This is a genomic window from Microbacterium sp. K24 (assembly GCF_004794465.1).
In the GTDB taxonomy this organism is placed as follows: domain Bacteria; phylum Actinomycetota; class Actinomycetes; order Actinomycetales; family Microbacteriaceae; genus Microbacterium.
Genome location: NZ_SSDJ01000066.1, coordinates 1 through 55,139 on the forward strand (window position 1 = coordinate 1; position 55,139 = coordinate 55,139).

Annotated in this window: 48 protein-coding genes and 1 tRNA gene; 30 read left to right on the forward strand and 19 right to left on the reverse strand. The window is 69.3% G+C overall.

Going from position 1 to position 55,139, the window contains the following annotated elements; translation table 11 throughout:
• Nucleotides 1–124 precede the first annotated feature (124 nt).
• From DW306_RS04495 to DW306_RS04510, 4 genes are read right to left on the reverse strand one after another with little or no spacing between them, the layout of a single operon-like run.
• Nucleotides 125–499 carry a S4 domain-containing protein gene (locus DW306_RS04495; RefSeq protein ID WP_136054451.1) on the reverse strand — a complete coding sequence of 125 codons (375 nt, stop codon included), beginning with the start codon at nt 497–499 and terminating at the stop codon, nt 125–127.
• Entirely contained in the window at nt 499–1,164 is a 666-nt protein-coding gene (locus DW306_RS04500) for a lysoplasmalogenase (RefSeq protein ID WP_136054452.1), read from the reverse strand. The genes DW306_RS04495 and DW306_RS04500 overlap by 1 nt, the downstream gene beginning before the upstream one ends.
• 40 nt (nt 1,165–1,204) lie before the next feature.
• Nucleotides 1,205–1,660 (reverse strand): hypothetical protein, encoded by a 456-nt coding sequence (locus DW306_RS04505; RefSeq protein ID WP_136054453.1) that lies wholly within the window; start codon nt 1,658–1,660, stop codon nt 1,205–1,207.
• Nucleotides 1,661–1,664: 4 nt separating this feature from the next.
• Entirely contained in the window at nt 1,665–2,246 is a 582-nt protein-coding gene (locus DW306_RS04510; protein WP_136054454.1) for a GNAT family N-acetyltransferase, read from the reverse strand.
• Nucleotides 2,247–2,353: 107 nt separating this feature from the next.
• On the opposite strand from DW306_RS04510, the gene DW306_RS04515 reads away from it, so the two are divergent.
• Nucleotides 2,354–2,430 (forward strand) — tRNA-Pro (locus tag DW306_RS04515).
• 141 nt (nt 2,431–2,571) lie between these two features.
• The gene (locus tag DW306_RS04520; protein WP_136054455.1) at nt 2,572–3,489 is read left to right on the forward strand and encodes an NAD(P)-dependent oxidoreductase; all 918 of its coding nucleotides are present in this window, start codon (nt 2,572–2,574) and stop codon (nt 3,487–3,489) included.
• Nucleotides 3,490–3,517: 28 nt separating this feature from the next.
• Here the strand turns inward: DW306_RS04520 and DW306_RS04525 are convergent, their stop codons facing one another.
• Both DW306_RS04525 and DW306_RS04530 read right to left on the reverse strand, forming a co-directional pair.
• Complete coding sequence (locus DW306_RS04525) at nt 3,518–4,612, reverse strand: hypothetical protein (RefSeq protein ID WP_136054456.1); 1,095 nt, start codon at nt 4,610–4,612, stop codon at nt 3,518–3,520.
• A gap of 288 nt (nt 4,613–4,900) precedes the next feature.
• Nucleotides 4,901–5,557: a TetR/AcrR family transcriptional regulator gene (locus DW306_RS04530; protein ID WP_136054457.1), complete on the reverse strand. Its 657-nt coding sequence runs from the start codon at nt 5,555–5,557 to the stop codon at nt 4,901–4,903.
• A gap of 89 nt (nt 5,558–5,646) precedes the next feature.
• On the opposite strand from DW306_RS04530, the gene DW306_RS04535 reads away from it, so the two are divergent.
• On the forward strand, nt 5,647–7,092 hold the full coding sequence (locus tag DW306_RS04535) for a cytosine permease (RefSeq protein WP_136054458.1): 1,446 nt from the start codon (nt 5,647–5,649) through the stop codon (nt 7,090–7,092).
• Nucleotides 7,089–8,705 carry an amidohydrolase gene (locus DW306_RS04540; protein ID WP_136054459.1) on the forward strand — a complete coding sequence of 539 codons (1,617 nt, stop codon included), beginning with the start codon at nt 7,089–7,091 and terminating at the stop codon, nt 8,703–8,705. Before DW306_RS04535 ends, DW306_RS04540 begins: the two co-directional genes overlap by 4 nt.
• Before the next feature lie 7 nt (nt 8,706–8,712).
• Here the strand turns inward: DW306_RS04540 and DW306_RS04545 are convergent, their stop codons facing one another.
• From DW306_RS04545 to DW306_RS04555, 3 genes are all read right to left on the reverse strand, one after another.
• Nucleotides 8,713–9,615, reverse strand: coding sequence for a patatin-like phospholipase family protein (locus tag DW306_RS04545; protein ID WP_136054460.1), 903 nt, complete (start codon nt 9,613–9,615; stop codon nt 8,713–8,715).
• Between the two features lie 178 nt (nt 9,616–9,793).
• A complete protein-coding gene (gene helR / locus DW306_RS04550) occupies nt 9,794–11,926 on the reverse strand; it encodes an RNA polymerase recycling motor ATPase HelR (RefSeq protein ID WP_136054461.1) in 2,133 nt (710 codons plus the stop codon).
• A 120-nt stretch (nt 11,927–12,046) separates the two neighbouring features.
• Nucleotides 12,047–12,916, reverse strand: a complete 870-nt coding sequence (locus DW306_RS04555; protein WP_136054462.1) for a DUF72 domain-containing protein — start codon at nt 12,914–12,916, stop codon at nt 12,047–12,049.
• 377 nt (nt 12,917–13,293) lie between these two features.
• Here DW306_RS04555 and DW306_RS04560 point away from each other — a divergent pair, with 377 nt between their 5' ends.
• A complete protein-coding gene (locus tag DW306_RS04560; RefSeq protein WP_136054463.1) occupies nt 13,294–13,674 on the forward strand; it encodes a hypothetical protein in 381 nt (126 codons plus the stop codon).
• Nucleotides 13,675–13,691: 17 nt separating this feature from the next.
• Here DW306_RS04560 and DW306_RS04565 read toward each other — a convergent pair whose 3' ends face one another.
• Genes DW306_RS04565 through DW306_RS04575 form a run of 3 tightly spaced genes read right to left on the reverse strand, consistent with a single transcriptional unit; the run spans nt 13,692 to nt 19,518 of the window.
• Complete coding sequence (locus DW306_RS04565; RefSeq protein WP_136054464.1) at nt 13,692–17,153, reverse strand: error-prone DNA polymerase; 3,462 nt, start codon at nt 17,151–17,153, stop codon at nt 13,692–13,694.
• Complete coding sequence (locus DW306_RS04570) at nt 17,153–18,691, reverse strand: DNA polymerase Y family protein (RefSeq protein WP_136054465.1); 1,539 nt, start codon at nt 18,689–18,691, stop codon at nt 17,153–17,155. Before DW306_RS04570 ends, DW306_RS04565 begins: the two co-directional genes overlap by 1 nt.
• Nucleotides 18,688–19,518: a hypothetical protein gene (locus tag DW306_RS04575; protein WP_136054466.1), complete on the reverse strand. Its 831-nt coding sequence runs from the start codon at nt 19,516–19,518 to the stop codon at nt 18,688–18,690. The genes DW306_RS04570 and DW306_RS04575 overlap by 4 nt, the downstream gene beginning before the upstream one ends.
• Before the next feature lie 144 nt (nt 19,519–19,662).
• Between DW306_RS04575 and DW306_RS04580 the strand changes: the two genes are divergently transcribed.
• The 5 genes from DW306_RS04580 to DW306_RS04600 all read left to right on the forward strand — a co-directional run bounded on the left by DW306_RS04580 (nt 19,663) and on the right by DW306_RS04600 (nt 22,903).
• Nucleotides 19,663–20,133: an A24 family peptidase gene (locus DW306_RS04580; protein WP_136054467.1), complete on the forward strand. Its 471-nt coding sequence runs from the start codon at nt 19,663–19,665 to the stop codon at nt 20,131–20,133.
• A gap of 17 nt (nt 20,134–20,150) precedes the next feature.
• Nucleotides 20,151–20,366, forward strand: coding sequence for a response regulator (locus DW306_RS04585; RefSeq protein ID WP_116636791.1), 216 nt, complete (start codon nt 20,151–20,153; stop codon nt 20,364–20,366).
• A complete protein-coding gene (locus DW306_RS04590) occupies nt 20,356–20,973 on the forward strand; it encodes a CYTH domain-containing protein (protein WP_136054468.1) in 618 nt (205 codons plus the stop codon). The genes DW306_RS04585 and DW306_RS04590 overlap by 11 nt, the downstream gene beginning before the upstream one ends.
• A gap of 62 nt (nt 20,974–21,035) precedes the next feature.
• Complete coding sequence (locus DW306_RS04595) at nt 21,036–22,196, forward strand: type III polyketide synthase (RefSeq protein ID WP_240747055.1); 1,161 nt, start codon at nt 21,036–21,038, stop codon at nt 22,194–22,196.
• Nucleotides 22,193–22,903 (forward strand): methyltransferase domain-containing protein, encoded by a 711-nt coding sequence (locus DW306_RS04600; protein ID WP_136054469.1) that lies wholly within the window; start codon nt 22,193–22,195, stop codon nt 22,901–22,903. The genes DW306_RS04595 and DW306_RS04600 overlap by 4 nt, the downstream gene beginning before the upstream one ends.
• Before the next feature lie 72 nt (nt 22,904–22,975).
• Here DW306_RS04600 and lpdA read toward each other — a convergent pair whose 3' ends face one another.
• Together lpdA and DW306_RS04610 are read right to left on the reverse strand one after the other, a co-directional pair.
• Nucleotides 22,976–24,373, reverse strand: a complete 1,398-nt coding sequence (lpdA, locus tag DW306_RS04605) for a dihydrolipoyl dehydrogenase (protein WP_136054470.1) — start codon at nt 24,371–24,373, stop codon at nt 22,976–22,978.
• A gap of 9 nt (nt 24,374–24,382) precedes the next feature.
• The gene (locus tag DW306_RS04610) at nt 24,383–25,033 is read right to left on the reverse strand and encodes a copper resistance CopC family protein (RefSeq protein ID WP_136054471.1); all 651 of its coding nucleotides are present in this window, start codon (nt 25,031–25,033) and stop codon (nt 24,383–24,385) included.
• A 100-nt stretch (nt 25,034–25,133) separates the two neighbouring features.
• On the opposite strand from DW306_RS04610, the gene DW306_RS04615 reads away from it, so the two are divergent.
• From DW306_RS04615 to DW306_RS04625, 3 genes are all read left to right on the forward strand, one after another.
• The gene (locus DW306_RS04615) at nt 25,134–25,619 is read left to right on the forward strand and encodes an FHA domain-containing protein (RefSeq protein ID WP_136054472.1); all 486 of its coding nucleotides are present in this window, start codon (nt 25,134–25,136) and stop codon (nt 25,617–25,619) included.
• On the forward strand, nt 25,619–26,296 hold the full coding sequence (locus tag DW306_RS04620; RefSeq protein ID WP_136054473.1) for a MerR family transcriptional regulator: 678 nt from the start codon (nt 25,619–25,621) through the stop codon (nt 26,294–26,296). Before DW306_RS04615 ends, DW306_RS04620 begins: the two co-directional genes overlap by 1 nt.
• A gap of 99 nt (nt 26,297–26,395) precedes the next feature.
• Complete coding sequence (locus DW306_RS04625) at nt 26,396–26,941, forward strand: MerR family transcriptional regulator (protein ID WP_116636800.1); 546 nt, start codon at nt 26,396–26,398, stop codon at nt 26,939–26,941.
• Between the two features lie 65 nt (nt 26,942–27,006).
• Here DW306_RS04625 and DW306_RS04630 read toward each other — a convergent pair whose 3' ends face one another.
• Complete coding sequence (locus tag DW306_RS04630; RefSeq protein ID WP_136054474.1) at nt 27,007–27,810, reverse strand: ParA family protein; 804 nt, start codon at nt 27,808–27,810, stop codon at nt 27,007–27,009.
• A 92-nt stretch (nt 27,811–27,902) separates the two neighbouring features.
• Between DW306_RS04630 and DW306_RS04635 the strand changes: the two genes are divergently transcribed.
• The 3 genes from DW306_RS04635 (at nt 27,903) to def (ending at nt 33,711) form a co-directional block, all read left to right on the forward strand.
• Entirely contained in the window at nt 27,903–31,310 is a 3,408-nt protein-coding gene (locus DW306_RS04635) for a pyruvate carboxylase (RefSeq protein WP_136054475.1), read from the forward strand.
• A gap of 65 nt (nt 31,311–31,375) precedes the next feature.
• The gene (locus DW306_RS21555; protein WP_240747057.1) at nt 31,376–33,220 is read left to right on the forward strand and encodes a MinD/ParA family protein; all 1,845 of its coding nucleotides are present in this window, start codon (nt 31,376–31,378) and stop codon (nt 33,218–33,220) included.
• Nucleotides 33,220–33,711 (forward strand): peptide deformylase, encoded by a 492-nt coding sequence (gene def / locus DW306_RS04645; protein ID WP_136054476.1) that lies wholly within the window; start codon nt 33,220–33,222, stop codon nt 33,709–33,711. The genes DW306_RS21555 and def overlap by 1 nt, the downstream gene beginning before the upstream one ends.
• 102 nt (nt 33,712–33,813) lie before the next feature.
• Here the strand turns inward: def and DW306_RS04650 are convergent, their stop codons facing one another.
• Nucleotides 33,814–35,646: an AMP-dependent synthetase/ligase gene (locus DW306_RS04650; RefSeq protein ID WP_136054477.1), complete on the reverse strand. Its 1,833-nt coding sequence runs from the start codon at nt 35,644–35,646 to the stop codon at nt 33,814–33,816.
• Nucleotides 35,647–35,798: 152 nt separating this feature from the next.
• Here DW306_RS04650 and DW306_RS04655 point away from each other — a divergent pair, with 152 nt between their 5' ends.
• The gene (locus tag DW306_RS04655) at nt 35,799–36,497 is read left to right on the forward strand and encodes a lysophospholipid acyltransferase family protein (protein WP_136054478.1); all 699 of its coding nucleotides are present in this window, start codon (nt 35,799–35,801) and stop codon (nt 36,495–36,497) included.
• A 37-nt stretch (nt 36,498–36,534) separates the two neighbouring features.
• Nucleotides 36,535–37,875 carry a 3-deoxy-7-phosphoheptulonate synthase class II gene (locus DW306_RS04660; RefSeq protein WP_136054479.1) on the forward strand — a complete coding sequence of 447 codons (1,341 nt, stop codon included), beginning with the start codon at nt 36,535–36,537 and terminating at the stop codon, nt 37,873–37,875.
• A gap of 95 nt (nt 37,876–37,970) precedes the next feature.
• Here DW306_RS04660 and pknB read toward each other — a convergent pair whose 3' ends face one another.
• Complete coding sequence (gene pknB / locus DW306_RS04665; protein ID WP_136054480.1) at nt 37,971–39,902, reverse strand: Stk1 family PASTA domain-containing Ser/Thr kinase; 1,932 nt, start codon at nt 39,900–39,902, stop codon at nt 37,971–37,973.
• A gap of 78 nt (nt 39,903–39,980) precedes the next feature.
• Entirely contained in the window at nt 39,981–41,144 is a 1,164-nt protein-coding gene (locus DW306_RS04670; protein ID WP_136054481.1) for a LysM peptidoglycan-binding domain-containing protein, read from the reverse strand.
• A 128-nt stretch (nt 41,145–41,272) separates the two neighbouring features.
• On the opposite strand from DW306_RS04670, the gene DW306_RS04675 reads away from it, so the two are divergent.
• The gene (locus DW306_RS04675) at nt 41,273–41,623 is read left to right on the forward strand and encodes an Rv2175c family DNA-binding protein (protein ID WP_342670831.1); all 351 of its coding nucleotides are present in this window, start codon (nt 41,273–41,275) and stop codon (nt 41,621–41,623) included.
• Between the two features lie 13 nt (nt 41,624–41,636).
• On the opposite strand, the gene DW306_RS04680 is transcribed toward DW306_RS04675, so the two are convergent.
• Nucleotides 41,637–42,725 carry a polyprenyl synthetase family protein gene (locus DW306_RS04680; RefSeq protein ID WP_240747058.1) on the reverse strand — a complete coding sequence of 363 codons (1,089 nt, stop codon included), beginning with the start codon at nt 42,723–42,725 and terminating at the stop codon, nt 41,637–41,639.
• Between the two features lie 97 nt (nt 42,726–42,822).
• Between DW306_RS04680 and DW306_RS04685 the strand changes: the two genes are divergently transcribed.
• The 11 genes from DW306_RS04685 (at nt 42,823) to murC (ending at nt 55,023) form a co-directional block, all read left to right on the forward strand.
• A complete protein-coding gene (locus tag DW306_RS04685) occupies nt 42,823–43,197 on the forward strand; it encodes a DUF3040 domain-containing protein (protein ID WP_136054483.1) in 375 nt (124 codons plus the stop codon).
• A 234-nt stretch (nt 43,198–43,431) separates the two neighbouring features.
• Nucleotides 43,432–43,863, forward strand: a complete 432-nt coding sequence (gene mraZ, locus DW306_RS04690) for a division/cell wall cluster transcriptional repressor MraZ (RefSeq protein ID WP_056418591.1) — start codon at nt 43,432–43,434, stop codon at nt 43,861–43,863.
• 102 nt (nt 43,864–43,965) lie between these two features.
• Complete coding sequence (gene rsmH / locus DW306_RS04695; protein ID WP_136054484.1) at nt 43,966–44,904, forward strand: 16S rRNA (cytosine(1402)-N(4))-methyltransferase RsmH; 939 nt, start codon at nt 43,966–43,968, stop codon at nt 44,902–44,904.
• Nucleotides 44,901–45,467, forward strand: coding sequence for a hypothetical protein (locus DW306_RS04700; RefSeq protein WP_136054485.1), 567 nt, complete (start codon nt 44,901–44,903; stop codon nt 45,465–45,467). The genes rsmH and DW306_RS04700 overlap by 4 nt, the downstream gene beginning before the upstream one ends.
• 33 nt (nt 45,468–45,500) lie before the next feature.
• Nucleotides 45,501–47,267: a penicillin-binding protein 2 gene (locus DW306_RS04705; RefSeq protein WP_136054486.1), complete on the forward strand. Its 1,767-nt coding sequence runs from the start codon at nt 45,501–45,503 to the stop codon at nt 47,265–47,267.
• A 27-nt stretch (nt 47,268–47,294) separates the two neighbouring features.
• Nucleotides 47,295–48,707 (forward strand): UDP-N-acetylmuramoyl-tripeptide--D-alanyl-D-alanine ligase, encoded by a 1,413-nt coding sequence (murF, locus tag DW306_RS04710; RefSeq protein ID WP_136054487.1) that lies wholly within the window; start codon nt 47,295–47,297, stop codon nt 48,705–48,707.
• Complete coding sequence (gene mraY, locus DW306_RS04715; protein WP_136054488.1) at nt 48,704–49,810, forward strand: phospho-N-acetylmuramoyl-pentapeptide-transferase; 1,107 nt, start codon at nt 48,704–48,706, stop codon at nt 49,808–49,810. Before murF ends, mraY begins: the two co-directional genes overlap by 4 nt.
• Entirely contained in the window at nt 49,800–51,335 is a 1,536-nt protein-coding gene (gene murD, locus DW306_RS04720; RefSeq protein WP_136054489.1) for a UDP-N-acetylmuramoyl-L-alanine--D-glutamate ligase, read from the forward strand. The genes mraY and murD overlap by 11 nt, the downstream gene beginning before the upstream one ends.
• The gene (gene ftsW / locus DW306_RS04725; RefSeq protein WP_136054490.1) at nt 51,304–52,509 is read left to right on the forward strand and encodes a putative lipid II flippase FtsW; all 1,206 of its coding nucleotides are present in this window, start codon (nt 51,304–51,306) and stop codon (nt 52,507–52,509) included. The genes murD and ftsW overlap by 32 nt, the downstream gene beginning before the upstream one ends.
• On the forward strand, nt 52,506–53,582 hold the full coding sequence (locus DW306_RS04730) for a UDP-N-acetylglucosamine--N-acetylmuramyl-(pentapeptide) pyrophosphoryl-undecaprenol N-acetylglucosamine transferase (protein WP_136054491.1): 1,077 nt from the start codon (nt 52,506–52,508) through the stop codon (nt 53,580–53,582). The genes ftsW and DW306_RS04730 overlap by 4 nt, the downstream gene beginning before the upstream one ends.
• A gap of 40 nt (nt 53,583–53,622) precedes the next feature.
• A complete protein-coding gene (gene murC, locus DW306_RS04735) occupies nt 53,623–55,023 on the forward strand; it encodes a UDP-N-acetylmuramate--L-alanine ligase (RefSeq protein WP_136054492.1) in 1,401 nt (466 codons plus the stop codon).
• Nucleotides 55,024–55,139 lie beyond the last annotated feature (116 nt).

Sequence of the window (55,139 nt, forward strand, 5' to 3'; positions counted from 1 at the left end):
CTACGACTTCTCCGCGGATGCCGCGCAGCTGGCCTGGGTCTCGGCGATCAAGGACGAGGTCGACATCCGTCCGCAACTGGGCCATACCCACAGTTTAGAACAAACGTTCGAAACGCGCAGAATACTACTCGAGGAAATGGTCGCCCCGACCGCGGAGCTTGTCGATGTCTCGACGCTCGCGCTTCGTGGGCCGACCCGCACCTCGATCGCGCAGACCGAGCGCCGCCTGAGGCTCGCGCGCCGGAGTGCGATCGTTGTAGGCGAGAGCCGCGACCGGAGCGCCGACGCGCTTCACGAGGATCTGACGGACACCGAGGATCCGGTCGAATCCGGAGATGCGGATGCGGACCTCATCGCCGACGCGAATGACCGCCGCCGCTTTCACCTTCTCTCCATTGACGCGCACATGCCCTGCGCGGCATGCAGTCGTCGCCGCCGATCGCGTCTTGTAGACACGGACAGCCCAGAGCCAGCTGTCGATGCGAGCAGAGTCCACCATCACGAGTCCTTTCTGCGCAGCGCGATGAGCGCGCCGGCGATGATCAGCCCTTGTCCCAGCGTGTAGGTCAGCATGATCACGGGATTGCTCCACGAGGCGAGCCCATCAGGCAGGAAGAGCCGGAACGCGAGGACGGTGTCGCTGGCGAGGAAGAAGGCTCCGCCCGCAACGACGATCGGATGGCAGCGCGACGAGAACGCGGCTGTTCCACCCAGCACCAATCCGTACACCGCGACGGCGATCAGCAGCCCACCCGTATGCGGTCCGAGGAAGACGAGCATCGCGACCCACCACGCGGCGTAGATCAATGCCCACCACGGCATCCGTCGTCGCGAGAGGTGGCGGACGAACAGGGCGATGTATGCCACGTGCGCGATGCCGAAGAACATGAGCATCAGCGGCAGCTCGGGCGCCGTCGGGAAGAAGACGCTGGCGCCATCTCCGAGCCAGGAGAAGAACAGGGCCGTGAGCATCGCGACCAGCGCGGAGACCGGCGAGTGGCGACGGATCGAGAGCACCACCGGGATCGCCAGCAGTGGGATCAGCAGCAGCTTGGTCGTGCCGGCGACGGGACTCTCCACCGCGAGCAACGCGACATGCACCGCGGAGGCCACGATGAAAGGGGCGAATGCCCACAGGATCAGCGAGGGGAGGGGGCGGCGCATCTTCTCCTCGTCCTGTCGGGGGTCGGTGGACCCCGACCGCTCAGGACTCGACGCTGACCTGGTCGACATCGCCGTCGGGCCCGAGGTGCACGGCGGGCCAATATCCCTCGGGGAAGTGTTCGCCGCAGGTGTCGATCAGGTGCAGGATGATCGTTCCATCCGCCGCCGCCTCGATCGTCTCGAGCGTGAGGTCGGATGCCGCTTCTCCGAGCTCATGCGGTTCGGGTTCACCGTTGCTGAAGTTCGTGACCACGGCATCCGATGCGATCCGCCGCAGGGAGGCGAGGTCGGCGATCGTCTCGCGCACGCGAGGGAGGAGCGGCGTGATCTCCTCCGGATCCGAACCCTCGAGCATGAGCTCGAGCTCTGCCCCGTCGACGATGATCGTGGCGCCGTACCAGTCGTGGGTGAGGATGCTGCCGTCGGTCAGCTCCGTGGTGGCGCGGCTGAGGGTGCCGAGGGCGGGATCGTCGATGGTCGGATGCTCGTCGCTCATGCCTTCACGCTAGCTCCCGCGTGACGAGCGTGCGACCCGGCTTGAGCTCGGCGGTCGTGGTGAAGCCTCCTGCGAGGAAGGTGCCGACCGTGCCGTGGAAGAGGTCGTTGGTGCGCTGCTTCTCGCCGCGCGTGTCTACCGGATACCCCTCGATGAGTCGGGCGCCGGATTCGCGGGCGTAGTCGACAGCGGCCTCGAGCAGTTCGAGATTGAGCCCCGATCCGCGATGCTCGCGCCGAACGACGAAGCATGTCACCGCCCACACCGAGTCGTCGTCGAACGGTTCGGGGGATGCGGCCGCGATGATGCGCGTGCGCGGGATGCGGGCCTGCTTCGAGCGAGGACCGATCCTGATCCAACCCGCGGCCTCCCCGTCGACGTACGCCACGATCCCCGGCGGCGGCCCCTCATCGATCTCGGCGCGGAGCATCTCGGTGCGCTGCGGAGTGGTCGTCTCGTTCCAGTCCTTGTTGCTCAGCATCGGCCAGATGCACTGGCAGCTCGCGCCGTCGCCACCCCCGGTGAGCGCGTGCTGAACGTCGTCCCAGCGGGCGGTCGTCGCCACCTCGGTCGTGATCGTCGGCATGCACGGCACGCTACGCCGAGCATGCGACACCCGCAACGCACCGGTTCGCGGAGGGCCGCCGGGTCAGGCTAAGATAGGGGAGTTGCCCGCGCGGAAGCGCGGAACAACGGGCTGTGGCGCAGCTTGGTAGCGCACTTGACTGGGGGTCAAGGGGTCGCAGGTTCAAATCCTGTCAGCCCGACCAGTGAAGGCCCGGAAACTCGAGAGAGTCTCCGGGCCTTCTGCGTGTCCGGGGAAGGCCAACCCTTGACGCTCCCCTCATCGCAGAAGCGGGAGATGCCGTCCTGCGCCATCGCGATTCCTGCATACTGATCAGGACCTGGAAATGAGAACAGGACACGGAATGGCGAAACGGACGGTCGGGTTTATCGGGCTCGGGATCATGGGTGTGCCGATGGCCACGAACCTGGTGCGCGCGGGATTCGACGTGGTCGTCTGGGCGCGATCCCCAGCAGCCGTCGAGGAGCTGGTCGCGGAAGGCGCGCGTGCCGCCGATGACGTGGCCGGCGTGTTCTCCGCAGCGGAGACGGTGATCCTGATGCTCCGAGACGAACCGGCCGTCGACGCGGTTCTCGCTCGAGGGACGGGCACGTTCGCGGGGTTGGTCGCCGGGCGCACGGTCGTGCAGATGGGGACGTTCACGACGGCGTTCTCCCGCGCGCTCGCAGACGAGGTCGCAGCCGCCGGCGGAAGGTACGTCGAAGCGCCGGTCTCGGGGTCCCGCGGACCTGCGATCGAAGGGAAGCTGGTGGGGATGCTCGCGGGCGAGGCAGACGTGGTCGCCGAGGTCGAGCCCGTGATCGCGGCGATGTGCGCGCAGACATTCCGGTGCGGCGATGTCCCGGCGGCCCTGTCGATGAAGCTGGCGGTGAACACCTTCCTCATCACGATGGTCACGGGCCTGGCCGAGACGTTCCACTTCGCTGCCCGCAGCGGCGCCGACCCGGAGGTGCTGCGCGAGGTGCTCGCCGCGGGGCCGATGGCATCCGTCGTGTCCCGCGGGAAGGCGCAGAAGCTCGCCGACGATGACCTGACGGCCCAGGCGGCGATCGTGGACGTGCTCAAGAACGCCAGGCTCGCCGAGGACGCCGCGACCGCGGCGGGCTCCGCGCACCCCCTGATCACCGCGAGCAGGGAACTGTTCGAGGAAGCCGCGGCGGCAGGTCTGGGCGCACAGGACATGATCGGAGTGATCGCGGCGTTCGCCGCTCGGGCCGAACCGGAAAGCGCACCCTCGATCTGATCCACGGCGTCGCCGCCTCAGGTTCGCGTCACGCGGTGATCTCGGCTCCGCCCTCGGCGACCTTCCGGATGTCCTCGTCTTGAATGGACTTGATCAGCGCATCCAACTTGACCTTGAGCGCTGCCTTCTTCTTGACGTCCGTCTCGGCGGCGAACTCCGCGGACACGGATTTCGCATCCCGCAGGATCAGGACGTCACTGTAAGCGCCGAACGCGTCGCCGACCTGGTCGAGGACCTGGTCGTCGGCCTGCTGTTGAAGGAACCGCGCCGTGAGGCCAGCGGTGACGGCCGCCGGTTTCCATTTCTTCAGCTTCGACTCCGTGCGACCGTTCACCGAGACCACGGCATAGGGGAAATCTCCTCGGAACGGCTCGGCTGGCGCGTCGACGGAGCGGAGCGTGCCGTCATCCCCGATGAAGAAGTCCTCGCCATTGACCGTCAGCGATGATTCGCCGGGCTTCGTCGATTGCGTCGACGTGTATCCGGAGCCCCATTGGCCCGGTTTCCCGGAATCGGCCTTGGTCTCCGGGTAGAGGAGGACCCACCCTGCTTTGGCCTTCGGTAGCGTGGGGTTGTCGATGTTCAGCTCCCAGTCGAGGGAGACCATGTCCTTCGCGTCGACGAGACGGTCGATGAGGCTCACGACGAGGCTCGCGCCCGCGGACGCAGCTCGCACGAGCGCCTGTCCGGACGCGGCTCCCACCGGCCCTCCGAGTGCTCCGCCGGCGATGAAAGCAGGGAGGCCGGCGACGCCTGCGGCAGCCGTGATCACCTTCTGCACGCGTGCACGGTCGAATCCGTCGAACTTCAGATTGACGGCGAGATTCAACGCGTCATCTGTGGCTGCGGGCGAGTAGTAGATGACGACGCTGCCCGCATCGACGCCGACATCGATGATCGCCCTGTCCGCCACGTCGTACTTGGCCATGTTCATCGACATCACTCCCGCAGCGACGGAGAGTGGATCCTTCACCTGCGACGTGACGAGAACGTCTTTGCCGCGCTTGTTCGGCCCCAGGTAGACCGACTCCAACTTGATCAGGAGGGGCTTGCCGATTCCGATCTTCTGGAATCCCCCGGAGCCGGTGCCGGAGCCCGGCACAGGCTCCCCGCCTTTGACCACGGCGGACTTCTTCTTCGTCCCGCCGTGCGGGGAGGATGCTTCCCCGAGTCCTCGTCGCGGTGCGCCGGAGACCTGGACGCCTTTGCCGCGCTTCTCTGGCTCGAGATTCGAGCCGCTGGCGGGGGAATCGTATGAATCTGCGCGCTGATCAACCATGGGAAGCCTCCGGGTCGGGAACACCGTCGTCCTCCGCACAGTGTGACACCGGACCCTAGGCGCTACAAGGGGTTCGAGGTGGGGCGGGGAGCCTGGCCGTTCCGAGCAGAGAATCGTTCCCGACTGCCGCGCTCATACGCCCTCGTCGATCGCCTGGCGCAGCCTCCCCGCCTCCAACCCCAATGCCCACTCCGCGACATCCGCGACCACCTGAGTGTGCGCCGGATGCTCGATCGGCTCGGACGAGTTCACGTAGGACCCGCCGCCGTCGAGCGCGATGAGGATGCGGATGCAGGCGGCCGCAGGATCCGCTCCGGGGAAGTCGCCCGAGGCGATGCCGTCTTCGATGATCTCGGTGAGCCGCTCCCGGTCGAGCGTGTCCTGCACCTGCAGTTCGGCGTCGAGCGTCGGGCTGAACCGGGAGAGATGACGGGCGTTGAGCCAGAGCCGGGCGAGGGGCAGCGAACGGCCGCGCTCGACGTGATCCACGAAGCGGGCCAGACGCTCCAGCGGGGTGCCTCCGGTCGTGAAGAACTGCTCGCGTTCGATCACCGCGGCCCGCGCGAAGGCGGCGACCACCAGATCCTCCGCGACCGGGAAATAGTGGGTGATCAGGCCCGGACGCACGCCGAGGCGCGCGGCGACGGCGCGCAGCGTGATGCGCTCGAGCCCCTCCTCGATCGCGATCGCCGCGGCGCACGCGAGGATGTCTTCCCGCCGCTCTTCCGGAGGCTTGCGGGTCCGCGGCGATGCGGCCGGAGAAGAAGTGCTTGACGTCACCCCACCCATGCTATTGAATGAGTGACCAATAGTCCATTGGGCATGTGACCAATAGCACGGTGACCGACAGCGATGATGCTCCTCCCGAAAGGAACTCCATGACCCAGAACCCTCCCGTCGACGCGGGGCACCCGGCCGCCGAACACCTCGACGCGGCGTCCCGCCCCGAGACACGGGGCATCGAGCTGATCGACGACGCCGAGCGCCACGGCAGGGCGCGCGACCTCTTCCTCATCTGGGCGGCCCCGAGCGTCAGCATCCTGAATCTCACGATCGGGGCATCGCTGATCCTGCTCGGTCTCGAGATCTGGCAGGCGATCGCCGTCATCGTCGCCGCGTCGCTGTTGTGGATCCTGCCCGGCATCATCGCCGGCAGCGGACCCGCCTCCGGCACCTCCGGCTCTGTCGTGACGCGGGCGATGTACGGCATCCTCGGCAACCGGCTCTTCGTCGCCGTGGTCGGATGGTTCATCGGCGCGGTCTTCCTCTCACTCACCTGGCTCGCATCGTCGTTCCTCGGCGCCGACCTGCTGCGGCGCATCGGCATCGTCGATCCGATCTGGGTGCCGATCGGCGTCACGCTCGTCGTCTCCGCCGTCACGATCCTCGTGGCGATCTTCGGCCACGGACTGATCCTGCGCGCCTACCCGTACATGGCCGGAGCGCTCTTCATCATCTTCCTGGCCGTCGCCGGATTTATCCTGCCGACCGTCGATTGGCAGTATGCGGCCCCCGAACCGCTGAGCGGCGCCGCACTCTGGTCGGCGATCTCGATCGGCTTCACGATCCTCGCCTCGACGCCGCTGTCGTTCATGAACAGCCCCGACATCGCCCGGTACCTGCCGCGCGACACGAAGCCCTCGCACATCACCGCCGCGACGGCGCTCGGCGGCGCCATCCCGTTCATCGTCTTCACGATCGTGGGTGTGCTGCTGGCCACCGGAGTGAGCGACGCCGCGTTCGCCGTCGGCATCGACGTCGCCCTGGTCGATCTGCTCCCGTCCTGGCTCGGACCGATCCTCGTGCTCGGCGTCGTGATCAACACGATCGCGCTGAACGCCATGACCGCCTACACATCGAGCATGGCCCTGCAGGCGATCGGCTTCCGGCTGCGGCGCATCCCCGCGGCGATCATCGTCGGCGTGGTCGGCACCGCCCTGACCATCTACCTGGTGCTGTCGTCGAGCCTGCTGGAGGCGGCCAACCTCATGCTGCAGTTCCTCGTCGTGGTCTCGGGACCGGCGATGGCGATCTTCGTCGTCGACGTCATCCTGCGCCGCTACGACTACGACGGCGTCGATCTCTTCCACGACCGCCCTGGAGGTCGGTTCTGGTACTCGGCCGGGTGGAGCATCCCCGGCATCACCGCGCTCTTCGCCGGCGGAATCGCCACAGCCCTCTGCCTCTCGACGAGCGTCTGGAGCGGCCCGATCGCCCAGCTCACCGGCTACATCGACCTGTCGGTGCCCGTCGGTATGCTCGTGGCCGCGGTGCTCTACGCCGGTCTGTTGCGCACGCCCCTCGGAAAGGACGGTCGACCATGACCACTCGCTACATCAACGGACGCATCTTCACCGCCGACACCGACCCGGCGTACTCCTGGGCCGAGACCGTCGTGATCGACGATGCCACGATCGTCTACGTCGGCTCGTCCGACGACGCCCCCGAGGCCGACCACACCGTCGACCTGGAGGGCCGGCTCGTGCTCCCCGGCTTCACCGACGCCCACACGCACCTGCTCATGGCGGGGGCGGCCCTCGGGCAGGTGCCGCTCACCGCAGCGCGCTCGCTCGACGAGATCCAGACGCTGCTGCGCGACGCCCGCGCCGCGGATCCGGATGCCGCCGTACTGCGCGGCCGCGGATGGCTCTTCGACTCCGTTCCGGGCGGTGCACCGACCGCGGCGATGATCGATGCGGTCGTCGACGACGTCCCCGTGTACCTCGACGCGAACGACTATCACTCGTGCTGGGTCAACAGTGCCGCTCTCGCCGAGCTCGGCATCACGCGCGACACCCCCGACCCGATCGGGGGCCATTTCGCCCGGGATGACGCGGGGGAGCCGACCGGTCTGCTCTACGAGACCGCGGCGACGCAGTACGCCTGGGCGCACCGCGACGAGACGACCACCGACGCCGACCGGGATGCCGACATCGATCGCGTCATCGAGGCCTACCTCGCCGCCGGGGTCACCGGAGCGATCGACATGGCCTTCGACGAGTTCGGGCTCGCGGCGCTCCAGCGCGCCCAGGAACGACACGGGGGAGAACTGCCGATCCGCGTCGCCGCCCACTGGATCATCAACAACACCGGCGATGACGACGCCAACCTCGCCCAGGTCGCGCGTGCGGCCGAGCTCGCCGACCACGATGCTTCGTCGTGGTTCCGGATCGTGGGCATCAAGCTGATCCTCGACGGAGTGATCGACGCGTGCACCGCCGCGATGCGGCATCCGTACGCCGACGGCACGAACGCCGAACCGATCTGGCCCGTCGCGCAGCTGAACCCCGTCGTCGCCGCCGCGGATGCCGCCGGCCTCCAGGTCGCGCAGCACGCGATCGGCGACTACGCGAGCGAGATCGCTCTCGACGCGCTCGAGCACGCCGTCGCCGTCAATGGGGAGAAGCCGCGCCGGCACCGCATCGAGCACCTCGAATACGCCGCCCCGGGAACCGCCGAGCGGATGGCGCGGCTCGGCGTCACCGCGTCGATGCAGCCCGTGCACAGCGATCCGGCGATCTTCGCGAACTGGGCCGAGATGCTCGGCGACGACCGGGTCGACCGTGCCTTCCCCTGGCCCGAGTACGAGGATGCCGGAGCGCTCCTCGCCTTCTCGACCGATGCGCCGACCGCCCCGCACGAGGCGCTCGCGAACATGTACGTCGCGTCGACCCGCGCTTCGGCGCTCGACCGGAGCGTCGCCGCGATCCACCCGCAGTTCGCGCTCCCCCTCGCCTCGGCGATCGGGCACGCGACGCGCGACGCCGCGGCATCCGTCGGCGACGGCGACTGGCGCGGCCGCATCGCCCCGGGCTTCGCCGCCGACCTGATCGTGCTCGACGCCGATCCGTTCGCCGAGGGACCCGAGTCCCTGCTCTCCGCGCACGTCGTCGAGACGATCGTGGCCGGGCGGACCCGCTACCGCGCGGAGGAGTGATCGCCGCTCACACCTGCCAGAAGTCCTCGAGTTCCCGGGCGAGACGCCGACCCTGCGCGTAGCCCCCGCGGGCCGCGGGCAGCCGGGTCGAAGGATCGAGCGCGTTCGCGTCGAAGACGTCACCGGAGCCTGCATCCGGGAAGACGGCCTCCACCGTGCTGCCGCCCGCGCGGAGCTCCTCGATCTGGGTCGCGAGATCCATTCCCCACGCGAGAGGCTGGCGTGATCTGCCGCTGAACGGCTCCAGGATGAGAACGCGCGAGAACCCCTCGGCGAGGTCGGCGTTCGAGCTGCGACGGTACCCGCCGTTGAGGTAGCGATCCTCGCCGATGCGGTACGGGGTCATGGCGGAGGTGCTCGCGGCCACCGCTTCCACCAGGTCGACGCCGCTGTGCCGGTCGAACACCACCGGCTCGCCGGTGCGGGCATCGACCGCCGGGATCAGCACGCGCTGCTCGGGCCACTCGTGACGGGGGAGGCGGGTCGACACGATCTGCCGCCACCGTGCGGCATCCGCTCCTTCCGATGTGTCGCGGTCGAGTGCGGCGGCGCCGATCCTCCGCCGCATGTCCGCCGCGTCGGCGGAAGACGCGATGATCGCGTCGGACCACGCCAGGTAGTCGGGTCCCGAGGTCACGGGGCGCCCCGCAGGCGTCGCGCCGCGCATCGGTCGCGCAACCTCAGCCACGATGGCCGCGTACAGCTCCGACGCAGGAGCCCCGCTGGTGATCTGCGCCGCGACGGTCGATCCCGCCGACGTGCCGACGATGAGGTCGGCCTCGGTGAGCTCGACGCCGCGGGAGGACAGACCGGCGATGAGGCCGAGCTGCCAGGCGTTGCCTGCCGCTCCGGCGCCGGCGAGAACGAGAGCGCGCGAGACGGCGCGAGGAGAAGAGGGAGTGATGTTCATGGGAGTCGCCTTTCGCGATGTGCGAGCGGGCGCTCCCTCGGGCGACGTTTCAGCCGAGCGATCGCGGACTTCCGGAGGAAGCGCCCACTGTGTTTCCTGCGTACATGGGTCGCACCTCCTCTCATCGAACGATCGTCGAACGGTAGCACGGCGAAAGAAAGACGGGCAATGCGGCCGGTCACTGGAGCACCACGAGCTCGCGCGTCGTCCTCGTCATCGCGACGTAGCGGTCGACGGCTCCGGTGAGATCGTCGCCGAGATCGTCCGGTCGGACCAGCGCCACCAGGTCGAACTCGAGTCCCTTCGCGCTTTCCGGCGTCAACGAGCGCACGCGAGCGGTCGCGGTGAAAGACGGATCGCCGATCACGCACGCGGTGCCCTCGGGGTGGGCGTCGAGCCAGGCGGACAGGACGCTGTCGCGCTCGGACAGCGGCGCGTATCCGACCGGTATGCCGCTCTCGCGCACCGATGTCGGCACATTGGCGTCGGGGATCGCCCGGCGGATGATCGGCGCGGCGGCCTCCATGACCTCGCGGGGTGTGCGGTAGTTCACGCTCAGGGGTGCGATTCTCGCTCCGCTGACGCCCACCCGCGCGAGCCGAGCCTCCCAGCTCTCGGTGAACCCGTGCCGTGCCTGTGCGCGGTCGCCGACGATCGTGAAACTCCGCGACGGGCAGCGTGCGACGAGCATCCGCCATTCCGCGTCGGTCAGCTCCTGGGCCTCGTCGACGACGATGTGCGCGAAAGGTCCGGCCAGCTCGTCCGGAGCCGCCGGCGGGACTCCGTCGGCGCCCGCGAGGACGTTCCGCGCATCCTGGCCTCTGAGAAGCGACATGACCTTCATGTCGCTGTCATCGCTCTCGATCAGGTGGTCGATCACGTGGGACATCTGATCCTCCGCCGAGGCGACGGCGGCCTGGCGGCGATGCTCCTGACGGACGCTCTCCGGATCGCCGAACCGCCGATGCGCCGCGTCCAGCAAGGGCAGATCGGACACTGTCCAGGCCTCCGCATCGTCCCTCTGGAGCAGAGCGATCTCGGCAGTCGTCAGCGCCGGCGCGCATCGCTGCAGGAAGGCGGGCGATGTCCATAGGCGGGCGACGACGGATGCCGGTGACACCAGCGGCCAGGCGCGGACGAAGGCGCCGGTGAGCTCGTCGTCCTGACGCAGCCAGCGCCGTACGACATGCGGAGGAACGTCATCGTCATCGATCTGGTCGACCAGCAGTTCGAGGATCTCCTCCCAGACCTCGTCGCGCGCCTCGTTGTGAGGGGATGCCGGGTCTGCGGCCGAGAAGAGAGCCGCCCACTCCTCGCGGCTCAGCCACAGATCGGCCCACGGCGATTCGATGCGCATGGCGTGCTGCGGCGGGCGCTCGAACTCCGTTGCGGCGGCGGCGGTGACGGCCTGCGGATCGAGTCGCGCCTTCAACGCCGCGACCTGTGGATCCGTCTCCTGGCGGACTGCGGCCCCCTCGGGTGTGAGATCGCGCAGTGTGGTCATCCGCACGGCGTCCTCGCCGAGGCTGGGCAGCACGTCCTCGACGTAGGCGAGATAGTGCGCGTTCGGCCCGACCAGCAGCATGCCGCCGCCGCCCTGCGTGAGCCGGGGCTCGGCGTAGAGGAGCTGCGCGGCGCGGTGCAGGGCCACGACCGTCTTGCCCGTGCCCGGTCCGCCATCGACGACCAGTGCGCCGCGGGAAGGAGTGCGGATGATCGCATCCTGATCTGCCTGGATCGTCGCCAGCACGTCGCGCATCTTCGCCGTCCGGTGACGGGCGAGCCCCGCGATGAAGGCGGACTGGTCATCGAGCGAAGCGGCGTTCTCGAATCCGTCCGGCGACAGGGCCTCGTCCCAGTAGTCGCTGATCCGTCCGTCCGTCCAGCGGTAGCGACGACGCGAGACGATCCCGCGAGGATCCTCCATCGTCGCGGCGAAGTAGGGTTCGGCCGCAGGCGCGCGCCAATCGACGAGCAGCCGTGCGCCGTCGGCGGCAGCCAGACCCGTGCGGCCGATGTAGATCGGAGGGCCGTCCTTCGGCGTCATCCGCCCGAGGCAGACATCGAGACCGAAGCGGTCGAGCACCCGCAGCCGACTGCTGAGCCGGCGGATCTCCAGATCGCGGGCCACGGCATCGCCGCCGAGGTGGGCGGTGTGTCGGCGCACCTCGGCGAGGCGGGCCGAGGTCTCCTCGCGCTGGAGCTGGAGAGTGTCCGCGATGCGACGGAGATGCGCGCGGTCGGCGTCGATGAGTGGGGCAGCGGCCTTCGCCGCCAGATTGGCGGGGAGCTGGAAGGGGTCGATGGGCATGGATCTCCTTCGCGTTCGAGCGTCGATCGCACGAGCGAGGGTCGATTCTGCCCCACGACGGGGGCCTTGCGGCAAGCCCCCACCCCGGCGATATCCTGGAAATGCGGGAGGGGACGGTCGTCAGCGCTGGCGCTCGATCATCTCGGAGAGTGCTTTCGCATCGTGCGGCGCGTGGCCCCGAGCGTCGTTGTCGAAGTATACGAAGGCGTCTCTGCGGATCCCGTCCGTGCCGATCGTCGTCCAGTCGGTTATCTGGTCGGCCCAGTCGCTGAGCTGCTTCGGTGTGTAGCCGCTGTGATAGAGCTCTTCCGCGCCGTGAAGTCTCACGTACACGAAATCGGCTGTGACCGCGTCGAAGCGCGGCCATCGACCTGCGGTGTCCGCGATCGTCAGTGCCACCCCGTGATCGTGCAGCAGGCGCGTGCACCGCTCGTCGTCGAACGTCGCGGACCGGGGCTCCAGCGCATATCGCAGGGGCTGATCTTCCTCCGCGTCGAGCCAGGCGCGCCCGTCCAGGCGTTCGTCGTGGCGCCGCGCGATCTCAGCTGCCTCGCCGGTCGTGCGGGGGAGCGACGTCAGGAACCGGTCCAGGACGTCCGGATCGAACCGCTGCCGCTCCGGCAGCTGCCACAGGATCGGCCCGAGCTGCGCGCCGAGCGCGAGCACACCCGAGGCGAAGAAGTTGGCGAGGGCCTGCTCGACGTTCTCGAGACGCAGCATGTGCGAGATGTAGCGAGATCCCTTGACCGCGAACACGAACTCCGGCGGGACACTGTCGCGCCAGCGCCGGTAGCTCTCGGGGCGCTGGAGCGAGTAGAACGAGCCGTTGAGTTCCACGGTGGAGAACTGCTCTCCGATATACGCGAGCTCCCGTCGCTGTGGAAGGCCCTCGGGGTAGAAATCTCCCCGCCAGCGTGCGTAGCGCCATCCGGACACGCCGACTCGAGTTGTGCCGAGGGCGGACTTCTCGCTCGAGTGAGCCGGGTGCATGCGGACACGATAGAGCTGCGGCATGTCGGCAGCCAGCGCGTTGACCGGAGGGGCGCTGCGCGCTAGCCGGCACAGGGCGATGCGCCGTGAGCGATGAGGAGTCCGGCGGGTCCTGACGGAGGTATGCCCTCCCGACAGGCCCCGCCCCAGACGGTGTCGTCGAGAGGGCCACCGCCCTTCCCGGACGGTTGGGGAGGCGGCGAAGATATCGCTGCACTCATCGGCTGATCCCCAGACTCAGCCCTTGTAGCCCCCGCTACACATAGCAGAGTACATCGATTTTGTCTTGTCCACCATTTGGGGGACAAAGAAATTTTCGAATCTTCATCGAACCAGACACCGGTTGTCTTCTCGACGCCACTGCCTAAGGTGGAAACATGGACAGACTGCTCGTTCTCCCGGCTCAGGTCGCGATCCCGCACGGCCACCGAGTCGAGGTGATCGAGCAGAACGATCTGCTCACCGAAGGACCCGTGGTCCTCGCCGTCGTCGACCTCGACACGGGCATCCGCTATCAACGCTCGGATGAGCTGCACGGCGATTTCACGCGCTGGATCGGTCGAGTCCTGGAGTGCACGGTGAGGATCGGCGGTGGGGGGCGCACGGTGCTGCGCGTCGATCCGCTCGGACAGGGCTCTGCCGGGGCGAAGGGGGCGCTGCACGGCGCCGATGTCGCCGCGGACGCGGCGAAGGCCGAGGCCGGCCGGTGGGGCGGCACGGACCGCCCGCCGGTGGAAGAACCCGAACGGTTCTGGTGAACTCCGCGCGGTGCTCATCAGCGGAAGTCCCGGGATCGATGTGTGAGTCCGGTGCGCAGATCTTCGAAGGCGTCGGCGAGCACGTTCACGACGCCCTCCTCTGAACGCTCCAGGATGCCGCGGATGATGAGCGCCGGCGAGTCGCGGGCCACGCGTCGATAGCGGTTCCACACGCCCGTCGAACAGACGACGTTCACCAGGCCGCTCTCATCTTCCAGGTTCATGAACGTGATACCGGAGGCTGTCGCCGGTCGTTGACGGTGAGTGACGAGGCCGGCGACCTCGATGCGCCGGCCGGACTCGTGACTCCGCAGATCGACGGCGGTCAGGACGCCCCGCTCGTGCAGCGCCTCGCGGAAGTGGGCCATCGGGTGATCATCGGTCGACACTCCGGTCGCCCAGAGGTCGGCGGAGAGCCGCTCATAGCTGGTCTGATCGGCGAACAGCGGCGGCTGCACGGCGACGGAGGTGCCCGGGAGGAAGCGCGACCGGTCATCGGCCGCCGCGCCCGCGAGCCAGATCGCCTCTCGCCGCTCCAGTCCGAGGCAGGTGAACGCACCGGCGGTGGCGAGAGCCTCCAGCTGTGCGGCGGTGGCATCCGTGCGCCGCACCAGATCGTGCAGGTCGCGGTAGAGGCCGTTCGCCTCGCGCTCGGCGACGATCCTCTCCGCCAGGGCGTCCCCGATCCCGCGGATGCCGCTGAGCCCCAGCCGTACGGCATAGGCGCCGTCTCTGCGATGGGCCTCCGAGACATCGGGGGCGTCCCTGTCGAAACGGAGCGTCGGCGGCTGCGGGGTGACGAGGCAGTCGTCCAGCCCGGTGGGTCTGCGCACTGCCGGTCCAGCGAGGGGCTCCAGCGTCTCGGTGGCACCCGAGAGATGCAGATCGGGACGACGGACCTCGACGCCGTGCCGCCGGGCGTCCGCGGTCAGCGTCGAGCCGGAGTAGAAGCCCATCGGCTGCGAGCGCAGGAGCCCGGCGAGGAACGCCGCGGGGTAGTGCAGCTTCAGCCAGGAGCTGGCATAGACGAGCAGGGCGAACGACAGCGAATGGGACTCCGCGAAACCGAAGTTCGAGAACGCCTGGATCTGCGCGTAGATGCGATCCGAGGCCTCGGTGTCGAGCCCGCGCCTGGCCATCCCCGCGTACAGCTTCTCCCGCACCCGCTCGATCTTCTCCAGCCCCCGCTTGGAGCCCATGGCCCGACGCAGCAGATCGGCCTCATCGGCCGTGCAGTCGCCGACCGCCGTGGCCATCTGGATGAGCTGCTCCTGGAAGATCGGAACCCCCAGGGTGCGCTTGAGGATCGGTTCGAGATCGCTGTGCGGGTAGGGGATGGGGAAGTCCACCGGTTCCTCGCCTCGGAGGGCTCGCTCCCTGTTCTCCTCGTCGATGCGGTCCTTCGCCATCTTGCGTCGGACGAACGGATGCACGGCCCCGCCCTGGATGGGACCGGGGCGGATGAGGGCGATCTGGATGGTGAGGTCGTAGAAGCTGCGCGGCTGCAGGCGGGGGAGCAGACCGATCTGCGCGCGGGACTCGACCTGGAACACCCCGATCGAATCGGCACGGCAGAGCATGTCGTAGACGGCGCGCTCCTCTTTGGGAAGCGTCTCGAGCGTCCATTCCTCGCCGGTCGCCTCGCGGATCATGTCGAAGCAGTGCTGGAGCGCGGCGAGCATCCCCAGGCCCAGCAGATCGAACTTCACCAGCCCCATGAAGGCGGCATCGTCCTTGTCCCACTGGATCACGGTGCGGTTCTCCATGCGGGCATGCTCGACGGGCACGACCTCGCCGACCGGACGCGCCGTGAGCACCATGCCACCGGAGTGGATGCCGAGGTGGCGCGGCGCCTTCAGCAGCTCGCCCGCGTAGGCGAGCACGTTCTCGGGGATGTCGTGCCCCTCGGACGCCTCGAGACCCGTGCTCCAGCCGTCGACCTGTCGGGACCAGGCATCCTGCTGGCCAGGGGAGTGGCCCAGAGCCCTGGCCATGTCTCGCACGGCGTTCTTCGGGCGGTACTGGATGACATTCGCCACCTGTGCCGCGCGCTCCCTGCCGTACTCGCCGTACACCCACTGGATGATCTCCTCCCGGCGACGGGAGTCGAAGTCCACATCGATGTCGGGCTCCTCGGTGCGGGTGGTGGCGAGGAACCGCTCGAAGGGGAGGCCGTAGAGGATGGGGTCGACGGCGGTGATGCCAAGCAGGTAGCAGACCGCGCTCGCCGCGGCGGATCCCCGCCCCTGGCAGAGGATGCCGCGCCGTTTCGCCTCCGAGACGATGCCGTGCACGATGAGGAAGTAGCCGGGGAAGTCCTTCTCCTCGATGACGTCGAGCTCCCGCTCGATCCGGCGGTGCCCGTCGTCGTTCAGCCGTGGATACTTCGACGGCACGGCCTCCCACACCAGCTGCCGCAGCCAGCTCATCGGCGTGTGCCCCTCGGGCACCTTCTGCTTCGGCAGAGCCGGGCGCGCGAGCCGCAACGGAAAGGCGGATGCCGCGGCCAGCTCGAGGCCGTACGAGATCGCGCCCGGGTAGCGCTGGAAGCGCGCCGACATCTCCGCTCCGCTGCGCAGATGCGCGCCGCCGTGCGCGGGGAGCCAGCCGTCGAGCTCGTCCATGCTGCGCACTGCCCGCACTGCGGCCACCGCCTCGGCGAGCGGCGCCTGCGCGGGACTGGCGTAGTGCACATTGTTCGTCGCCACCACGGGCAGCCGCATCCGCCGGGCGAGCTCGGCGAGGGTGTCGTTGCGACGGGTGTCCTGCGGATCCCCGTGGTCGAAGAGCTCGACGGCGATGTGGTCGGCACCGAACAGGTCGACGAGCTTCCGGAGCGGCGTCGCGGCATCGCCGACCTCGAGCCCCTGACGCACCGCGCCCTTGCGGCATCCGGTCAGGATCGTCCAGTGGCCGCCCGCGCTCGCCGCGAGCTCGTCGAGGTCGTAGACCGGTCGTCCCTTCTCGCCTCCGCGCAGCTGGGCGGTGGTGATCGCCCCGGAGAGACGGTGATAGCCCTCCATCCCGCGGGCGAGCACCAGCAGATGCTCGCCCACGGGGTCGGGGCTGCCCCGCTGCGGGGCGGGAAGGTCGAGGGAGAGCTCTGCGCCGTACACCGTCTGCAGCGGCGTCTTCATGAGTTCGGCCTGATCCGCGAAGCGGGCGGCGCCGTAGAAGCCGTCATGGTCGGTGAGCGCGAGAGCGGTGAGGCCGAGGCGCTCGGCCTCGGCGAGGAGATCTTCCGGGGCGGAGGCGCCGTCGAGGAACGAGTACGAGGAGTGCGCGTGCAGCTCGGCATAGGGCACCGCATCGACCGGGCGCGATATCCCGGTGACGGGTGTGCGCTGCCGGCGGCGGCTCACCGGTCCGGGGTCGGGCCGCGACGCGGGCGGTTCGATGTTCTGCCGCGGGGGCGGCTCTTCTCCGCTGAGGGTGCGCTCCAGCTCGCTCCAGGTCTGCGGCGGATTGTGCCAGCCCATCAGCGATACCTTCCCTCGACCCACCAGCGCTCGCCGGCACGGAAGACGAGCCAGGCGCGGTCGTGGTCGTCGACGATCTGGAGTCGATGCCCCCGTCTGCCTCCGTCGGGCGTCCAGCGGCGCTCGTGCACGGGCCAGGGGCCGGCCCAGCCCTGCACGTCGACGCCGTCGATGCGGGCGGGCTCGTGGGAGAGGGCTCCGCGTTCGTCGATGCTGATCGAGGACCCGTCGGCGGCGAGCACCCCGATGGGGCGCGGCGGCAGGAAGACCTCGGCGGGGAGGGGATCGGGCAGACTGCCCGGCCATGGGGAACCGGGGTCGCGAGGCGGGACCGGCCGCTCGCCCCAGGGGGTGAGCACCTGACGCTCGGCGAGCCAGCGGCCGCCCGCGAGCGCGGCGGTCACCACGCCCTGATGGCCCAGCATCGTCTGCACACGGGACACCGCGTGGTGCAGCCGCTCATCGGTGCCGGATCCGAAGAGGCCGGGCTGGTGGTGGGCGGCATCGTCGACGGCGACCGGGACGATGCGCACCGCCATGATGCCTCCGAACGCGCGAGCCTCGTCGACGGGCTCCTTCGCCGATTCCGCGGCCAGCGCCTCCAGCTGCCAGCGCACACGATCGACGAGGTCGGAGGCGTCGAAGCAGGTCGGATGCAGCCAGGTGCGGGAGAAGACCGCCCCGTTGTCGTCGGTCATGTCGATCCGCACCTCGGTGCAGACGACCGAGGCGTCTCCGAGGGCGAGCAGCACCGCATCCGCCGTCTGCCGCACGGCGAAGGCGACCTGATCGGTTCCGCCCAGCGGCGATTCGAACTCGATGTTCCGCACCAGCTCGGGGTCGGGCGGGCGCGGGGTCAGCGGGCGGGAATCGGCGCCGGAGGCGAGCGCATGCAGACGGGCGCCGTGCTCGCCGAAGCGGTCGCGCACGTCGAGCGGCGCGAGCGCGGTGAACTCGCCGAGGGTGCGCACGCCGAGGCGGACGAGGAGGCCGGCGATCTGCTCGTCGCGCAGCACCTGCACGGGGTAGGGCGCGAGGAACTCCTGCGAGCGTCCCGGGGGGACGACGGTGCAGGCGTCGCGGCCCCGGGCGGCGATCTCGGCGGTGAAGGGCCCGTCGGCGACGCCGATGCGCACCTCGGGCAGCCCTGCGTCCGCCAGCACGGCGGCGAGGGCGGCGGCTGCCTCGGCCTCTCCGCCGTGATAGCGGGAGATGCCCCTGGCGCGGAGGATCGCGAGCCCCGGGCGCAGCAGGGTCACGCCGGGGGCGTGCTTCTCGATGAGCTGCAGCACGGGGAGGAATGCGCGTTCGTCGCGGGCGGGGTCGTGCGGGAGCACCCGCAGCGAGGAGAGATGCCCCTGCGCGATGCGGCGGCGTTGCCCCGTGCGCACCCCGTGCTCTCTGGCAGAGGCCGTGCAGGCGACGATCGTGTTCGCCTGCACCAGCGCGGTGGGCGGATGCGGGGGAGGCCCGCCCAGAGCGGCGCGCAGCGGCCAGTCCGGGAACCAGAGGACGAGGACGCGGAGGGGAGCGTTCATCCGGCCTCCGCCCAGTGCAGGAGCTCCGGCGGAGCGCCATCGTCGACCACGGACCTGCCGGATGCCGGTCTGCTGGAGGGGGCAGGCTCGACGCCGAGCGAGGGCAGCGCGGTGAGCTCCGCCGCCGCTGCCTCGATGGCACCATGGCCGCCGGGCAGCTGCACGCGCACGCTCGAGGGCCGGGGACTGTGCCGGGTCGTGGCGGTCACCGTCACGGTGCAGTCGGAGAGCAGTCCCCAACCCGCGCCGAGGCCGTGCCAGTGCGGGTCGTGGATGCGGATCGTGCCCTCGCTCTGCGGCCACCTCTCTGCCCCGCGCGATCCCGCGGCGGGGTTCTCCGTGACGAGCAGCGTGCATCCGCGGTCGCGCAGACGCGCGCTCAGACGGGAGACGTCGGCGTCACGCGCCCGGGTGCCGGGGTTCACGACGATCAGGGGGACGACCTCGGCCAGAGCGGAGGTCGCCGCGAGCCAGCGCTCGCCGGGCGCGGGCACGAGGATGAGGCGGGCCAGATCGATGCCGAAGGCGGCGGCGGCCTCGACGCCGAGCGTGGGCATGCCGACCACCGCGCACCAGTGCCCTTTCTTCGAGGCCGCACTCAGCAGGGCGAGCACGAGACTCGGCGAGGGGGAGACGGTGTAGGCCGTGCCGGTCTGCAGCCCCTCTTCGGGCAGCAGTGCGGCGAGGGAGGGGTCGAGCGGGAGCAGCGCATGCTCACTGCGGCGCCGCTGCATCCTGCTGATCTCGCGGCGCAGACGCAGCACCTCTCCGGCGCGAGTATCGCTGGTCGGAGAGAGCGCGGTCACCGCATCGAGCCCGATCCCCATGCATCCATCCTCGAAGATATGTACGAATAAATCAAGTGGCACTGATGACGCTAGTTCGTACATCGGACATCCCGAGATCGACCGCGAGGAACGGTTATCCACACCCCGAGCGCACGGCATCCGCGGATCTCCTAACCTGCCGGGATGGATCCCCGGCTCGTGCTCGTCGCCCTCGCGCACGGCGCGCTGGTGGGGGTCGGAGCATGGCTGATCGTGATCGACGTCCGCACGCATCGTCTCCCGAACCGGATCGTTCTGCCGACGCTGGTGGCGCTGCTCGTGCTCGTCGCGATCGACACCGTCGCCACAGGCGCGAGCGGCCCGATGATCCGCGCCCTGATCGGCATGCTCGTCCTCGGTGGGTTCTACACCCTGCTCCGTCTGATCAGCCGGTCGGGGATGGGCGGCGGCGATGTGAAGCTCGCCGCGGTGATCGGCCTCGTCCTGGGGTGGCACGGCTGGTCGGAGCTGGTGATCGGCGCGGCATCCGCCTTCGTGCTCGGATCCGTGTACGCCCTCGCGCTGATCCTGCTGCGGCGCGCGGACGGCGCGACCCGCATCGCGTTCGGCCCGTGGATGATCGCCGGTGCCGTGGTCGGCGTCTTCCTCGGGTGAGGGGCTACGCTGAACGCATGGCACTCGCACGACTTCACGGCGGCCCGCTCGACGGGCAGATCATCCCCCTCGGCGACGCGGACGACAAGCTGATCGTCCCCTACAGCGAGACGCAGGTGGTGTACAACCGCCGCGGCGAGCCCCAGAACACGGGGCCGGAAGACGGTCCCACCGAGATCGACTACTGGTTCGACGAAGCCCTCGAGGACCTCACCCTCAACGATGACGACTGAGCCGTCCCGCACGGTCGAGGTCGAGCGCAAGTACGACGTCGACGTCGAGACGCCGCTTCCGGACTGGAGCGCGGTACCGGGCGTCGATGCGGTGTCGACCGGAGAGGTCAGGGCGCTGGACGCCCGCTACTTCGACACCGCGGACGGTGCGCTCGCCCGATCCGGGGTCGCGCTCCGACGGCGCACCGGAGGCCCCGATGAGGGCTGGCACGTCAAGGGACCCCGGCAGGGCGACGGACGTCTGGAGCTCGGCTGGCCCCTCGCGGACGGCGACGAGCTCCCCGACGCCGTCGCCGACACCGTCTCCTCCTGGACGACCGAGCCTCTGACTCCACTCGCCCGCATCGAGAACGACCGCACCGCGTACCTGCTCACCGGCAGCGACGGGGTCGTGGCGGAGTTCGTCGACGACCGCGTGCGCGCGACCGATCTGCGCCGTGGCACACAGCGCGAATGGCGGGAGTGGGAGATGGAACTCGGCCCGGCGGCACCCGCAGACGAGGACGGCCGCGAGGCGTTCTTCGCCGCCGTCGAACGAGCGGTGCACGCCGCCGGAGGCCGCGACGCCTCTTCCGGTTCCAAGCTCGCTCGCGCCCTCGGCTTCTAGTCGGCTCCGGTGGCGTCCGCAACCCTGTTCCGCGATCGCGCGACCTCTGCTGGAGTGGCACCATGAGCCGACCGCCCGTGCTTCGATCGCTGCAGACGGTCGTCCCCGACACCGTCCTCCGCCAGGACGGCATCCGCGACATCTTCGCGGCCCAGCGCGATCTCGGGCGGCTCGCGCAGCGGATCGTGGCCACCTCGTTCAACGTCTCCGGGATCGACACCCGGCACACGGTGATCGATGAATTCTCACCTGAGAGCGACACGCCCGAACCCCTCTTCTACGACCGCAGGACCGGCGCGCTGCTCGAGCCGGGGACGAAGGCGCGCAACGAGGTGTACGCGCGCGAGGCCGGACGGCTCTTCGTCGATGCGGCTCGGCGTTCGCTCGACGCCGATCCCGACATCGCCGCCGCGGATGTGACGCACGTGATCACGGTCTCCTGCACGGGGTTCCACGCGCCGGGGCCGGACTACGAGATCGTCCGGGCGCTCGGCCTCTCCGACGGCGTGCAGCGCTATCACCTCGGATTCATGGGCTGCTATGCCTCGATGCCGGCGCTCCGGGCAGCCGCCCAGTTCTGCGCGGCTGATGAGAACGCGGTGGTCCTGATCGTCAGCGTGGAGCTGTGCACGCTGCACCTGCGCTCGTCGGAGGACCCCGACACGATCGTCTCGACGTCTCTGTTCGCCGACGGCGGCGCCGCGGGCATCGTGACGGCACGCGACCTCCCGACCCCGGTCACGGCGCTCCGTCTCGACCGCTTCCACACGGCGATCGCCCCGGAAGGCGAGTCGTCGATGGCCTGGACGATCGGCGACACCGGATTCGAGATGATCCTCGCCGCGACGGTCCCGCACATCATCGGCGACGCGATCATCGGGGCGCTGCGGCCGCTGTTCGCCCCGGAGAGCGGGCCGGCCGCGGCCTTCGACGACGATGCCGTGGGCGACGCGGTCGAGCACTGGGCGATCCATCCCGGCGGGCGCAGCATCCTCGACCGCATCCAGGAGAAGCTGCACCTCAGCGATTCGCAGCTGCGTCCGGCCAGAGAGGTCCTGCGCGAGAACGGCAACATGTCGAGCGCGACCGTGCTCTTCGTGTTGAAGAGGATCCTCGACGAGGAAGGCGTCAGGCCGGGGGAGCGCGTCTCGGCGATGGCCTTCGGTCCGGGGCTGACGGCGGAGAGCGCGCTGATGACCGTCGTGGCGCCGGTCGCGCCGTGACCGCCCGACTCTCGACTCGCGACCTCGCCGTCCGGGAGCTGATGGACGACCCGGATTGCGACCGGCGGATGCTGGAGCGCACCTACCACCGCTTCGCCGCGGTGAATGCCGTCGTGTCACGGCCCGGGGCGATCTACCGCCGCGACATCCGTCCGCGCGCAGAGGCCGGCCGGCCGTTGCGGATCCTCGACATCGGCGCCGGCGGGGGCGATCTCTGCCGTCTCATCGCGCGTCGGATGCGCCGTGATCGGCACGCGGCCGACATCACCGCCCTCGACGCCGACGAGCGGGCGATCTCCTGGGCGTCGGCCCACGACGAGGGCGCAGGGGTGCGCTACATGCATGCGACCACGCAGGAACTCGTCGCGGCAGGCGAGCAGTTCGACGTCATCGTGTCCAACCACGTCCTCCATCACCTCACCGACGCGGAGCTGCAGGCGGTGCTCGCCGACTCCCGGCGGCTGCTGGCTCCCGGAGGCCTGATCGTCCATCACGACATCGCCCGTGCTCGTGCGGCTTACGCCCTGTTCTCGATCGCGACCGCGCTGCTGGGCTGGAATCTGCTCGCCGGCTCGTTCATCCGTGTCGACGGTCTGATCAGCATCCGCCGTTCCTATACGGTCGCAGAGATCTCCGCGGCGGCACCGGAGGGGTGGGTCGCCCGACGCCGTTTTCCGTTCCGGATCGAACTGCGTGGGCAGGACTGACCGCGACCGCGCCGTCGACGCACGAGGGCCCGGATGCGGAATCGCACCCGGGCCCTCGTCGCGGTGATCGCGTCAGAAGTTGATCATGTGACCGGCGAGGCCGTGGAAGCCCTCTTGCAGGGCCTCCGACAGCGTCGGGTGCGTGTGCACGTTGCGGGCCAGCTCGAGAGCCGTGAGGTCCCACTTCTGCGCGAGCGTCAGCTCGGGGAGGAGCTCCGCCACATCCGGACCGATCATGTGAGCGCCGATGAGCTCGAGGTGCTCGGCGTCGGCGATGAGCTTCACGAAGCCGACGGGCTCGCCGAGACCGTGCGCTTTGCCGTTGGCCATGAACGGGAAGCTGACGACCTTGATGTCGCGGCCCTCGTCCTTGGCCTGCTGCTCGGTGAGACCGAACGACGCGACCTGCGGCGAGCAGAACGTCGCGCGGGGCATCATGCGGTAGTCGCCGAGAGTCATGGTCTCTGCCTTGCCGATGGTCTCGGCGGCGACGACGCCCTGCGCCTCCGCCACGTGCGCGAGCTGCAGCTTGGCGGTGACATCGCCGATCGCGTAGATGCCCTCGACGTTCGTGCGCATGTGGTCGTCGATGTCGATCGCACCGCGCTCGGTGAGCTTGACGCCGGTCGCGTCGAGGCCGAAGCCCTCGGTGTTGGGGGCGAAGCCGACCGACATGAGCACCTTGTCGGCCTCGATCGACGCCTGCTGGCCGTCCTTGCCCGTGTAGGTGACCGTGACGGACGAGCCGTTGTCGACGACGGTCTCGACCTTGGTCGAGGTGAGGATGTCGACGCCGTAGTTCTTGTACTGCTTCGTGATCTCCTTCGACACGTCGGCATCCTCGTTGGGGAGGGCGCGGTCGAGGAACTCGATGATGGTGACCTTCACGCCGTAGTTCGTCATCACGTAGGCGAACTCCATGCCGATGGCGCCGGCGCCGACGATGACGATCGACGTGGGCAGCTCGCGGCTGAGGATCTGCTCCTCGTACGTGACGATGTTCTCGCTCAGCTCGACACCCGGGAGCAGGCGCACCCGCGAGCCGGTGGCGATGATCGCGTTGTCGAACGTGACCTCTTCGGTGGAGCCGTCGGCCTTCGCGACCGAGATCGCCTTCGGGCCAGTGAAGGTGCCGCGGCCGTCGTACTCGGTCACCTTGTTCTTCTTCATCAGGAAGTGGATGCCCTTGACGCGGCCGTCGGCGACCACGCGGCTGCGATCGAAGGCCTTGCCGTAGTCGATCGTGAACTCACCGGAGATGCCGAAGAAGTCGGCCTTGTGGTTCAGGGTGTGAGCCAGCTCCGCATTCTTGAGGAGCGCCTTGGAGGGGATGCAGCCCACGTTGAGGCAGACACCGCCCCAGTACTTCTCTTCGATGATGGCCGTGGAGAGGCCGAGCTGTGCGCTGCGGACAGCGGCGACGTATCCACCAGGACCGGCACCGAGGATGACGACATCGTAATGGGGCATGAGTTAAGCCTATCGCTCCGAGGAGGCGTCGGAACCGGCCTCGGCGCGGCCTCGGCGACCGCGCACCGACAGCCAGACGGCGACCCCGACGGCGACCAGGATCCCGACGATCGAGATCACCCAGATCCAGGCGGTGGAGCCGGACTCCTCGGTCGCGTCGGGCGCCGACGTGATCGTCGCCTCGGGCGTCGCGGACGCCTCTTCGCTGGGTGCCGCACTGGTCGGCGCCGCGCTGGGCTGCTCGGAGGGAGCGGCCTCGGAGCCGGTCGTCACGGTGAAGTAGTACTCGTCGGACGTCGGGTGCCCGTCGCTCGAGACGACTTTCCAGATCACGTGGTACTGCCCCGCGGGGGCGGAGGAGACGAGCGGCTGCGTCACCACGGCGCCGTCGACCGTCGCCGGACCGTCGGTCACGGTGTTGCCGTCGGGATCCGTCACCACCACTTCGGTCGCGCCCTCGCCCTCGATGAGCTTGGCGCTGAAGGTGAGCGTCAGCTCGGCAGGAAGCACCTCGACCTCGCTGTCGGCCGCCGGCGACGACGAGACGAGCGCGTCGTGGGCGGATGCCGAGAGCGGGGACAGGAGTACGAGGAAGGCCGCGAGAAGTGCAGCGGCGAGGGCGACGGGCGCGGCGGAGCGGCGCAGGGCTGTGGTCTTCACAGGTTCAGCCTAGGAATCGCCGGTATGTGACGGCTGAGTGTGAACGCGGCCTCCCGCGAGCCCCTCGGCATCCGTTAGTCTGGACAACCAGGAGGGCACAGTGACTGACAGCGACAGCCGACCGGCCGGAGAAGCCGCGATCCACCGCTCTGGCGAGCAGAGACACGACGTGACGCAGACGTTCGGACACGATTCGGACCTGTCGTTCGTGCCGTTCGGCGTGGAGCTCACCGATGTCGAGCAGACCGCGATCGCGGCGCTGCCGACGGGATCGGCTCTGCTGCTGGTCCGCTCCGGCGCTCTCGCCGGCGCCCGGTATCTCCTCGACACCGACGTGACGACCGTGGGTCGTCACCCCGAGGCCGACATCTTCTTCGACGACGTGACCGTGTCGCGTCGTCATGCCGAGATCACCCGCACCGGCACGACGTTCGAGATCATCGACCAGCGGTCGCTCAACGGCACCTACGTCAACGGCGAGCGCGTCGACCGCAGCACGCTGGTCGACGGTTCCGAGCTGCGCGTCGGCAAGTTCCGTCTGAACTTCTTCGCATCGCCCCACGATCGCCAGGCGGCGAACGCCTGATGGCGGCCACTCCCGCCCGCGAACGCTCAGCGTCCGCGGGCCTGCTGAGTATCGGTCAGGTGCTCGCGCGTCTCACTCCGGAGTTCCCCGACCTGACCTCCAGCAAGCTGCGATTCCTCGAGGTGCAGGGCATCGTCAGTCCCTCGCGAACCGAGTCCGGCTACCGCAAGTTCTCGGCGGCCGACATCGAACGGCTCCGTCTCGGCCTCACCCTGCAGAGGGATCACTACCTTCCGCTGAGCGTCATCCGCGAGCAGCTCGACGACGCGGCGGGGGAGACATCGCTCGCGCCGCCTCCGTCGATCACGCCGACCCCGCGCCGCTACCGGCGCGCCGAGCTCCTCGCGGCCGCCGGAGCAGGACCCCAGCTGCTGAACGACGCCATCAGCACCGGCGTCATCACCGCGCAGGAGAACTACCCCGAGGCGACGGTCACGCTGCTGCGCGGCCTCGTCGCGCTGGACCGTCACGGCATCGAGCCGCGACACCTGCGCTCGCTGCGCCAGGGAGCCGAGCGCGAGGTCGCGCTCATCGAATCGGCGATGTCGTCGCTGCTGCGTCGGACCGATGCCGCGTCGCGCGCGAAGGCGAGCGAACTGGCACCCGAGCTGGCGTCGAAGATCGACGAAGTGCGCACGCTCTTCGTCAAGGACGCGCTGTCGCGGGCGCTTTCGTAACGAACTGATTGCGACACACCTTCGGTGTCCCACGGATGTCATTGCCGGTGCCCGGGCACTGCTCTACCGTGGAGATAACCGTTCCAGGGAGGATTTCAGATGAATGCGGATGAGCTCACAGGCGACCCGCGGTTCGTACCCGAACTCCTCTTCACGGACGGTCTCCCGGCCATGGATGACGAGGTCGGCTACCGCGGCGCAGTCGCCGCTCGTGCCGCCGGCATCACCTATCGCCAGCTGGACTACTGGGCACGCACCGAGCTGGTCGAGCCGACCGTCCGCGGCGCGAGCGGCTCCGGTTCGCAGCGGCTCTACGGCTTCCGCGACATCCTGGTCCTGAAGCTCGTCAAGAGCCTGCTCGACACCGGCATCTCGCTGCAGCAGATCCGCACGGCGGTCGAAGAGCTGCGTCGCGCCGGCATCCGTGATCTGGCCGGCACCACGCTGATGAGCGACGGCGCCTCCGTGTACCTGTGCACGTCGAACGATGAGGTCATCGACCTCGTCAGCCGCGGCCAGGGCGTGTTCGGCATCGCCGTCGGCAAGGTGCTCCGCGAGGTGGAGTCGACGCTCGTCGCGTTCGACCCGACCGCGCCGGACCCCGTCGACGAGCTCTCGGCGCGCCGCTCGAAGCGCTCCGCCTGATCCTTCGCATCTCACGAGAAACGGCCACCCTCCGGAGAGGGTGGCCGTTTCTGTGAGACGGAGCGTCAGACCGTCTCGGGAAGCGCGATGCGCCCGGTGCGGATGATCCGGTCGAGCAGCTGATCGAAGTCGGCGGCGAGCTCCTGCGCGGAGTCTCCCGGCCAGATGTGCAGCGGCTTCGCGGCGCCCTGCGCCTGCTGCAGCGAGGTCCGCTCCGGGAGCTGCGGCGCGAGCACGAGAGGCCCGAACATGTCGCGGAGCTCCTTGATGCGGAACTGGTGCTCGATGGACTGCGGACGCACGCGGTTCACGACGATGCCGAGCGGCTGCAGACGAGGGGAGAGACCGCGGCGGATCTCCTCGATCGCACGCAGGGCGCGGTCGGCCGCGGCGACGGAGAAGAGTCCCGGCTCGGTGACGACCATGACGCGGTCGCTCGCGGCCCAGGCTGTGCGGGTGAGGGCGTTCAGCGAGGGCGCGCAGTCGATGAGCACGAGGTCGTAGTCCGCCTCGACGGCCGCGAGGGCCTCTTCGAGCTTCCACACGTCGCGCACGCTCGGGTGCGGACCGTCGAAGTTGATGGCGGACGGGCTCCCGATGAGCACATCGATCGTGCCGGGATGCACCTTCGCCCAGCCGCTGGAGGTGATCGCCTGACGGACGACCTTCTCCTTCGGGTTCGCCAGGACATCGGCGATGTTGAGTCGTCCGGCCACCTGGATGTCCATCCCGGTGGAGACGTCGGACTGCGGGTCGAGGTCGACGACGAGAGTCCGGACTCCCCGAGCGAAAGCCGCTGAGGCCAGCCCGAGTGTCACGGTCGTCTTGCCGACGCCCCCCTTGAGAGAGCTGACGCTGAGTACGTGCACGGAGACCACGTTACCTTCCCCTAGGCTGAGGGGACACTCAGCCCCGCCCCTGCACGCCGAAAACGCCGTGCATCGAGCTCTCAGAGGTGTGCATGTTCCAGAAGATCCTTGTGGCCAACCGCGGCGAGATCGCGATCCGGGCCTTCCGAGCGGCGTACGAGGTGGGGGCGCGCACGGTCGCGGTGTTCCCGCATGAGGACCGCGGATCCGTCCATCGGCTCAAGGCGGACGAGGCCTACGAGATCGGCGAACGCGGTCACCCCGTCCGCGCCTACCTGAACGTCGACGAGATCATCCGCGTCGCGCTCGAAGCGGGTGCGGATGCGATCTACCCCGGCTACGGCTTCCTCTCGGAGAATCCGGAGCTCGCGGAGAAGGCGGCGGCGAACGGCATCGTCTTCATCGGTCCGCCGGCGAACGTGCTGGAGATGGCAGGGAACAAGGTCGAGGCGAAGCGCCACGCGATCGAGGCCGGAGTGCCCGTGCTGCGGTCGACCGAGGCATCGGACGACGTCGACGAACTGGTCGCCCAGGCGGACGACATCGGCTTCCCGCTGTTCGCGAAGGCCGTGGCCGGCGGCGGCGGCCGCGGCATGCGGCGCGTCGAGACCCCCGGCGACCTCGCGCCGGCGCTGGCCGAGGCGATGCGCGAGGCCGCGAGCGCCTTCGGAGACGCGCGGATGTTCCTCGAGCAGGCGGTCGTGCGCCCCCGGCACATCGAGGTGCAGATCCTCGCCGACAAGACCGGCGAGACCGTGCACCTCTTCGAACGCGACTGCTCGGTGCAGCGGCGACACCAGAAGGTGGTGGAGATCGCTCCGGCGCCGAACCTCGACGACGGCATCCGTACCGCCCTGCACGGCTACGCGGTGGCCTTCGCCCGTTCGATCGGCTACGAGAACGCCGGAACCGTGGAGTTCCTGCTCGAGACCGCGGGGGAGCGCACGGGTGAGGTCGTCTTCATCGAGATGAACCCGCGCATCCAGGTCGAGCACACCGTGACCGAGGAGGTCACCGACGTCGACCTCGTGCAGAGCCAGATGCGGATCGCGGCCGGCCAGACGCTCGCCGAGCTGGGACTCCAGCAGCAGAACCTGCACCTGCGCGGAGCGGCGCTGCAGTGCCGCATCACCACGGAGGACCCGACACAGGGCTTCCGCCCCGACACGGGCAAGATCACGACCTACCGCTCTCCCGGCGGCGCCGGCATCCGTCTCGACGGCGGCACCGTGCATCAGGGTGCGCAGATCAGCCCCCACTTCGATTCCATGCTCGCGAAGCTGACGTGCCGTGGCCGGGACTTCCCCGCGGCGGTCGCCCGCGCCCGGCGTGCCCTGGCCGAGTTCCGCATCCGCGGCGTCTCGACGAACATCCCGTTCCTGCAGGCGCTGCTCGACGACGACGCGTTCATCGCCGGAGACGTCAGCACCTCCTTCATCGACGAGCGTCCCGAGCTGCTGCGCGGTCGTGCCTCGAAGGACCGCGGAACGAGACTGCTGAACTGGCTTGTCGACGTCACCGTCAACAAGCCCAACGGTGCGCACCCCGGTGTCGTCGACCCCGTCACGAAGCTCCCGGCCGTCGACCTCTCGTCCGAGCCGGTCGCGGGCTCGCGTCAGCGTCTGCTCGAACTCGGGCCGGAGGGCTTCGCCCGGAGCCTGCGCGAGCAGACGGCGCTGGCGATCACCGACACCACCTTCCGCGACGCCCACCAGTCGCTGCTCGCGACCCGGGTCCGCACCAAGGACCTCGTCGCCGCGGCTCCGTACCTCGCGCGCCTCACACCCGGACTGCTCTCGGTCGAGGCCTGGGGTGGAGCGACCTACGACGTCGCGCTGCGGTTCCTCGGCGAAGACCCGTGGGAGCGCCTGGACAAGCTGCGCGCCGCGCTGCCGAACGTGGCGATCCAGATGCTGCTGCGCGGGCGGAACACGGTCGGCTACACGCCGTACCCGACGGCGGTCACCGAGGCCTTCGTCTCCGAGGCGGCCGCGAGCGGCGTCGACATCTTCCGGATCTTCGACGCCCTGAACGACGTCGAGCAGATGCGCCCGGCGATCGAGGCCGTGCGCAAGACCGGGACCGCGGTCGCCGAGGTCGCCCTCTGCTACACCGGCGACCTCCTCGACCCGGCCGAGAACCTCTACACGCTCGACTACTACCTGGGGCTCGCCGACCAGATCGTCGACGCGGGTGCCCACATCATCGCGATCAAGGACATGGCGGGTCTTCTCCGTCCCGCCGCCGCGGCGAAGCTGGTCGCGGCGCTGCGCGAGCGGTTCGACCTCCCCGTCCACCTGCACACGCATGACACGCCCGGCGGCCAGCTCGCGACGCTGCTCGCCGCCAGTGCGGTCGGTGTGGATGCCGTGGATGCCGCGTCGGCGCCGCTGTCGGGCACCACGAGCCAGCCGTCGCTGTCGTCGCTCGTCGCCGCGCTCGCGCATACCGACCGCGACAGCGGCATCGACCTCGCCGCGGTGTCCGACCTCGAGCCGTACTGGGAGGCGGTGCGCCGGCAGTACGCGCCGTTCGAGTCCGGGCTTCCCGGGCCCACGGGACGCGTGTACCACCACGAGATCCCGGGCGGGCAGCTGTCGAACCTCCGCCAGCAGGCGAAGGCGCTCGGCCTCGCGAACGACTTCGAGCTCATCGAGGACATGTACGCCGCCGCCGACCGCATCCTCGGCCGTGTGCCGAAGGTGACGCCGTCGTCGAAGGTCGTCGGCGACCTCGCTCTGCATCTGGCCGCGGTGAAGGCCGATCCCGCGGACTTCGAGGCCAATCCGGAGAAGTACGACGTGCCGGACTCGGTCGTCGGATTCATGGCAGGCGAACTCGGCGACCTTCCCGGGGGATGGCCGGAGCCGTTCCGCACGAAGGTGCTCGCCGGGCGCTCGGTGCGCCTCGGTCTCACCGAGATCTCGGCGGAGGACGAGGCCGCCCTCGCAGGAACCAGCGCGGAGCGCCGCGCGCGTCTCAACGCGCTGCTGTTCCCCGCGCCGACCAAGGAGTACCTCGAGCGGCGCGAGCTGTTCGGCGACCTCTCGGTGCTCGACACCAGCGACTACCTCTTCGGGCTCGTGCAGGGTCAGGAGCACCGCATCGAGATCGATCGCGGCGTGCAGCTCTTCATCGGTCTCGAGGCCATCGGCGACGCGGATGACAAGGGCATGCGCACCGTGATGACGACCCTCAACGGGCAGCTCCGTCCGGTCTTCGTGCGAGACAGATCGGTCGCGGTGGATGCGCATCAGGTCGAGAAGGCCGACACCTCCGTTCCCGGTCAGGTCGCCGCGCCGTTCTCCGGTGTCGTGACGCTGAAGGCCGAGGTCGGAGCCGCCGTGCGAGCGGGAGAACCGATCGCATCGATCGAGGCGATGAAGATGGAAGCCGCCATCACGGCTCCCGTCGACGGCGTGATCGAGCGTCATGCGATCGGCGAGACGCAGCAGGTGGATGCCGGGGATCTTTTGGTCGTGATCCGTCCCGCACACTAATCTTGTGCGGGCGAGGGCCGCGCACGTGTGCGCACCCGAGGCTCGCGCAGGCTTGGAGTGACATCGTGACCCCGAAGAACAGCACAGACCCTGAAGAGAACCCGCTCGGAGTGCTCGATGACGCCGCGTCCGTGGACACGGCCGTCATCGGCATTCTCGGCGGGACGGCGCAGGTGAGCGTCACGTTGCCGAAGGACGATGACGACGACCTCGACGACGATGCCGTCGTCGACGGAGAGGTCGTCGGCGACCTCGTCATCGATGAGCTTCCGGTGGCTCCGGAAAGGACGCCGGTCTCTGCGTCCGCGCCGCGGGCCGTGCTGAAGGCGCCGGTCTCGTCGAAGGCCAAGCCGGGCGCGTCCGGCTCGCCGAGCAAGGAGCCCGGCATCGTCATCGGTCCCATCGTGATCGACGAGCCGGAGCCGATCGCCCCTGCTGCCGAGGAGGCAGCGCCCGAGGAGATCGTTCACGTGGCGGAGCTGGAGCCCGAGCCCGACGACGAGGCCGCGGAGTCCGAAGCGATCGCCGAGGTCGAGGTCGACGCGGAGGCTGAGCCCGAGCCCGAGCCCGAGCCCGAGCCCGAGCCCGAGCCCGAGCCCGAGCCCGAGCCTGAACCTGAGGTCGAACCTGAACCTGAGGTCGAACCTGAACCTGAACCAGTGCCCGAGCCCGAGCCGGTCCCCGAGCCCGAGGTGAAGACCGAATCGGCGGCCGTGGCCGACGAGGATGCCGTCGCGACGCACGCCGAGGAAGCCGCCGTGGCGGCGAGGTTCCTGGCGCGGGCGACCGCCGACCCCGTCGCGGCTCCCGTCGCGTCAGCTGCTGTGCGCCCGTCCGCCGTGAAGGAGACCCCCGCCGTGTCCACTCCCGACGAGAAGTCCGTCGTCCCGCAGCCCACCCGGGCTTCCGCCCGCACCGACGTCACCCTGACCTCCAAGCGACTCGACGAACTGGGGGAGTCCTCGCGCGAATCCGCCGATCTGCTCACGGCGGATCGGCTGCTCGACCCCCATCGCCTCACCAAGCCCGAACCGGAAGGAGCCTGGAGCCACTTCCTGTACGCGGTGTCCGGTCGCCGCATCAATATCGGCGACGGCCGCCGCGCCCGTGAGCGCAAGGCGCTGTCGGCGCGGATCGCGGCACCTCTCTCCGGAGGGGCGCGCTTCGTCCCGATCCTCTCCCGCAAGGGCGGCGTCGGCAAGACGACGATCACGGCCCTCCTCGGAATGGCCCTGGCCGATGCGCGCGAGGATCGTGTGATCGCCGTCGACGCCAACCCCGATCGCGGCACTCTGGCCGAGCGCATCGTCCGGCCGCACCACAACAAGTCCGTCCGGGACCTGGTGCGGATCCACGACGACGTCCGCGGTTACCACGACATCTCGGCCATCGTGGCTCGCGATGCCACTCGCCTCGACGTGCTCGCATCCGACGCCGATCCCCGCATCGCGGAGGCGTTCAGCGACAGCGACTACCGCGACGTCGCCGGTGTCGCCGCGCATTACTACTCGCTCGTACTGACCGACACCGGCACGGGCATCGTGCATTCCGTGATGTCGGCGACGCTCGATCTCGCGGACCAGATCGTCATCGTGTCGGGGTTGAGCGTCGACGAGGCGCGTCTGGCGTCGGAGACGCTGACCTGGCTCGAGACGAACGGCTACGCCGAGCAGGCGCGCGAGGCGATCGTCGTGCTGAACCAGTCGACCCCCGGCGCGCCGCTCGTGCGCCTGAACGAGCTGCAGACGCATTTCGCCACCCGCGCCAAGAGCGTGATCCGGATGCCGTACGACCCGCAGATCGCCGGGGGAGGCACCATCGTGTTCGCGAACCTGCTGCCCGAGACCCGGATCGCCGCGCGTCAGCTCGCCGCACTGCTGGTCGAGGGCCTCCGGGCGAAGGCCGCCTGATGACGGTTCGCGAGATCCGCATCTTCGGCGACCCCGTCCTCCGCACCGTGTGCGCCCCGATCGAGCACATCGACGACGGCGTGCGCGCGCTGGTGGCCGACCTCGTCGAGACCGTGGAGCTTCCGGGTCGCGCCGGCGTGGCCGCCCCGCAGATCGGCGTGGCGGTGCGTGCCTTCAGCTACAACATCGACGGCGACATCGGGTATGTGCTCAACCCCGTGCTCACCGAGGTCAGGGGCGAGCCCGTGCCGACCGGCGAGGGCTGCCTGTCGGTGCCCGGTCTCTGGCACGACGCCCAGCGTCATCCGTGGGCGCGCGTGGAGGGGATCGATCTCGACGGGAACCCCGTGGTGCTCGAAGGAGAGGGGCTTCTCGCGCAGGCCCTCCAGCATGAGACGGACCATCTCGACGGGAAGCTGTTCCTCTCGCGTCTCGATCCGGACACGCGCAAGCAGGCGATGCGCGAGGTGCGGGAGAGCGACTGGTTCTGACGCTCCCGTGATCGCCGAGCGGCCCCTTTCTCGAGGAACGGCCCCCTTGCGCAGGTGCGCGAGGGGGCCGTTCGCATCGAAGGGGCTGATTCGACCGCCGGGTCAACCGCCGATCGCGACGTTCGTCGTGGAGACGGGCTCGTCGTAGATCGCGGAGACCTCGTCGGCGAAGTCGTTCATGATGACGTTGCGCTTGATGGAGAGCTTCGGCGTCAGGTGGCCGGACGCCTCCGTCCACTCCGAGTCGAGGATCGTGAACTTGCGGATCGACTCGGCGCGCGACACCCGGGAGTTGGCGCCGTCGACCGCTCGCTGCACCTCGGCGCGCACGGCCTCGTTGCGCGAAGCGTCCTGCAGCGTCATCTTCGCGTCGAGACCGTTGTTCGCCAGCCAGGTCGGGAGCATCTCGGGGTCGAGGGTGACCAGGGCGGAGATGAACGGGCGCTGATCACCGACCACGACGACCTGGCCGATGATCGGGTTCGCTCGGATCGGGTCCTCGAGTGCGGCCGGTGCGACGTTCTTGCCTCCCGCCGTGACGATGATCTCCTTCTTGCGGCCGGTGATCGTGAGGAAGCCCTCGGAGTCGAAGCTGCCGATGTCGCCGGTGCGGAACCAGCCGCCGTCGCTGAAGGCCTCGGCCGTGGCCTCCGGGTTGTTCCAGTACTCCTTGAACACGTTGACGCCGCGGACCTCGATCTCGCCGTCTTCTCCGAGACGCACACCGACACCGGGGAGTGCGGGGCCGACGGTGCCGATCTTGGACTTGTCCGCCAGGTTCACCGTGGCGGGCGCGGTCGTCTCGGTGAGGCCGTAGCCCTCGAGGATCACCACGCCAAGGCTGTGGAAGAAGTGTCCGAGGCGCGGGCCCAGGGGAGCGGAGCCCGACACGGCGTAGACGACGTTGCCGCCCATCGCCTCACGGAGCTTGCTGTAGACGAGCTTGTTGAAGAGGGCGAACTTGAGCTTCATCCCGAACGGGATCTTCTTGCCCTCTTCGAGCAGCTTCGAGTGCTCGATGGCCACGTCCGCGGCGGCACGGAAGATCTTGCCCTTCCCGCCGGCCTCGGCCTTCTGCTCGGCGGAGTTGTAGACCTTCTCGAACACGCGGGGGACCGCGAGGAGGAAGGTCGGCTTGAACGAGCCGAGCGCAGGCAGCAGTTGGCGCGTGTCGGGCTGGTGACCCGTGCGCACTCCCGCGTGGATGTCGAGGATCGAGATGAACCGCGCGAACACGTGCGCCGTCGTGATGAACAGGAGCGTCGATGCGCCGGGCGTCTGCACGACCGCATCGAGCGCCTTCGCGGAGTTGCGGGTGAGCTCGACGAAGTTGCTGTGCGTGAGGACGCAGCCCTTGGGGCGCCCCGTGGAGCCGGAGGTGTAGATGAGCGTCGCGATGTCGGAGCCGACGGCCAGGTTGCGGCGACGCTCGATCTCGTCATCGGTGACCGAGGCGCCCTGTGCGGTGAGCGCGTCGATCGCGCCGAGGTGCAGCTGCCAGACCTCGCGGATCAGCGGCAGGTCGCCGCGCACCTCGTCGACGCGAGAGAAGTGCTCCGGCGATTCGACGACGAGGGCGATCGCGCCGGAGTCCTCGAGGATCCACTGGATCTGCGACGGGGAGCTGGTCTCGTAGATCGGCACCATCACGGCGCCGGCGTAGAACAGCGCGAAGTCGACGAGCGTCCATTCGTACGTCGTGCGGGCGAGGAAGCCGACCTTCTCACCGGGCTGGATGCCGGCGGCCGCGAAGCCCTTGGCGAGGGCGATCACGGCCGTCTGGAAGTCGGCGGCGGAGATGTCGCGCCAGCCGTCGCCCTCCGGCACGGAGAACAGCGGACGGTCGGGGGTGGCCTTGACGCGCTGGAACAAGAGGTCCGAGACGTTGGCCTCGGGGTCGGCGGGGACGATCGCGGGGACTTCGAACTGGACCACGGCAGCTCCTTCGGTACCGGTCGGACAGGTGTGTGGTCTTGAGTCTAGGGCATGACACTGAATCGCACTCTGGCTGGAACTGAGTCGCTATCCCGAGGGAGGAACGAGGAACACCCGAGCGGATGCCGGGCGCGGCGCTAGACTTCACCTCGATGTTCTACTGGCTGATGAAGTACGTCGTGATCGGCCCCGTGGTCAAGGCGATCTTCCGCCCCTGGATCGCGGGTCGGAAGAACGTGCCCGCGAACGGGGCGGCGATCCTCGCCAGCAACCATCTCTCGTTCGCGGATTCCGTCTTCCTCCCGCTCGTGATCGACCGACGGATGTCGTTCCTCGCCAAGAGCGACTACTTCACCGGCCGCGGCATCAAGGGCTTCGTGACCAAGTTCTTCATGAGCGCGACGGGCCAGATCCCGATCGATCGATCCGGCGGCAAAGCCTCGGAGGCCTCGCTGAACACCGGACTCCAGGTGCTCGGCGCGGGAGACCTGCTCGGCATCTACCCGGAGGGCACCCGCAGCCCCGACGGCAAGCTCTACCGCGGGCGCACCGGCATCGCGCGGATGGCGCTCGAGGCCAAGGTCCCGGTCGTCCCGGTCGTGATGGTCGACACCGACACCGCGATGCCGATCGGGCAGCGGCTGCCGCGCATCATGCGCGTCGGGATCGTCATCGGCGAACCGCTCGACTTCTCGCGCTACGCCGGGATGGAGAACGACAGGTACATCCTGCGATCGGTCACCGACGAGATCATGGTGGCCCTGCACCGCCTCGGTCAGCAGGAGTACGAGGACGTCTACGCGTCGACCGTGAAGGACCGCCTTCCGTCCCGCGTCACACGGCGCTCGTAGAGCGTCTGGCGTGCACGCCGACCACTAGGCTTGAGGCATGCTCCCGCACCACATCGACGCCCTTGATGCCTGGCGCTCGCTTCCCATCAAGCAGCAGCCGCAGTGGCCGGACGCGGACCGCGTCGCCGACGTCTCCCGTCAGATCGCCACGCTTCCGCCGCTGGTCTTCGCGGGCGAGGTCGACAACCTCCGCGAGCGCCTCGCGCGCGCGGCATCCGGTCAGGCGTTCCTCCTCCAGGGGGGCGACTGCGCCGAGACCTTCGCCGGCGCGACCGCCGAGCAGATCCGCAACCGCATCAAGACGGTGCTGCAGATGGCCGTGGTGCTCACGTACGGCGCCTCGATGCCCGTGGTCAAGATGGGGCGCATGGCCGGCCAGTTCGCCAAGCCGCGCTCGAGCGACAGCGAGACCCGCGGCGACGTGACGCTGCCCGCCTACCGCGGCGACATCGTCAACGGCTACGACTTCACCGAAGGCTCCCGTCAGGCCGACCCCGGTCGTCTGCTTCAGGGGTACCACACGGCGGTCTCCACGCTGAACCTCATCCGCGCCTTCACGCAGGGTGGTTTCGCCGACCTCCGCGAGGTGCACTCGTGGAACAAGGGCTTCGCCCAGAACCCGGCCAACCAGCGCTACGAGCGCATGGCCTCCGAGATCGACCGTGCCATCAAGTTCATGGAGGCCGCAGGAGCCGACTTCGACGAGCTCAAGCGCGTCGAGTTCTTCACCGGCCACGAGGGCCTGCTGATGGACTACGAGCGGCCGATGACGCGCATCGACTCCCGCACGGACACGCCGTACAACACCTCGGCGCACTTCCTGTGGATCGGTGAGCGCACCCGCGACCTCGACGGCGCGCACGTCGACTACTTCTCAAAGATCCGCAACCCCATCGGGGTCAAGCTCGGACCGACGACCACGCCGGAGACCGCGCTCGCGCTGATCGACAAGCTCGACCCGGACCGCGAACCCGGACGCCTGACGTTCATCACCCGCATGGGCGCCGGCAAGATCCGCGACGCTCTGCCGCCGCTGCTCGAGGCCGTGCGCGACTCGGGTGCGCAGCCGCTGTGGGTCACCGACCCGATGCACGGCAACGGCATCACCACGCCGACCGGCTACAAGACGCGGCGCTTCGACGACGTCGTCGACGAGGTGCGCGGCTTCTTCGAGGCCCACCGCGCGGTGGGAACCTTCCCCGGCGGCATCCATGTCGAGCTCACCGGCGACGACGTCACCGAGTGCCTCGGCGGCTCGGAGCACATCGACGAGGCGGCCCTGGCCACCCGCTACGAGAGCCTGTGCGACCCTCGCCTCAACCACATGCAGTCGCTCGAGCTCGCCTTCCTCGTGGCCGAGGAGCTCGAGAAGCGCTGAGTCTCCTGCGCCGCAGCGAACCCGCCCTCACCGTCGATCGGGAGGGCGGGTTCTCTGCATGCGGGCTCCGACGGGCCGGGGGAGCGCTGAGGCGGTCAGCCGGCGGCGAACACGCGCACTTCCGAGCCCCGCACGCGCGACTCACCGGCCCCGGGGTCGGTGCGCGTGGCGGTGAAGATGTCCCAGACGAGCTCCGGAGCGGCGGTGACCGGCTTGAACCCGGCATCCTGCAGCTTCTTCACCGCGTCGCGGATCGAGATGCCGGAGACGTCGGGGATCTCGATGGGCTCCGGACCCAGCGAGACGATCAGCTTGACGTCATCACCCGGGCGCCAGTTCCCCTGCTCCGCACGGTCGGCGTATCCGATGACGCGGTCCTTGCCGATCGAGTCGCTGTATTGCTCGACGCGCTCGTCGACGACGTTCAGCCCCTTGTCCGTCAACGCTTGGGTGGCCTGCTGCACCGACGTGTCGGCGACATCGGGCAGAGGTCCCAGCGACACGTAGAAGTCGACCGTGTCGGCCTCGAAGAGATCGCATCCATCACCACAGCCGTACTTCTCGCCCCCGGCCCGTGGGGCCACGAAGGCATTGATGACCACGCCGGCCGCGGCATCCGAGAACAGCTCCAGCGTCTCGTCGGCCACCGTGACGTTCAGGGTCTCCAGATAGGCGCGGGCATCGTCCTCGGTCTTGCCGTTGAGGGGTTCGACCGTGTGGGGCTCCGGACCGAGCGAGATCAGGACCGTCACCTCCACGCCCTTCTCGAGCCGGTCGCCCGCCTGCGGGTCGGTGCGGATCGCCAGATCCTTCTCGACGTCGACCGAGTACTCCTCGCCGCGCACGGGCGTGAGGCCTTCGGCGGTGAGGGCTTCGGCAGCCTGCTCGTACGTCGATCCGGCGACGTCCGGCACGGCGATCAGGGAGCCGGGGCCCGATCCGAACCACCAGCCGACACCGCCGGCGAGGACGGCGAGCAGCAGTACGAGCGTGAGGAGGAACGCTCCACGCGCACGTCGCCGTGACGCACGGCGACGCAGGATCGTCGCGTTGTCGATAGCCGGGGAGACCGGCGCCGTCGGGTCGGCGATGACCATCGTGCCCGGCATCACCTTGGTCAGGTCGCCCGAGTCGCCCTGACTGCGCTGCGACATGGTCGCCGCAGCGACGGCGGGCGCGATGCCGAGCTCGCGCTCGATCTCGCGCAGGCGGTCGAGCATCTGCTGCGCGTCGTCGGGTCGTTCGTCGGGGGACTTCTCGGTCGCCCACAGCACGAGCTCGTCGAGCGGCTCGGGAACCGAGGGGTTGCGCACGCTGGGGCGGGGGACCGACTCGGTGGCGTGCTGGAACGCGATCTGCATGGGCTGCTCGCCCTTGTACGGCTGCTCGCCGACCAGCATCTCGTACAGCATGATGCCGAGCGCGTAGATGTCGCTGCGGGCGTCGGCGGTCCCTCGGGTCACGAGCTCGGGAGCGAGGTAGGCGATCGTGCCGAGCAGCTGCTGGCCGGTCGCGGTGTTCGCCGTCGTCGCCCTGGCCAGACCGAAGTCGCCGATCTTGATGCGGCCGTCCTCGGCGAGGAGCACGTTCTCGGGTTTCACGTCGCGGTGCACGATGCCGGCGCGGTGCGCGGCGGACAGGCCGGCGAGGATGGCGTCCATGATCGTGATCGTCTGAGGGATGGTGAGCCTCTTCTGCTCGCGCAGCAGCTCACGCAGGGTGATGCCGGGAAGGTACTCCATCACCAGGTAGGCGAGTTCGCCGTCCTGACCCTGGTCGAAGACGTTCACGACGTGCGGATCGGCGAGGCGTGCGGCGGCTCGTGCCTCCTGGATGAAACGGCTCTGGAAGGCGGAGTCGTCGCTGAGGTGGGCGTGCATCACCTTGAGCGCGATGCGCCGCTCGAGGCGGAGGTCGGTCGCGACGTAGACCGTGGCCATCCCGCCTCGGGCGATCCGTGCCCGAACGCGGTAGCGGCCGTCGACAAGCCGCCCGATGAGGGGGTCGGCCTGATGATTGGTCGTCACGTCAGAATTCTATGGAGAACTGCCTGAAAGACAGGGGAACGGCTCACCCCTGAGGGCTGTGGGTTTTCCGTGTGCGGCTCAGCCGTAGAGCGCGAGCCAGGTGTACGCCTGCGCTTCCCACTGGCCGTACTTGTCGGGATACGCGGAGATCTGCACGGCCTGCGCGGCATCCGTGAAGGCCATGCTCTCCCACCCGGGGATGTCGAGCAGGCCGCGCGTGGTCTGGCCGTTCGGGTCGCCCGCACCGCCGTAGAACACTCGCGTGCTGCGGTCGGCATCCATGATCTGCGCGGGGGATCCCCAGCCCGTGCTCGGGCGCTGCTGGAAGATGCCCAGCGAGTCGCGGTCGCCCCCGTCGAGGTTGCGCAGTCCGGATTCGACCATGCCCGTCGCGAGCGCGATCGCGACGGCGCGGTCGGAGACGCCGAGTTCCCGTCCGATGCGGATGATCAAGGCGGCGTTCGCAGCCTGCTCCGCGGTGAGCGCGGTGGCCGTGGCCGTCGGGGCCGCCGCAGGCGCCGGGGCCGGTGCACCCTGCACCGCGATGGTCTGACCGGGATAGATGACCGATGACGAGTCGAGGCCGTTCAGCGCGAAGATCGCCTGCGTGGTCGTGCCGTACTTCCGGGCGATCCCGAAGACGGTGTCCCCGGCGACGACCGTGTGCACTGTGACGGCGGCCGGGGTCACGACGGCGACGGGAGCGGCGGCGGGGGCTGTCGCGACGGGGGCGGAGCCCGCCACCGCGAGAGTCTGCCCGGGGTAGATGATCGACGCGCGCGTCAGTCCGTTCGCGTTCAGCACCGCGTCGACCGTGGTGCCGTACTTCTGTGCGATCCCGTAGACGGTGTCTCCGGCGACGACCGTGTGGAGCGTCGCTGTCGGTGCGACCGCCACGGGCGCGACGACGACGGCGGCCGGGGCCAGCAGCGTCAGCGTCTGGCCCGGGTAGATCACCGATCGCCAGGTGAGCCCGTTCCATGTGAGCACGTCGACCGTGCGGAGTCCGAAGCCGGCCGCGATGGCCGAGACCGTGTCTCCGGGTTGCACGACGTAGCTCGCGGGGGCGACCTGGGCGGGCACCGGACGGAGGGCGGAGGCTCGTTGGCGTTCGACGACGCTCGGTGCCGGAGCCGCGTCGGCGGGCGCCGCGACCATCGTTCCGGCGAGTGCGCCGATGACGGCGGCGGGCATTCCGAGCTGAAGATATCGGGTGCGACGAGTGGCGGTGTTCTGTCTCAAGGGTCCCCCTTTTCGAGCACCTCACGTTGACACGGAAGTAAACAGAAGTCAACAGAAGTGACAGAAGTGAAAGGTGTGACTGGAGTGCCGACATGCGGCATCCGATCGGAGATGAGATAGTGGGCAACGTGTCTGAGAACGTTGTGGAGAATCCTGCTGTCGAGTGGCTGACGATGCCCGACCTCGTCGAGGTGCTGGATGTGCCGCTCGGCCGCGTCCGTCGCCTGATCGACGAGCACTACCTCGTCGGTTCGCGCCGCAACGGCGCCTTCGCGGTTCCCGCGGTCTTCATCGTCGACGGGCATCCGCTCAGCTCTCTGCGCGGCACGATCATCGTGCTGCAGGATGCCGGCTTCACCGACGACGAGCTCATCGACTGGCTGCTGGAAGAAGAGGAGAGCCTCGGCCGTTCGCCGATCGCCGCCCTCCTCGACGGCCACAAGAGCGCGGTCCGCCGGCTCGCGCGCACCCTGGCCTGACCGGCGGGCTCGTTCAGGCCGAGCGCACCGTGGCTGCGCGTGCGAGATCCCGCAGCTCGCCGACGGAGGCGTTGTCCAGCCGAGCGCCGGAGAGCGCTCGATCCGCTTCGCGGGCGTAGTCGGCGATCATGGCCTCCACCTGCTCCAGCGCGCCGGAGTCCGCGATGGTCGCCTGCAGGAACGAGACCTGCTGCGCGGTGAGCTCGGGGTCGCCGAGCATCTCGTCGAGGAGATTCCGCGCCGAGGTGTCGAGACCCTCTCGGGTGAGCGCGACGAGAACCGTCCGCTTGCCCTCCCGCAGGTCGTCGCCTGCGGGTTTGCCGGTGACGGAGGAGTCGCCGAAGACGCCCAGGATGTCGTCGCGGAGCTGGAACGCCATCCCGATCGGGTGTCCGAAGCGTCGGAGCGCCGCCATCTGATCGTCGTCGGCGCCGGCGAGGGCGCCGCCGAGGACGAGGGGCTGCTCGATGCTGTAGCGGGCGGACTTGAGCGACACCACGCGCAGCGCACGCTCGGCGTAGAGGCTTCGGTCGTTCACGCTCCAGGCGGACTCCTCGGCGATGTCGAGGAACTGCCCGGTCGTGACGTCGCGGCGCATCCGGGCATACTCGCGCCGCACGGCACGCGCGTGGGGGTGTCCTTCCAGAGCGGACTCCAGGAGGTCGTCGCTCCAGGCCACGAGGAGGTCGCCGAGCAGCACCGCGGAGGCCCGGCCGAAGGACTCCGCGTCGCCGGACCATCCGTACTCCCGGTGCGACGCCTCGAGCGCGCGGTGCGCCGCCGGCCGGCCACGACGGGTGTCGGAGTTGTCGATCAGATCGTCGTGGACCAGCGCCGCCGACTGGAAGATCTCCAGGGCGGCGCAGACGTCCCAGAGGGCATCGGCTTCGGCGGCGTCACGGTCGCCGAACCGGGCGACGGCCCGCCAGCCGGCGTGGCAGAAGCGGGCCCGAAGGCGTTTCCCGCCGCTCAGCGTCCGAGCCGCGGCATCGAGGAACGTACCGGCCTCGGCGCCGTAGTCGGCGGACTCGGTGCGCATCAGAGCCAGGAAGAGGTCCAGACGGGCGGCCACGGCGGCGGGCACAGGGGAGGGGGACGACACGACTCCCAGCATACGTAAAGCAAGGAGGGCCGGATCTGCTAGCCCCGGACGCCTCGTCGCGCGTAGAATGAAGAGCACCATACCCGAGGGGGACGAAATGCCACTCTCCGAACAGGAGCAGCGTCTGCTCGATGAGATGGAACGCCATCTCCTCCACAACGACGCCGATGTCGTGAGCGCGCCGTCAGGCGATCGAACATTGAGCTATCGCAACCTCGTCTATGGTGCCCTGCTGCTCCTCGCCGGTGTCGGCGGCCTCGTCGCCGGTGTCATCGTCGGCGACGTTTGGGGCATCGTGATCGGCGTCGTCGGATTCGCGGCCATGCTCGCGGGTGTCATGGTCGCCGTGACTCCCGTCCGCCGGACCACGCCCGCGGAGCCCCGCGAGCGGTCGGCCTCGAAGCAGCCGAGTTCCGCCTCCTTCATGGACCGAATGAACGACCGCTGGGACCGCCGCCAAGACGGGCGCTGATCCCGCCATAATTCTCTCGAAAGCCCGGATGCTGAGCATCCGGGCTTTTCTGCGTTAAGGCCCCGGGTCCTCCACTCGCCCTCCACCTTGCTCCACCGCGGAATTCCGCGGCTCTTCAGCGCGTCCGAATGCCGCAAGGCGGGGAACGATGCGATTCGTCGTAGGTTTGTGGAGGAAAGTGGAGTAAAGTGGGGCGCACCTCGAGTTGGCCGGACGCAGAGGGGGTGATGGCCGATGTTGCTGGGAACGCATTCTCCGAAGCTGGACGACAAAGGACGGGTCATCCTTCCCGCGAAGTTCCGCGAAGACCTCGGCGGCGGCATCGTCGTCACGCGTGGCCAGGAACGCTGCCTCTACGTGTTCAGCACGGCCGAATTCGAGACCATGCACGAGCGGATCCGTCAGGCGCCGCTCGCCAACAAGCAGGCGCGTGACTTCATGCGTCTGTTCCTCTCCGGTGCGAGTGCGGAGATGCCCGATAGTCAGAACCGCATCACCATCCCCGCCCACCTGCGTCAGTACGCGGGCCTGCAGAAAGAGCTCATCGTCACCGGAGTCGGCGCCCACGCCGAGATCTGGGATGCCGAGAGCTGGAACGCCTACCTCGCCGCCGGCGAGGAGACCTACTCTGATCTCGAGCAGGAGGTGATTCCGGGACTCTTCTGACCACGGCTGTGATGCCCCGCCGCTCCCGCCCCGACACACTTCCCCGGTGCCGGGTCGCGAAGCGGAGGGGGATCAGAGCCGAAGGTCAACCCGAGAAAGATCATGAACCTCCGCGATATCCACACCCCCGTGCTGCTCGACCGCTGCGTCGAGCTGCTCGCTCCCGCCCTCCAGGCCGACGGAGCGATCCTCGTCGACGCCACGCTCGGCATGGGCGGCCACTCAGAGGCGCTCCTCGAGCGCTTCCCCCGCATCCGCCTCGTCGGGCTCGACCGCGACACGGACGCCCTCCGGATCGCCGGAGAGCGTCTCGTCCGTTTCGCGGACCGCATCACCCTCGTCCACACCGTCTACGACGAGATCGGGCTGCATGCGCAGGGCGCGGCCGGCATCCTCTTCGATCTCGGCGTCTCGTCGCTGCAGCTCGATGAGGCGGAGCGCGGCTTCGCCTACTCCAAGGACGCTCCGCTCGACATGCGGATGGATCAGACCAACGGCGTCACCGCCGCCGACGTGATCGCCACCTACAGCGAGGGCAACCTGCGCCGCATCTTCGAGCGCTACGGCGAGGAGAAGCTCGCCGGCAGGTACGCGCGCTTCATCATCGAAGCGCGGCAGAAGAAGCCCATCACCCGCTCCGGCGAGCTGGTCGACATCCTCCAGGCCGCGACCCCCGCGGCGGCCCAGCGCGCCGGTCACCCGGCGAAGCGCGTCTTCCAGGCCCTCCGTATCGAGGTCAACACCGAGCTGAACGTGCTCGCCGATGCGATCCCGTCCGCCATGGATGCCCTGAGCGTCGGCGGCCGCATCGTCGTGATGTCGTACCAGTCGCTGGAGGACCGCCTCGTCAAGCAGGCGTTCGCCGCGGCATCCGCCTCGACCGCCCCCGCCGGGCTGCCGGTCGAGCTCCCCGAGCACGCTCCGCGATTCCGCATCCTCACCAAGGGCGCCGAGCTCGCCGACGACGACGAGCGTGCGCGCAACCCGCGTGCGATCCCGGTGCGCCTGCGCGCCGCCGAGAAGCTGCGGGAGAGCGCATGAGCATGAACGCCACCGTCCGCAAGACGGTCCAGCCCGTCGCACCGGCACCCGCACGCGCGCCGCAGCGGCGTCTTCAGCCGGTCACACGCACGACGGCACGACGCAAGCCGAAGCTCGCCTATGCCCTCATCGCGCTCGGCGGAGCCCTCGCGATCGGCGCCGCTCAGATCGGACTGTCCCTCGCGATCACGCAGGACTCGTTCGCGCTGGCGGACCTCGCCTCGCAGCAGCGCGAACTCGACCTGCGCACCCACGCCCTCCAGGAGGAGCTGACCGGACTGAGCTCCCCGCAGGTGCTCGCGACCGGAGCCGCAGGCCTCGGAATGGTGGTGGCCGGCTCGCCGTCCTACCTCCGCCTCAGCGACGGCGCCGTGTTCGGCACCGGCGCAGGCGCCGACTGGACGTCGACCGTCGACCCCGCGGGCGCCGGCGCGGTCAGCAATGCGCTGATCACCGCACCGCCCGCCGAGACGCCTGCGGCCGAGGACGGCACCGCGGTCCAGACGACGCAGGACCTTCCTCCCGCCATCACCGACGGGCTCCCGAGCCCGACCACCCACTGACCTTCCGACCGCACCGATCGACGGAGAGATCGCATGACGACAAGAGCCACCCGCGGCCCGAGGCGACGCACCGTCGTCGCCCTCGCCGTCATCCTCACGGTGCTGGCGACCTTCGTGGTGCGTCTCGTCGACATCCAGGTCGTGAGCGCCGATGCCCACGTCTCCGATTCTCTCCAGCACCTCGGCGCGGGCGACACGATCTCCGGGCAGCGCGGCTCGATCGTCGACTCCGGCGGCACGGTGCTCGCGTCCAGCGTGATGGTCTACGACGCGCAGCTCAGCCCGAAGGTGATCATGCTGCTGGAGGACAAGGAGCCCGAGCTGCCGTGGGCCGAGGCCTCGGAGAAGATCGCCGCGATCACCGGTCAGACCGGCGACGAGGTGCGCACCATCGTCGCCGACGCCCTGGCCGTCGACGCTGAGAGCCAGTACGCGCCGCTGAAGAAGTCGCTCACCACCGAGCAGTACATCGAGCTCCGCGACCTGAAGCTCTCCTACCTGCACTTCGAGGCGAGGGAGACGCGCGTCTACCCGAACGGCGCCGTGGCGGGCAACGTGCTCGGATTCCTCGACAACTCGGGGGCGGCGCAGGCCGGCATCGAGCAGATGGAGGAGAGCTGCCTGGCACCCGTCGACGGCGAGGAGTCCTACCGCATCGGCAAGGACGGCGTCGTCATCCCCGGCAGCGAGCGCATCGTGGATGCCGTGAACGGCGGCACCGTGCAGCTGACGATCAACAGCGACCTCAACTGGTACCTGCAGCAGATGATCGCCGAAGAGGCGCAGAAGCAGGGCGCGAAGGGCGGCACGGTCACGGTCGTCGAGGTGAAGACCGGGAAGATCCGCGCAGCGGCCGAATGGCCGGCGATGGACCCCAACGACCTCGACTCGTCGACCCCCGAGACGCGGTACAGCCAGATCTTCCACAAGGACTTCGAGCCCGGATCCACGTTCAAGGCCATCACCGCGGCCGCAGCGATCGAGGGCGCGGGCCTGACCCCGTACAGCACGGTCACCGCCTCGTCGCGCGAGACGTTCCCCAACGGCGCCGTCATCAACGACTCGTTCAACCACCCGGCGTACAACTACACGCTCGCGGGCGGCCTGATCGACTCGTCCAACGTGGCGCTGTCGAAGTTCGGCACGATGGTCAGCCCCGACGTCCGCTACGACTACCTGCAGAATTTCGGCGTCGGCGAGAAGACGCTCGGCTTCCCGTCCGAGGTGGGCGGCATCCTGCACCCGGTCAGCGAATGGGACAACCAGTCGCTCTACACGACCACGTTCGGCCAGTACTTCACCGTGACCGCACCGCAGCTCGCCGGCGCCTACCAGGCGATCGCGAACGGCGGCGAGAAGATCGACCTGTCGCTCATCGAGTCGTGCACGGGCTCCGACGGCACGGTCGTCACCCCCGACGCGCCGGCGCATCAGCAGGTCGTCGCCGAGAAGACGGCGGCGGAGCTCACGCAGATGCTCGAGAACGTCGCCGTGCAGGGCGGCAACGCCGACCGGATCCAGGTGCCCGGCTACCGGGTGACTAGCAAGACGGGTACCGCCCAGGTCTCCGACGGCAACGGCGGGTACAAGGCCGGGGTGTACTACACCAGCATGGTGGGCTTCGCGCCGGTGGACGACCCCCAGTACGTCGTCGTGGTCACCCTCGACGAGCCGACTAAGGTTGTATCGTCCGCGGCCACCGCATCCGCCTTCCAGAAGGCGATGACGCAGGTGATGAAGACCTATCGCGTGATGCCGTCCACCATCCCCATGGACGCGCTCCTCCCCAAATTCGGATAGACGGCGAGAGCCGCGCATGGAGATGACATGATCGCCCTGACGCTCGCTGAGATCACCGCCGCAGTCGGCGGTGATCTGCGCGTCGCCGGAGAAGACACGGCGGCGACCGTCGTCGACGGCGTGGTCGACACGGATTCCCGGAACATGGTCCCGGGCTCGGTCTTCGTGGCGAAGCCCGGTGCAGAGACCGACGGCCACCGGTTCGTCGGCGCGGCCGTGGAGGCCGGTGCCGCGCTGGCGATCGTCGAGCACGTCGTCGACGTCGCCGTGTCGCAGATCGTCGTGCCCGATGCCGTGGCGGCCCTCGGCGCCCTCGCGAAGGACGTGGTGGCCCGTGTGCGCGCCGGCGGCGACCTGCGGATCGTCGGCATCACCGGATCGAACGGCAAGACCACCACGAAGAACTTCCTCGCGCGCATCCTCGAGGACGAGGGTGAGACCGTCGCGCCCGTCAACTCCTTCAACAACGAGGTCGGCGCGCCGGTGACCATGCTGCGGGTCACGCACGGCACACGGTTCCTGGTGAGCGAGTTCGGCGCGGCCGCACCCGGCAGCATCGCGCACCTCGCGGGACTCGTCGAGCCCGATGTCGCGGTCGTCCTGATGGTGGGCATGGCGCACGCCGGCGGCTTCGGCGGCATCGAGGAGACCGCGAAGGCGAAGGCGGAGCTCGTCGCCGCGGCGAAGACCCCGGGCACCGCGGTGCTGAACATCGACGACGCCCGCGTCGCCGCCATGCAGGAGCTCGCGCGCGAGCGCGGCCTGCGCGTGGTCGGCTTCGGCCAGAGCACCGCGGCCGATGTGCGGGCCCATGACATCGTGGTCTCGGCATCCGGCACCACCTGCGAGATCGAGTCGGGCGGTGAGCGGATCCCGCTGCACCTGCGCGTGCTCGGCGCGCACCACATCACCAACGCCCTCGCGGCCATCGCCGCGGCGGGCGTGCTCGGTGTGCCGCTGGCGGATGCCGTCGCGCGGCTGGAGACGGTCGAGATCGCCGAGCGGTGGCGCATGCAGCCCCTGGGCAACGACCGCGTGCGCATCATCAACGACGCCTACAACGCCAGCCCCGACTCGATGGCAGCGGCTCTGCGCACGCTCGCCCAGATCACCGCCCCCGACGAGCGCACGGTCGCCGTCCTCGGCGCGATGAGCGAGCTCGGCGAGGCCGCAGGGGAGGAGCACGACCGGATCGGTCTGCTCGCCGTGCGCCTGAACATCCAGCGGATCGTCGTCGTCGGCCCCGAAGCCCGGAGGCTCTACCTCGCCGCCGTCGGCGAGGGCTCGTGGGACAGCGAGGCCGTGCATCTGCCCGACCAGGACGCCGCCTTCGAGTACCTCCGCACGGAGCTCCGTGACGGAGATCGTGTGCTCGTGAAGTCATCCAATTCCGTGGGCCTCCGGCATCTCGGCGATCGTCTGGGAGAATTGTTCTCGTGAGGTCTCTCATCATGGCGGCGGCGATCTCGCTCGCCTTCACCCTGTTCCTGACTCCCGTGTTCCTCCGGCTCTTCCGGAAGTGGGGGTGGGGGCAGGTCATCCGCACCCCGGAGGCCGTGGAGAACCCCAGCCACGAGGCGAAGCGCGGCACCCCCACGATGGGCGGCGTCATCTTCATCGCCGGCTCGATCATCGGATACTTCACGGGCGTCTTCGTCAGCGGCGAGGTGCCTGCGCTGTCGGCGCTCCTGGTGATCTGGCTGATGGTCGGATTCGGCGCGGTCGGATTCATCGACGACTACATGAAGGTGCGCAGCCAGCGCAGCCTCGGCCTGTCCGGCTGGCGCAAGATCATCGGCCAGCTGCTGGTGATCATCCCCTTCGGCATCGTGGCGCTCAACTTCCCGAACAAGTTCGGGCAGACGCCGGCGAGCGGGGCGATCTCGCTGTTCCGCGACTTCACCTGGCTCGATCTCTTCGCGTTCGGGGTGATCCTCGGCTGGATCCTGTACCTCGCGTGGATCGCGATCATCGGCGTGGCGACGTCGAACAGCGTGAACCTGACCGACGGACTCGACGGGCTCGCCGCGGGCGCCGGTGTCATCGTGGTCGGCGCGTACAGCGTGATCGCGTTCTGGCAGTTCAAGCAGCCCTGCATCGGCGGCGACCCCGGCTCGTTGGGCGGATGCTACGAGGTGCGCGACCCGTTCAACCTGGCCGTCATCGCCGCGTCGTTCGCCGCGGGACTGATCGGCTTCCTGTGGTGGAACGCGCCGAAGGCGAAGGTCTTCATGGGCGACGTCGGATCGATGGCGATCGGCGGCGTGATCACCGCGATGGCGATCCTCACCCGCACCGAGCTGCTGCTCCTCGTCATCGCCGGCGTCTTCGTCCTGTCGTCCGGCTCGGTGATCCTGCAGCGCACGTACTTCAAGATCACGCGCGGAAAGCGGCTGTTCCTGATGAGTCCCTTCCACCATCACCTGGAGATGCGCGGCTGGTCGGAGATCACGATCGTGGTGCGCATGTGGATCATCGCCGGCCTCCTGGCCGTGTCGGCCATCGGTCTGTTCTACGTCGAATGGCTCACGCGTGTCGGCTGATCGGCTGAGCACCCTCACCAGCTGGCACGCTGATTGGCGCGGGCTCCGCGTCGCGGTGCTCGGTCTCTCGATGACGGGATTCTCGGTCGCGGACACGCTCGCCGAACTCGGCTCCGACGTCCTGGTGCTCAGCGAGTCCGCCGAGGAGGAGTACGAGCGGCTGCTGCCGGTGATCGGCGCACGGCTCGAGCTGGGTCCGCTCGCCGAGGTGCCGGCGTCGCTGGTCGACTTCCGCCCCGACGTCGTGATCGCCTCGCCGGGCTTCTCGCCGTCGCATCCGCTGATCCGCTGGGCGCAGGAGTCGGATGTCGCGATCTGGGGCGATGTCGAGCTCGCCTGGCGCGTGCGCGACAAGGTGCTCCGGGCGGACGGCACTCCCGCCGACTGGGTGCTCATCACCGGGACGAACGGCAAGACCACCACGACCCAGCTCACGGCTTCGCTGCTGGTCGAGGGCGGTCTCCGCGCCGCGCCGTGCGGCAACATCGGCGTGCCCGTGCTCGACGCCGTGCGCGACCCCGCGGGGTTCGACGTGCTCGTCGTCGAGCTGTCCAGCCACCAGCTCTGGTACCTCGGGCAGTCGCGGCCCGAAGGCGAGCTGTACCCGTACGCCTCGGTCTGTCTCAACCTCGCCGACGATCATCTCGTCTGGCACGGGAGCGCGGCGGCCTACCGGGACGCGAAGGCGGTGGTCTACCGCAACACCCGGGTCGCCTGCGTCTACAACAAGGCCGATGCCGCCACACGGCTGATGGTGGAGGAGGCGGAGGTCGTCGAGGGCGCCCGCGCCATCGGGTTCGATCTCGGCATCCCGGGTCCGAGCGACATCGGCGTGGTGGAGGGCCTGATCGTCGATCGCGCGTTCCTGGATGACCGCGCCCGGAGCGCGCTCGAGCTGACCACCATCGCCGATCTCGACAAGGCCGGGCTCGCCGCCCCTCACATCGTGCAGAACATCCTCGCCGCCAGCGCCCTCGCGCGGTCGCTCGGCACGGAGCCGGCGGCGATCCACGAGGCCCTGCAGCGGTTCCAGCTCGACGCGCACCGCATCCAGGTCATCGCCCGGCATGCCGGCGTCGTCTGGGTCGACGACTCGAAGGCGACGAACCCGCACGCGGCGGCATCCTCGCTCCGCGCCTACCCGGGCGCCGTGTGGATCGTCGGCGGAGATCTCAAGGGCGTCGACATCGCGGAGCTGGTCGCCGACGTCGGATCCACGGCTCGCGCAGCCGTCGTGATCGGGGTCGAACGGGGCGACGTCGTCGCGGCATTCCGGCGACACGCGCCCGTGGTCCCGGTGTTCGAGGTCGATGCTGGCGAGACTGGTCAGGTCATGAACCGTGTCGTGGAGATCGCGGCGGGGGTCGTCGGCGACGAGGGCACAGTTCTGCTGGCCCCGGCGGCGGCATCCTTCGACCAGTTCTCCAGCTATGCGGATCGCGGACACCGCTTCGCCGAGGCGGTGCGGGACTGGATCGACCGGGGGAGCGCCGATGACGCAGGTATCCCGCCCTCCGCGGTCTGAGTCCGGCGGACTCGCCGCCCGGGTCTCGCTCGGCCGCCGGTTCACCCCGGTGTCGACCGAGTTCCTGCTCATCGCGTCGACCGCCCTGCTGCTCACGCTCTTCGGTCTGGTGATGGTGCTGTCCGCCACCAGTGCGACGGCCGTCGCCGACGGCGCGAACCCGATGGACGGCGCGCTGCGTCAAGGCGTGTTCGCCCTGCTCGGCATCCCCCTGATGTTCCTCATCAGTCGACTGCCGATCGCCTTCCTCAAGAAGATGGCCTGGCCGGCGCTGTTCGGCGCCGTGGCCCTGCAGATGCTCGTGTTCACGCCCCTCGGCATCGCCGACGGCGGAAACCGCAACTGGATCAAGATCGCCGGGTTCACGCTGCAGCCGTCCGAGTTCCTCAAGCTCGCCCTCGCCCTCTGGATCGCGGCGGTGCTGCTGCGCAAGCGCACGATGCTCGGCACGTGGCATCACGTGTTCATCCCCGTCATCCCGGTCGGCGCGCTCGCGATCGGCACCGTGCTCGCGGGCAAGGACCTCGGTACCGCGATGGTGCTCGTGCTCATCCTGCTGGGCTGCCTGTTCTTCTCCGGGGTGAAGCTCCGGCTGTTCATCATCCCCGTGATCCTCGGCGTCGTCGCGGTGCTCGCGTACGCGCTCTCCAGCGAGGACCGGATGCGCCGCATCACGGCGACCTGCGACGACATGTCGCTGTACTACACCGACTGCTACCAGTCGATCCACGGGATCTGGGGCATGGCGTCCGGCGGCGTCTTCGGCCTCGGCCTGGGCAATTCGCAGGAGAAGTACGGGTGGCTGCCCGCGGCCGGCAACGACTTCATCTTCGCCATCGTGGGCGAGGAGCTCGGCCTCATCGGATGCATCGTGGTGCTGGCCCTGTTCACGTTCTTCACCGTCGGGGCGTTCCACATCATCCGCAAGACGTCCGATCCGTTCATCCGCGTCGCCGCGGGCGGCATCACGGTGTGGATCGTCGGCCAGGCCGTGCTGAACATCGGCGTCGTCATCGGCGTCTTCCCGGTCATGGGAGTCCCGCTGCCGTTCATGTCCCAGGGCGGGACGGCGCTGCTCGCGGTGCTGATCGCCTGCGGCGTGCTGCTCGCGTTCGCACGCACGCTCCCCGTCGAGGAGAAGCCCTCAGCCGCAGCCGGTAGGGTCACCAGGTGACTTCGTACCTCCTCGCCGGCGGTGGCACCGCCGGCCATGTGAACCCCCTGCTCGCCGTCGCCGATGCGCTGCGCGAGCGCGACCCCGGAGCATCCGTCCTCGTCCTCGGAACCGCGGAGGGTCTGGAATCCCGACTCGTCCCGGAGCGCGGATACGAGCTGCTCATCGTCGATAAGGTTCCCTTCCCGCGGCGGCCGAATCGGCAGGCCGCGGCGTTCCCGTCGCGCTTCCGTCGTGCGATCGCCCAGGTGCGTGCGCACATCCGCACGCACGGCATCGACATCGTCGTCGGCTTCGGCGGCTACGCCTCCGCACCCGCTTACGTCGCCGCCCGCCGCGAGCGCGTGCCCTTCGTCGTGCACGAGGCGAACGCCAAGCCAGGACTCGCGAACGTGCTCGGCGCGCGTTCCGCCGCCGGCGTCGGTGTCGCGTTCGCCGGCACACCGCTGCGCGGCAGCGAGGTCGTCGGGATGCCGCTGCGACGCGAGGTGATCGCCCTCGACCGCCAGGCGACGCGCGACGAGGCGGCCGCGCATTTCGGACTCGACCCCTCGCGTCCCGTCCTGCTGGTGTTCGGCGGCTCGCTCGGTGCGCAGCGGCTGAACGACGCGATGGCCGATTCCTGGGGCGACATCCTCGCCGCGGGCTGGCAGCTGCTGCACGTGACGGGCGAGCGCAGCGACATGGTCGACCCCGAGGTTCCCGGTTACGCGCTGCGGCGTTACGTCGACCGGATGGACCTGGCGTTCGCCCTGGCGGATCTGATCGTGTCGCGCTCCGGCTCGGCGACGGTGAGCGAGGTCAGCGCCCTCGGCATCCCGGCCCTGTACGTGCCGTACTCCGTGGGCAACGGCGAGCAGCGGCTGAACGCGGCGTCGGCTGTGTCCGCCGGGGCCGCGCAGCTGCTCGATGACGCGACCTTCGACGGGGATGCCGTGCGGCGCCTCGTGGTTCCTCTGCTCGGCGATCTTGCACGCATCGAGCGGATGGCCGCGGCCGCGGAGAACGTCGGCACCCGCAGCGGCACCGAGAACGTGATCGCCCTGGTGGACCGTGCTCTCGGCGCCGCGTGACGCGGTCGAGATGCCCCAGGAAAAGTAGACTGAGACCGACATGATCAGACCCGACCTCTCCCTCCCGATCCCCGAGACGATCACCTCCGCGCACTTCATCGGCATCGGCGGTTCCGGCATGAGCGGCCTCGCGAGGATGTTCCTCGACGCGGGCATCCGCGTCTCCGGCACCGACCGGGCCGACAGCGACAACCTCCGTGCTCTCGCTGCTGCCGGGGCGACGGTGCACGTCGGCCACGACGCCGCGTATCTCGGCGATGCCGACACCGTCGTGCACACCGGAGCGATCTGGCCCGAGAACCCCGAGTTCGTCACGGCGAAGGAGCGCGGGCTGCACGTCATCCACCGCTCGCAGGCGCTGCACTGGCTCATCGGCTCCCGCCGGCTCGTCTCCGTCGCCGGCGCGCACGGCAAGACCACGTCCACCGGGATGATCGTCACCGCGCTCCGTGAGCTCGGCGCCGACCCGCACTTCGTGAACGGCGGTGTGATCGAGCAGCTCGGCACGTCGAGCGCCACCGGCACCGGCGACCTGTTCGTGATCGAGGCCGACGAGTCGGACGGCACCTTCCTGCTCTACGACACCGCGGTCGCGCTCATCACGAACGTCGATCCGGATCACCTCGATCATTACGGCTCGGACGAGGCGTTCCACGATGCGTTCGTGCGATTCGCGGATGCCGCCTCCGAGGCCGTCGTGATCTCGAGCGACGATCCCGGGGCCCTGCGCGTCAGCGCCGGGCTCTCGCATGACAACGTCATCACCTTCGGTCAGGCCGAGGATGCGGATCTCCGCGTCACGGACATCGTGGCGGCGGGGCCCGTCGCGGCGACCCTGACCCACGACGGGGAGAGCGTGCGCATGCAGCTCGCGGTCCCCGGTGTGCACAACGCCATCAACGCCGCAGGCGCCGTCGCGGTGCTGCGATCCTTCGGCCACCCGCTGGCCGACGCCGTGCGTGCCGTCGAGGGCTTCGCGGGCACGGTGCGCCGGCTCGAGCAGCACGGCGTCGAACGCGGGGTCACCGTGTACGACGACTACTCGCACCACCCGACCGAGGTCCGCGCGGCGCTCGAGGCCATGCGGAGCATCGCCGGACCGGGCAGGATCATCGCGATCCAGCAGCCGCACACGTACTCGCGCACGCAGCACATGTTCCAGGAGTTCGCCGACGTGCTCGAGGAGTTCGCCGATCACACGGTGATGCTCGACGTGTACGGCGCCCGCGAGGATCCGGTTCCCGGTGTGACCGGGGAGCTGGTCAGCGACGCCTTCCGCGACCAGGAGCACGTCCACTACGTCGCGGACTGGCAGCAGGCCGCCGACTACACCGCCACCGTCGCGCGCGACGGCGACTTCGTCATCACGCTCGGGTGCGGCAACGTCTACCAGATCATCCCGCAGGTGCTGGAGTCGCTGCGCCGGACCGACGAGGCGTAGCCATGCGCCGGCCCGCACCGCTTCCGACCGCCCCGGAGAGCAAGGGGCAGAGGGATGCCGCGCCGGAGGCGGCGATGCGTCCGCGTCGTGGCCAGCGCGCGGTGGCGGACGGCGGA

Bases quoted from the DNA above. Each gene is read 5' to 3' on its own strand.
- DW306_RS04495 (WP_136054451.1), bottom strand. From the start codon at position 499: ATGGTGGACTCTGCTCGCATCGACAGCTGGCTCTGGGCTGTCCGTGTC.
- DW306_RS04500 (WP_136054452.1), bottom strand. From the start codon at position 1,164: ATGCGCCGCCCCCTCCCCTCGCTGATCCTGTGGGCATTCGCCCCTTTC.
- DW306_RS04505 (WP_136054453.1), bottom strand. From the start codon at position 1,660: ATGAGCGACGAGCATCCGACCATCGACGATCCCGCCCTCGGCACCCTC.
- DW306_RS04510 (WP_136054454.1), bottom strand. From the start codon at position 2,246: ATGCCGACGATCACGACCGAGGTGGCGACGACCGCCCGCTGGGACGAC.
- DW306_RS04520 (WP_136054455.1), top strand. From the start codon at position 2,572: ATGAGAACAGGACACGGAATGGCGAAACGGACGGTCGGGTTTATCGGG.
- DW306_RS04530 (WP_136054457.1), bottom strand. From the start codon at position 5,557: ATGGGTGGGGTGACGTCAAGCACTTCTTCTCCGGCCGCATCGCCGCGG.
- DW306_RS04535 (WP_136054458.1), top strand. From the start codon at position 5,647: ATGACCCAGAACCCTCCCGTCGACGCGGGGCACCCGGCCGCCGAACAC.
- DW306_RS04540 (WP_136054459.1), top strand. From the start codon at position 7,089: ATGACCACTCGCTACATCAACGGACGCATCTTCACCGCCGACACCGAC.
- DW306_RS04545 (WP_136054460.1), bottom strand. From the start codon at position 9,615: ATGAACATCACTCCCTCTTCTCCTCGCGCCGTCTCGCGCGCTCTCGTT.
- helR (WP_136054461.1), bottom strand. From the start codon at position 11,926: ATGCCCATCGACCCCTTCCAGCTCCCCGCCAATCTGGCGGCGAAGGCC.
- DW306_RS04555 (WP_136054462.1), bottom strand. From the start codon at position 12,916: ATGCACCCGGCTCACTCGAGCGAGAAGTCCGCCCTCGGCACAACTCGA.
- DW306_RS04560 (WP_136054463.1), top strand. From the start codon at position 13,294: ATGGACAGACTGCTCGTTCTCCCGGCTCAGGTCGCGATCCCGCACGGC.
- DW306_RS04565 (WP_136054464.1), bottom strand. From the start codon at position 17,153: ATGGGCTGGCACAATCCGCCGCAGACCTGGAGCGAGCTGGAGCGCACC.
- DW306_RS04570 (WP_136054465.1), bottom strand. From the start codon at position 18,691: ATGAACGCTCCCCTCCGCGTCCTCGTCCTCTGGTTCCCGGACTGGCCG.
- DW306_RS04575 (WP_136054466.1), bottom strand. From the start codon at position 19,518: ATGGGGATCGGGCTCGATGCGGTGACCGCGCTCTCTCCGACCAGCGAT.
- DW306_RS04580 (WP_136054467.1), top strand. From the start codon at position 19,663: ATGGATCCCCGGCTCGTGCTCGTCGCCCTCGCGCACGGCGCGCTGGTG.
- DW306_RS04585 (WP_116636791.1), top strand. From the start codon at position 20,151: ATGGCACTCGCACGACTTCACGGCGGCCCGCTCGACGGGCAGATCATC.
- DW306_RS04590 (WP_136054468.1), top strand. From the start codon at position 20,356: ATGACGACTGAGCCGTCCCGCACGGTCGAGGTCGAGCGCAAGTACGAC.
- DW306_RS04595 (WP_240747055.1), top strand. From the start codon at position 21,036: ATGAGCCGACCGCCCGTGCTTCGATCGCTGCAGACGGTCGTCCCCGAC.
- lpdA (WP_136054470.1), bottom strand. From the start codon at position 24,373: ATGCCCCATTACGATGTCGTCATCCTCGGTGCCGGTCCTGGTGGATAC.
- DW306_RS04620 (WP_136054473.1), top strand. From the start codon at position 25,619: ATGGCGGCCACTCCCGCCCGCGAACGCTCAGCGTCCGCGGGCCTGCTG.
- DW306_RS04625 (WP_116636800.1), top strand. From the start codon at position 26,396: ATGAATGCGGATGAGCTCACAGGCGACCCGCGGTTCGTACCCGAACTC.
- DW306_RS04635 (WP_136054475.1), top strand. From the start codon at position 27,903: ATGTTCCAGAAGATCCTTGTGGCCAACCGCGGCGAGATCGCGATCCGG.
- def (WP_136054476.1), top strand. From the start codon at position 33,220: ATGACGGTTCGCGAGATCCGCATCTTCGGCGACCCCGTCCTCCGCACC.
- DW306_RS04655 (WP_136054478.1), top strand. From the start codon at position 35,799: ATGTTCTACTGGCTGATGAAGTACGTCGTGATCGGCCCCGTGGTCAAG.
- DW306_RS04660 (WP_136054479.1), top strand. From the start codon at position 36,535: ATGCTCCCGCACCACATCGACGCCCTTGATGCCTGGCGCTCGCTTCCC.
- DW306_RS04685 (WP_136054483.1), top strand. From the start codon at position 42,823: ATGCCACTCTCCGAACAGGAGCAGCGTCTGCTCGATGAGATGGAACGC.
- mraZ (WP_056418591.1), top strand. From the start codon at position 43,432: ATGTTGCTGGGAACGCATTCTCCGAAGCTGGACGACAAAGGACGGGTC.
- rsmH (WP_136054484.1), top strand. From the start codon at position 43,966: ATGAACCTCCGCGATATCCACACCCCCGTGCTGCTCGACCGCTGCGTC.
- DW306_RS04700 (WP_136054485.1), top strand. From the start codon at position 44,901: ATGAGCATGAACGCCACCGTCCGCAAGACGGTCCAGCCCGTCGCACCG.
- DW306_RS04705 (WP_136054486.1), top strand. From the start codon at position 45,501: ATGACGACAAGAGCCACCCGCGGCCCGAGGCGACGCACCGTCGTCGCC.
- murF (WP_136054487.1), top strand. From the start codon at position 47,295: ATGATCGCCCTGACGCTCGCTGAGATCACCGCCGCAGTCGGCGGTGAT.
- ftsW (WP_136054490.1), top strand. From the start codon at position 51,304: ATGACGCAGGTATCCCGCCCTCCGCGGTCTGAGTCCGGCGGACTCGCC.
- murC (WP_136054492.1), top strand. From the start codon at position 53,623: ATGATCAGACCCGACCTCTCCCTCCCGATCCCCGAGACGATCACCTCC.